This is a genomic window from Agrobacterium vaccinii (genome assembly GCF_021310995.1).
Taxonomy (GTDB): domain Bacteria; phylum Pseudomonadota; class Alphaproteobacteria; order Rhizobiales; family Rhizobiaceae; genus Agrobacterium; species Agrobacterium vaccinii.
The window spans coordinates 768,187-824,526 of record NZ_CP054151.1; the positions used below are offsets into that span (position 1 = coordinate 768,187).

Annotated in this window: 60 protein-coding genes and 1 tRNA gene (2 of these 61 cut by a window edge); 38 read left to right on the forward strand and 23 right to left on the reverse strand. The window is 57.3% G+C overall.

Going from position 1 to position 56,340, the window contains the following annotated elements; genetic code table 11:
• A protein-coding gene (locus tag HRR99_RS18605) for a TRAP transporter large permease (protein WP_112498109.1) crosses the window boundary here: on the forward strand, positions 1-1,048 show its 3' portion. Its footprint begins 233 nt before the window's first position; only the last 1,048 of its 1,281 coding nucleotides appear in the window; its start codon lies off the left edge, out of view; the stop codon is at positions 1,046-1,048.
• Positions 1,049-1,070: 22 nt separating this feature from the next.
• Here the strand turns inward: HRR99_RS18605 and HRR99_RS18610 are convergent, their stop codons facing one another.
• Positions 1,071-1,754 carry a TetR/AcrR family transcriptional regulator gene (locus HRR99_RS18610; RefSeq protein WP_233124308.1) on the reverse strand — a complete coding sequence of 228 codons (684 nt, stop codon included), beginning with the start codon at positions 1,752-1,754 and terminating at the stop codon, positions 1,071-1,073.
• Positions 1,755-1,855: 101 nt separating this feature from the next.
• On the opposite strand from HRR99_RS18610, the gene HRR99_RS18615 reads away from it, so the two are divergent.
• Complete coding sequence (locus tag HRR99_RS18615; protein ID WP_233124309.1) at positions 1,856-3,223, forward strand: cytochrome P450; 1,368 nt, start codon at positions 1,856-1,858, stop codon at positions 3,221-3,223.
• A gap of 151 nt (positions 3,224-3,374) precedes the next feature.
• On the forward strand, positions 3,375-3,716 hold the full coding sequence (locus HRR99_RS18620; RefSeq protein WP_233124310.1) for a response regulator: 342 nt from the start codon (positions 3,375-3,377) through the stop codon (positions 3,714-3,716).
• Between the two features lie 93 nt (positions 3,717-3,809).
• On the opposite strand, the gene HRR99_RS18625 is transcribed toward HRR99_RS18620, so the two are convergent.
• From HRR99_RS18625 to HRR99_RS18635, 3 genes are all read right to left on the reverse strand, one after another.
• Positions 3,810-4,178 (reverse strand): response regulator, encoded by a 369-nt coding sequence (locus HRR99_RS18625; protein ID WP_233124311.1) that lies wholly within the window; start codon positions 4,176-4,178, stop codon positions 3,810-3,812.
• A gap of 149 nt (positions 4,179-4,327) precedes the next feature.
• A complete protein-coding gene (hpt, locus tag HRR99_RS18630; RefSeq protein WP_062447461.1) occupies positions 4,328-4,873 on the reverse strand; it encodes a hypoxanthine phosphoribosyltransferase in 546 nt (181 codons plus the stop codon).
• Between the two features lie 80 nt (positions 4,874-4,953).
• Entirely contained in the window at positions 4,954-5,622 is a 669-nt protein-coding gene (locus tag HRR99_RS18635; RefSeq protein ID WP_233124972.1) for a DUF3426 domain-containing protein, read from the reverse strand.
• Positions 5,623-5,818: 196 nt separating this feature from the next.
• Between HRR99_RS18635 and ftsE the strand changes: the two genes are divergently transcribed.
• From ftsE to HRR99_RS18655, 4 genes are all read left to right on the forward strand, one after another.
• Positions 5,819-6,478: a cell division ATP-binding protein FtsE gene (gene ftsE / locus HRR99_RS18640; protein ID WP_111838834.1), complete on the forward strand. Its 660-nt coding sequence runs from the start codon at positions 5,819-5,821 to the stop codon at positions 6,476-6,478.
• On the forward strand, positions 6,471-7,472 hold the full coding sequence (locus HRR99_RS18645) for a cell division protein FtsX (RefSeq protein WP_233124312.1): 1,002 nt from the start codon (positions 6,471-6,473) through the stop codon (positions 7,470-7,472). The genes ftsE and HRR99_RS18645 overlap by 8 nt, the downstream gene beginning before the upstream one ends.
• A 70-nt stretch (positions 7,473-7,542) precedes the next feature.
• Positions 7,543-8,244: a YdcF family protein gene (locus HRR99_RS18650; RefSeq protein ID WP_422387347.1), complete on the forward strand. Its 702-nt coding sequence runs from the start codon at positions 7,543-7,545 to the stop codon at positions 8,242-8,244.
• A gap of 131 nt (positions 8,245-8,375) precedes the next feature.
• Positions 8,376-9,167: a lysophospholipid acyltransferase family protein gene (locus tag HRR99_RS18655; RefSeq protein ID WP_233124314.1), complete on the forward strand. Its 792-nt coding sequence runs from the start codon at positions 8,376-8,378 to the stop codon at positions 9,165-9,167.
• On the opposite strand, the gene HRR99_RS18660 is transcribed toward HRR99_RS18655, so the two are convergent.
• The gene (locus HRR99_RS18660; protein ID WP_233124315.1) at positions 9,146-9,682 is read right to left on the reverse strand and encodes a gamma-glutamylcyclotransferase; all 537 of its coding nucleotides are present in this window, start codon (positions 9,680-9,682) and stop codon (positions 9,146-9,148) included. The genes HRR99_RS18655 and HRR99_RS18660 overlap by 22 nt on opposite strands.
• 46 nt (positions 9,683-9,728) lie before the next feature.
• On the opposite strand from HRR99_RS18660, the gene HRR99_RS18665 reads away from it, so the two are divergent.
• The gene (locus HRR99_RS18665; RefSeq protein WP_233124316.1) at positions 9,729-10,730 is read left to right on the forward strand and encodes a DUF2125 domain-containing protein; all 1,002 of its coding nucleotides are present in this window, start codon (positions 9,729-9,731) and stop codon (positions 10,728-10,730) included.
• Positions 10,731-10,783: 53 nt separating this feature from the next.
• Here the strand turns inward: HRR99_RS18665 and HRR99_RS18670 are convergent, their stop codons facing one another.
• The 3 genes from HRR99_RS18670 to HRR99_RS18680 all read right to left on the reverse strand — a co-directional run bounded on the left by HRR99_RS18670 (position 10,784) and on the right by HRR99_RS18680 (position 13,662).
• Positions 10,784-11,713 carry a prephenate/arogenate dehydrogenase family protein gene (locus HRR99_RS18670; protein WP_233124317.1) on the reverse strand — a complete coding sequence of 310 codons (930 nt, stop codon included), beginning with the start codon at positions 11,711-11,713 and terminating at the stop codon, positions 10,784-10,786.
• Positions 11,710-12,819, reverse strand: coding sequence for a histidinol-phosphate transaminase (hisC, locus tag HRR99_RS18675; protein WP_233124319.1), 1,110 nt, complete (start codon positions 12,817-12,819; stop codon positions 11,710-11,712). Before hisC ends, HRR99_RS18670 begins: the two co-directional genes overlap by 4 nt.
• 81 nt (positions 12,820-12,900) lie before the next feature.
• Positions 12,901-13,662 carry a class I SAM-dependent methyltransferase gene (locus HRR99_RS18680; protein ID WP_111838826.1) on the reverse strand — a complete coding sequence of 254 codons (762 nt, stop codon included), beginning with the start codon at positions 13,660-13,662 and terminating at the stop codon, positions 12,901-12,903.
• Between the two features lie 95 nt (positions 13,663-13,757).
• Between HRR99_RS18680 and gloB the strand changes: the two genes are divergently transcribed.
• Both gloB and HRR99_RS18690 read left to right on the forward strand, forming a co-directional pair.
• A complete protein-coding gene (gene gloB, locus HRR99_RS18685; protein ID WP_233124321.1) occupies positions 13,758-14,528 on the forward strand; it encodes a hydroxyacylglutathione hydrolase in 771 nt (256 codons plus the stop codon).
• Between the two features lie 29 nt (positions 14,529-14,557).
• Complete coding sequence (locus tag HRR99_RS18690; RefSeq protein WP_277877936.1) at positions 14,558-14,962, forward strand: cupin domain-containing protein; 405 nt, start codon at positions 14,558-14,560, stop codon at positions 14,960-14,962.
• A gap of 3 nt (positions 14,963-14,965) precedes the next feature.
• Here the strand turns inward: HRR99_RS18690 and HRR99_RS18695 are convergent, their stop codons facing one another.
• Positions 14,966-15,739 (reverse strand): DUF3108 domain-containing protein, encoded by a 774-nt coding sequence (locus tag HRR99_RS18695; protein ID WP_111838823.1) that lies wholly within the window; start codon positions 15,737-15,739, stop codon positions 14,966-14,968.
• A 251-nt stretch (positions 15,740-15,990) separates the two neighbouring features.
• Here HRR99_RS18695 and rpmB point away from each other — a divergent pair, with 251 nt between their 5' ends.
• The 8 genes from rpmB (at position 15,991) to HRR99_RS18735 (ending at position 21,951) form a co-directional block, all read left to right on the forward strand.
• A complete protein-coding gene (gene rpmB, locus HRR99_RS18700) occupies positions 15,991-16,287 on the forward strand; it encodes a 50S ribosomal protein L28 (RefSeq protein WP_111838822.1) in 297 nt (98 codons plus the stop codon).
• A gap of 110 nt (positions 16,288-16,397) precedes the next feature.
• Entirely contained in the window at positions 16,398-17,033 is a 636-nt protein-coding gene (locus tag HRR99_RS18705; protein WP_233124324.1) for a queuosine precursor transporter, read from the forward strand.
• Between the two features lie 188 nt (positions 17,034-17,221).
• Positions 17,222-17,656 (forward strand): helix-turn-helix domain-containing protein, encoded by a 435-nt coding sequence (locus HRR99_RS18710; RefSeq protein ID WP_112498096.1) that lies wholly within the window; start codon positions 17,222-17,224, stop codon positions 17,654-17,656.
• 5 nt (positions 17,657-17,661) lie between these two features.
• Entirely contained in the window at positions 17,662-19,479 is a 1,818-nt protein-coding gene (locus tag HRR99_RS18715; protein ID WP_233124325.1) for a hypothetical protein, read from the forward strand.
• Between the two features lie 14 nt (positions 19,480-19,493).
• Positions 19,494-19,718: a hypothetical protein gene (locus tag HRR99_RS18720; protein ID WP_233124327.1), complete on the forward strand. Its 225-nt coding sequence runs from the start codon at positions 19,494-19,496 to the stop codon at positions 19,716-19,718.
• Positions 19,719-19,720: 2 nt separating this feature from the next.
• Complete coding sequence (locus HRR99_RS18725; protein WP_233124329.1) at positions 19,721-20,899, forward strand: YcaO-like family protein; 1,179 nt, start codon at positions 19,721-19,723, stop codon at positions 20,897-20,899.
• Positions 20,899-21,588, forward strand: coding sequence for a TfuA-like protein (locus HRR99_RS18730; RefSeq protein WP_233124331.1), 690 nt, complete (start codon positions 20,899-20,901; stop codon positions 21,586-21,588). The genes HRR99_RS18725 and HRR99_RS18730 overlap by 1 nt, the downstream gene beginning before the upstream one ends.
• A 126-nt stretch (positions 21,589-21,714) precedes the next feature.
• Positions 21,715-21,951: a hypothetical protein gene (locus tag HRR99_RS18735; RefSeq protein ID WP_233124332.1), complete on the forward strand. Its 237-nt coding sequence runs from the start codon at positions 21,715-21,717 to the stop codon at positions 21,949-21,951.
• Between the two features lie 61 nt (positions 21,952-22,012).
• Here HRR99_RS18735 and mmsB read toward each other — a convergent pair whose 3' ends face one another.
• The 6 genes from mmsB to HRR99_RS18765 form a co-directional block, all read right to left on the reverse strand.
• Complete coding sequence (gene mmsB, locus HRR99_RS18740; protein WP_233124334.1) at positions 22,013-22,915, reverse strand: 3-hydroxyisobutyrate dehydrogenase; 903 nt, start codon at positions 22,913-22,915, stop codon at positions 22,013-22,015.
• A 7-nt stretch (positions 22,916-22,922) separates the two neighbouring features.
• On the reverse strand, positions 22,923-24,137 hold the full coding sequence (locus HRR99_RS18745) for a dihydrolipoamide acetyltransferase family protein (RefSeq protein ID WP_233124336.1): 1,215 nt from the start codon (positions 24,135-24,137) through the stop codon (positions 22,923-22,925).
• Positions 24,138-24,139: 2 nt separating this feature from the next.
• Positions 24,140-25,153 carry an alpha-ketoacid dehydrogenase subunit beta gene (locus HRR99_RS18750; RefSeq protein ID WP_233124337.1) on the reverse strand — a complete coding sequence of 338 codons (1,014 nt, stop codon included), beginning with the start codon at positions 25,151-25,153 and terminating at the stop codon, positions 24,140-24,142.
• A 1-nt stretch (position 25,154) separates the two neighbouring features.
• Entirely contained in the window at positions 25,155-26,387 is a 1,233-nt protein-coding gene (locus HRR99_RS18755; RefSeq protein ID WP_233124339.1) for a 3-methyl-2-oxobutanoate dehydrogenase (2-methylpropanoyl-transferring) subunit alpha, read from the reverse strand.
• Between the two features lie 51 nt (positions 26,388-26,438).
• Positions 26,439-27,566: an acyl-CoA dehydrogenase family protein gene (locus HRR99_RS18760; protein ID WP_233124341.1), complete on the reverse strand. Its 1,128-nt coding sequence runs from the start codon at positions 27,564-27,566 to the stop codon at positions 26,439-26,441.
• 226 nt (positions 27,567-27,792) lie between these two features.
• Positions 27,793-29,829, reverse strand: a complete 2,037-nt coding sequence (locus HRR99_RS18765) for an NADH:flavin oxidoreductase (RefSeq protein WP_233124342.1) — start codon at positions 29,827-29,829, stop codon at positions 27,793-27,795.
• Positions 29,830-29,975: 146 nt separating this feature from the next.
• Between HRR99_RS18765 and HRR99_RS18770 the strand changes: the two genes are divergently transcribed.
• The 5 genes from HRR99_RS18770 (at position 29,976) to HRR99_RS18790 (ending at position 34,620) form a co-directional block, all read left to right on the forward strand.
• Positions 29,976-30,605, forward strand: a complete 630-nt coding sequence (locus tag HRR99_RS18770) for a TetR/AcrR family transcriptional regulator (protein WP_233124343.1) — start codon at positions 29,976-29,978, stop codon at positions 30,603-30,605.
• Positions 30,606-30,610: 5 nt separating this feature from the next.
• Entirely contained in the window at positions 30,611-31,420 is an 810-nt protein-coding gene (locus HRR99_RS18775; protein ID WP_233124345.1) for a pyrroline-5-carboxylate reductase family protein, read from the forward strand.
• Between the two features lie 59 nt (positions 31,421-31,479).
• On the forward strand, positions 31,480-32,478 hold the full coding sequence (locus tag HRR99_RS18780) for an ABC transporter substrate-binding protein (RefSeq protein ID WP_112498085.1): 999 nt from the start codon (positions 31,480-31,482) through the stop codon (positions 32,476-32,478).
• A 176-nt stretch (positions 32,479-32,654) separates the two neighbouring features.
• The gene (locus HRR99_RS18785) at positions 32,655-33,542 is read left to right on the forward strand and encodes an ABC transporter permease (protein WP_112498084.1); all 888 of its coding nucleotides are present in this window, start codon (positions 32,655-32,657) and stop codon (positions 33,540-33,542) included.
• Positions 33,535-34,620, forward strand: a complete 1,086-nt coding sequence (locus HRR99_RS18790; protein ID WP_233124347.1) for a quaternary amine ABC transporter ATP-binding protein — start codon at positions 33,535-33,537, stop codon at positions 34,618-34,620. Before HRR99_RS18785 ends, HRR99_RS18790 begins: the two co-directional genes overlap by 8 nt.
• 104 nt (positions 34,621-34,724) lie before the next feature.
• On the opposite strand, the gene HRR99_RS18795 is transcribed toward HRR99_RS18790, so the two are convergent.
• Entirely contained in the window at positions 34,725-35,228 is a 504-nt protein-coding gene (locus HRR99_RS18795; protein WP_111838805.1) for a YciE/YciF ferroxidase family protein, read from the reverse strand.
• Between the two features lie 228 nt (positions 35,229-35,456).
• On the opposite strand from HRR99_RS18795, the gene ligD reads away from it, so the two are divergent.
• Positions 35,457-38,138 (forward strand): DNA ligase D, encoded by a 2,682-nt coding sequence (gene ligD, locus HRR99_RS18800; RefSeq protein ID WP_233124349.1) that lies wholly within the window; start codon positions 35,457-35,459, stop codon positions 38,136-38,138.
• A 6-nt stretch (positions 38,139-38,144) separates the two neighbouring features.
• Here ligD and ku (HRR99_RS18805) read toward each other — a convergent pair whose 3' ends face one another.
• Positions 38,145-38,957, reverse strand: coding sequence for a non-homologous end joining protein Ku (gene ku / locus HRR99_RS18805; RefSeq protein WP_233124350.1), 813 nt, complete (start codon positions 38,955-38,957; stop codon positions 38,145-38,147).
• Positions 38,958-38,969: 12 nt separating this feature from the next.
• The gene (gene ku / locus HRR99_RS18810; RefSeq protein WP_233124352.1) at positions 38,970-39,848 is read right to left on the reverse strand and encodes a non-homologous end joining protein Ku; all 879 of its coding nucleotides are present in this window, start codon (positions 39,846-39,848) and stop codon (positions 38,970-38,972) included.
• A 704-nt stretch (positions 39,849-40,552) separates the two neighbouring features.
• Here ku (HRR99_RS18810) and HRR99_RS18815 point away from each other — a divergent pair.
• Entirely contained in the window at positions 40,553-41,326 is a 774-nt protein-coding gene (locus HRR99_RS18815) for a DUF1796 family putative cysteine peptidase (protein WP_277877922.1), read from the forward strand.
• 95 nt (positions 41,327-41,421) lie between these two features.
• On the opposite strand, the gene HRR99_RS18820 is transcribed toward HRR99_RS18815, so the two are convergent.
• Positions 41,422-41,506: transfer RNA gene (locus tag HRR99_RS18820), tRNA-Leu, on the reverse strand.
• 252 nt (positions 41,507-41,758) lie between these two features.
• Here HRR99_RS18820 and HRR99_RS18825 point away from each other — a divergent pair.
• Positions 41,759-42,274 carry a disulfide bond formation protein B gene (locus tag HRR99_RS18825; RefSeq protein WP_233124973.1) on the forward strand — a complete coding sequence of 172 codons (516 nt, stop codon included), beginning with the start codon at positions 41,759-41,761 and terminating at the stop codon, positions 42,272-42,274.
• 4 nt (positions 42,275-42,278) lie between these two features.
• On the opposite strand, the gene HRR99_RS18830 is transcribed toward HRR99_RS18825, so the two are convergent.
• Both HRR99_RS18830 and HRR99_RS18835 read right to left on the reverse strand, forming a co-directional pair.
• Positions 42,279-42,836: an HNH endonuclease gene (locus HRR99_RS18830; RefSeq protein WP_233124355.1), complete on the reverse strand. Its 558-nt coding sequence runs from the start codon at positions 42,834-42,836 to the stop codon at positions 42,279-42,281.
• 99 nt (positions 42,837-42,935) lie between these two features.
• Complete coding sequence (locus HRR99_RS18835; protein ID WP_233124974.1) at positions 42,936-43,562, reverse strand: DNA-3-methyladenine glycosylase family protein; 627 nt, start codon at positions 43,560-43,562, stop codon at positions 42,936-42,938.
• Between the two features lie 68 nt (positions 43,563-43,630).
• On the opposite strand from HRR99_RS18835, the gene gluQRS reads away from it, so the two are divergent.
• Complete coding sequence (gene gluQRS / locus HRR99_RS18840) at positions 43,631-44,527, forward strand: tRNA glutamyl-Q(34) synthetase GluQRS (protein ID WP_233124357.1); 897 nt, start codon at positions 43,631-43,633, stop codon at positions 44,525-44,527.
• On the opposite strand, the gene HRR99_RS18845 is transcribed toward gluQRS, so the two are convergent.
• Complete coding sequence (locus tag HRR99_RS18845; RefSeq protein WP_111838800.1) at positions 44,498-45,406, reverse strand: YihY/virulence factor BrkB family protein; 909 nt, start codon at positions 45,404-45,406, stop codon at positions 44,498-44,500. The genes gluQRS and HRR99_RS18845 overlap by 30 nt on opposite strands.
• 183 nt (positions 45,407-45,589) lie before the next feature.
• On the opposite strand from HRR99_RS18845, the gene HRR99_RS18850 reads away from it, so the two are divergent.
• From HRR99_RS18850 to HRR99_RS18880, 7 genes are all read left to right on the forward strand, one after another.
• Positions 45,590-46,423: an SDR family oxidoreductase gene (locus tag HRR99_RS18850; protein WP_112498076.1), complete on the forward strand. Its 834-nt coding sequence runs from the start codon at positions 45,590-45,592 to the stop codon at positions 46,421-46,423.
• A 58-nt stretch (positions 46,424-46,481) separates the two neighbouring features.
• Positions 46,482-46,679, forward strand: a complete 198-nt coding sequence (locus HRR99_RS18855) for a twin transmembrane helix small protein (RefSeq protein WP_111838798.1) — start codon at positions 46,482-46,484, stop codon at positions 46,677-46,679.
• Positions 46,680-46,683: 4 nt separating this feature from the next.
• A complete protein-coding gene (locus tag HRR99_RS18860) occupies positions 46,684-47,271 on the forward strand; it encodes a cob(I)yrinic acid a,c-diamide adenosyltransferase (RefSeq protein WP_111838797.1) in 588 nt (195 codons plus the stop codon).
• 21 nt (positions 47,272-47,292) lie between these two features.
• On the forward strand, positions 47,293-48,069 hold the full coding sequence (locus HRR99_RS18865) for a rhomboid family intramembrane serine protease (protein ID WP_111838796.1): 777 nt from the start codon (positions 47,293-47,295) through the stop codon (positions 48,067-48,069).
• A gap of 181 nt (positions 48,070-48,250) precedes the next feature.
• Entirely contained in the window at positions 48,251-48,997 is a 747-nt protein-coding gene (locus HRR99_RS18870; protein ID WP_233124359.1) for an electron transfer flavoprotein subunit beta/FixA family protein, read from the forward strand.
• Positions 48,998-49,021: 24 nt separating this feature from the next.
• Entirely contained in the window at positions 49,022-49,951 is a 930-nt protein-coding gene (locus HRR99_RS18875) for an electron transfer flavoprotein subunit alpha/FixB family protein (protein ID WP_233124361.1), read from the forward strand.
• Positions 49,952-50,062: 111 nt separating this feature from the next.
• Positions 50,063-50,944, forward strand: a complete 882-nt coding sequence (locus tag HRR99_RS18880; protein ID WP_233124362.1) for a 3-hydroxybutyryl-CoA dehydrogenase — start codon at positions 50,063-50,065, stop codon at positions 50,942-50,944.
• A gap of 12 nt (positions 50,945-50,956) precedes the next feature.
• Here the strand turns inward: HRR99_RS18880 and tlpA are convergent, their stop codons facing one another.
• Complete coding sequence (gene tlpA, locus HRR99_RS18885; protein WP_233124364.1) at positions 50,957-51,628, reverse strand: thiol:disulfide interchange protein TlpA; 672 nt, start codon at positions 51,626-51,628, stop codon at positions 50,957-50,959.
• A gap of 24 nt (positions 51,629-51,652) precedes the next feature.
• Here tlpA and argH point away from each other — a divergent pair, with 24 nt between their 5' ends.
• From argH to HRR99_RS18905, 4 genes are all read left to right on the forward strand, one after another.
• Positions 51,653-53,053: an argininosuccinate lyase gene (gene argH, locus HRR99_RS18890; protein WP_233124366.1), complete on the forward strand. Its 1,401-nt coding sequence runs from the start codon at positions 51,653-51,655 to the stop codon at positions 53,051-53,053.
• Positions 53,054-53,148: 95 nt separating this feature from the next.
• Complete coding sequence (gene lptM, locus HRR99_RS18895) at positions 53,149-53,346, forward strand: LPS translocon maturation chaperone LptM (RefSeq protein WP_233124367.1); 198 nt, start codon at positions 53,149-53,151, stop codon at positions 53,344-53,346.
• An 11-nt stretch (positions 53,347-53,357) separates the two neighbouring features.
• Positions 53,358-54,626, forward strand: a complete 1,269-nt coding sequence (lysA, locus tag HRR99_RS18900) for a diaminopimelate decarboxylase (protein WP_233124369.1) — start codon at positions 53,358-53,360, stop codon at positions 54,624-54,626.
• 167 nt (positions 54,627-54,793) lie between these two features.
• A protein-coding gene (locus HRR99_RS18905; protein WP_233124371.1) for a TIGR02302 family protein crosses the window boundary here: on the forward strand, positions 54,794-56,340 show its 5' portion. The gene runs 1,108 nt beyond the window's last position; only the first 1,547 of its 2,655 coding nucleotides appear in the window; its start codon is at positions 54,794-54,796; its stop codon lies beyond the right edge, outside the window.

Here is a 56,340-nt window from a genome sequence, read left to right on the forward strand (position 1 = left end):
CGCCTTTGCTGCCTCCATCGTCGGGCATTTGCGTGGCGGGCTGGGACAGGTCAACATCGTCACCTCCACGCTGTTCGGCGGCATTTCGGGCTCGGCAGTCGCAGAAGCTGCTGCGGTCGGTGGCTTGATGATTCCGCAGATGAAGGCCCGGGGTTACGGTGCAGACTATGCCGTCAACGTGACCTCGATGGCTGCCCTGATCGCACTGTTGCTACCGCCTTCGCACAACATGATCATCTATTCGATTTCCGCTGGCGGCAAGATTTCGATTGCGGATCTGTTTACCGCTGGCGTCATTCCCGGCCTGCTGTTTGCAGGCGTGTTGATGGTGACGGCCTATATCGTCGCCAGCCGTCGCGGTTATCCGACAGAGCCGTTTCCGGGCGTCATGGTTGCGCTGCATCTCTTCGCCGTTGCCATTCCCGGCCTGTTGCTCATCGCCATCATTTTCGGTGGCGTCCGCTCAGGCATCTTCACGGCAACCGAAAGCTCCTGCATCGCGGTCATCTACGCCCTGCTCGTCACGGTGCTGATCTACCGCCAACTGAGCTGGAGAGACTTCGTCCATGCGACCATGGGTGCCGTTCGCACGACCGCAATGGTTCTTCTGATCATCGGTTGCGCTGCCGCGTTCTCATGGCTGATGGCGTTTTTGAGGGTTCCTGCAACACTAGTGATGTGGATGCAGACGCTGTCCGACAACCCCATCATGATCCTTCTCCTGCTGAACGTCATCATGTTGTTGCTCGGCACATTCATGGACATGGGCCCGACGATCATCATCACGACGCCCATCTTCCTGCCGATCGCCACGGCCTATGGTGTCGATCCGGTTCATTTCGGCGTGATCATGATCCTGAATTACGGCATCGGGCTCAACACACCGCCAGTGGGAGGTGTGCAGTTCGTTGCCTGCGCGGTGGGCAAGATTACCGTCTGGGAAGCGATGCGCTCCATCTGGCCCTTCTACGGTGCAGGTATCGTCGTGCTAGGCCTCGTCACCTACATTCCGGCGCTCTCGCTGTGGCTGCCGAGCGTGTTCAAGTAAGACGACAGATAACATTGGCACCTCACGGTGTCCCGGCTTGCGCAAAGGGATGCGCAAGCATGTCTTGCAGAGCAGCGGTCGCCTCGGCGGAAAGATAGGGCCGAAACAGGCTCGTTACTTGATTGAGGCCCCAATCAAGATGCTGCGGCTGCAACTCCTCCACCCCTTCTTGCAGGTTGAGGTAGACGGCCCAGTAGGTCGAGACGATCCAGACATTGGCGAGCAACCGCGAAGCTTCGCTCTCGGGAACATCGATCAGCCCTGCCTCGGCCATTTGCTGCAATGTTGCCTCCACGGCGAGGCGCATGGCTTTGCTCAAGATGCCAATCGGTTCTGCAAGCGAGGGTGCCGTTGCCAGCAATCCTGGCAAATCGCGAAAAATATAACGATGCTCCCAGACGATTGAAAACCAGCGCCGCATGAACGTCGCATAGGCGCCCGCTTCCCTCGCCCCGTTGCTACCGACATCCAGCATGAATGTCGCCGCATCCGCCTCAAGCCTTGAGAACAGTGCGACCAGAAGCGCTTCCTTGGTTTTGAAGTGATAATAAAGATTGCCTTCGTTGATGCCGACGCCGCGCGCAATTTCTGCCGTCGTCACGCGGTCAGGCCCCTTTTCATTCAAGAGAACGAGGCTTGCATCGAGAATTCGATCCTTCGTGGACACTCTTTTGCCGCTCGTTTTATCGCCCCGCATCTCATTCATATCAAACGCTCTTGTAAAATTAAGGTCGTCACCTTAATTTCGACTAAGGTGATTGCCTTAATAGCTAGCGCCATCAAAGTCTGCAAGCAAGGATGAATGCCATGGACACGACGATCGAACCGGAAGCAAAAGGCGAAAAGGCCTTTCCCGTTACGCCTCAATCCACGATCAAGGCTCTCGTCGCCATCGTCCGAAATCCGCTGTTGGCCATTCCACCAGCCGTCTTTACGGAGCCGCTGGTTTTTTCCAAAACTGCACGGCAGATCACCGTTCACATTGCAGACCCCGTACTGATCCACGAAGCACTCGTGAAAAATGCGGATGCCTTGGGAAAAGGCGAACAGGTTCGTCGCGCGTTGGGTTCAGCGCTTGGTGAAGGGCTTTTGACGGCTGATGGTGCCCACTGGAAGTGGCAGCGCCAATCCGTTGCCGGTGCCTTCCGGCACGACAAGCTTCTTGAATTGCAGCCGACGATGATTGCCGCCGCAGAGCGCACACGGGACAAATGGCTCGCAAAACCCGGTTCAGCAATCGATATCGGTCACGAAATGATGCACACGACGTTCGACATCATCGTCGAAACCATGATGTCGGGTGGGCACGGGATAGACGTCAACCGTGTGGAACAAAGCATCTCCGATTTTCTGAAGCCGACAGGCTGGAGCTTCGCACTCGGCCTCTTAAAAGCACCGGAATGGATACCTTATCCCGGTAGGGGCAAGGCAACGGCTGCTGTCGATTTTTTGCGGTCCAGCTTGATGCACGTTGTCGAGACAAGACGTAAAACGCCGGAGGATCGACAGGATCTGGTCACGATGCTGATGGCCGCAGCCGACCCGGAGACGGGTCGCACGATGACGGATGCCGAGATCGTCGACAACCTTATGACCTTCATCACGGCTGGCCATGAAACGACGGCGCTTGGGCTCGCATGGACCTTCGATCTCCTGGCACGGTATCCCGACATCGAAGCGAAGGTGTTGGCAGAGATCGATGTGGTGACAGGCGGCAGCAATGTGACCTCAGAGCACGTGTCGCAACTCACCTACACACGTCAGGTCTTTTCGGAAGCGACGCGCCTTTATCCGCCCGCACCTGTTATCACCCGCACGGCCTTGAAAGATTTCCGACTTGGGGATTACCTGATCCCCGCAGGCACCGTCATGCTGATACCGATCTACGCCGTCCATCGTCATGCTTCGATCTGGCCGGATGCAGAGCGCTTCGACCCGGACCGTTTCAGCGCCGAGGCCACCAAGTCCCGGCATCGCTATGCCTATATGCCGTTCGGTGCCGGACCCCGTGTCTGCATCGGCAATGCGTTCGCGGTGATGGAGGCGGTCGCCATACTGGCTGTTCTCTTGCAGAAACTGAGGCTTTCGGCAGCTTCGGAGCAGGCGCCGAAGCCTCTCATGAAGGTGACTTTGCGACCCGATAATGCTCTCAGGATGAACGTCGCGCCGCGCTGAAGCGGCAACGCCTTGTTCGCGCGCAGCTTGCACTTGCCAGTGCAATCTCGCCACCACCCCAGATGTTGACGAACATTGTGGAACTCATTCAACATCCAAGGGTTTCCGCACGTTACATCAATGGAGGTGGCGTGTGCTTACGGTTCTTGTGGTGGAAGACGAGCCTTTGATAAGGCTCACCCTGATCGATGCTTTAGAAGATGCAGGTTTCAAGGTCATCGAGGCAGAAACAGCCGACGAAGCCATGGACCTGATATCAGAGCATACGGTGCATCTTCTTTTCACCGACATTCAGATGCCGGGCGAACTGACGGGTATCGACCTCGCTCACGTCGTTGCCGAACGCTTTCCAAAAGCCGGGATCATCGTCGCATCTGGCCGCTTGACCCCTGATGACATCGACCTGCCCGCCTCAGCAGAGTTCTTTTCAAAACCCTACGACTTCTCTTCGATTGTTACACGGCTGAATGCGCTTTCGAAAACCAGCCAATGATACGACCACGGTAATGTGAGGGTGGCACCTGCCATCCCTCAAAACACCCTAAACATCATCGAGAAGAAAGGGCCGCGAAAGACGGCCTTAAAGTTAGGCTGGCACGGCAGCCAGCGCCCGGGCGACGGCTTTGCGGATATCCGGCAGCGCGAAGGGCTTTGGAACGACGTCGATGATCTTTTCCATTAGGTCGTCAGCGCGCTCGCGCTGTTCAGCGTAGCCCGTCATCAAAAGAATTTTGAGGTTGGGAAAGTGCGATGATGCGCGGTGGGCAAGTTCTATTCCGTCCATGACGGGCATGCGGATATCCGAGAGCAGCAGATCGAACTTGTGTTCGCTCAGCTTCTCGAATCCCTGTTCACCATCAGCGGCTTCATAGGTCTCATGTCCATCCAGGCGCAAGGCGCGCGCCACAAATGTGCGCAACGCATCTTCGTCTTCGGTGATCAGTATTTTTGCCATTTTCCATTGCTCCTGGTATTCATTCCAGCGAGCAACAAACTCGGCGATTTCCCTTTGCAAGAAGTAAATGAAACCTGCCTTCCCGGTGGCATGGTTAACAATCCATGCTTGCATCTCTGCTACGAGTACCACATTGGGACAGTCCAGATTTACTCCGCATCACCCGTGACGACGCCGACAAATGGCAGTTCGCGGAACGCGTATGCGACGTCCATTCCATAGCCGACGACGAAGTAATCGGGGCACTCGAAGCCAACATAATCGGCTTCCAGCTGCTCCTTGCGTTTGACCTTCTTGTCGAGCAGAACAGCAATCGAAACATTGCGGGCGCCGCGCTCATAGAGCAGCTCCTTGGCGAAAAGAAGCGTACGACCGGATTCGAGAATATCGTCGATCAGCAGGACGTCGCGATCCTTCACGTCACTATCGATATCCTTCACGATCCGCACGCCTTGGGACACCGTGCCCGTGCCGTAACTGGAAAGCGTGATGAATTCCACTTCCGGTGCCAGACCGCTATCATGCAATGCGCGGATGAGATCGGCGGCAAAAATGAACGAGCCTTTCAGCACGGCGATCACCAGCAGGTCGTTGGTCGGACCCGTGGCGATGCGCTTGGCGAGATCGCGATTGCGCTCGGCAATCTGCTCGGCGGTGTAAAGCGGCTCGATATTTTTTCCACGAACGACGGGCATGATCTCTCCTGCGCTTTCCTGAACAACAGCCTAGGTGAGACAATCGTCCAGAACGAAACAAAGGGGGTCCGGTAGCACAATCAACGCTGCGAAACACCCGCTCCGGCAAAAGAAAGCTTGATATCCGGCGTTTTTCCACCGGGATGGCGCAGTTTCGCCGAGAAACCCCGGCTCACGCCGGGCTGCATTTCAGCCACCGGCGGCTCGATCAGCATGCTGGCGACCTTCTCACCCTTGGCTGCGAACAGATCGGCTCGGATGGCCGGAACGGCCTGCGGTTCGTTGCCATTGTTCTCAACGATGCCATTGATGACGAGCACATCCATACCACCGGCATCCTGCGGCGTGACGGAAATATGCGTGATGACGAGCGGATCGACCGGCACAGCATTGGCCGTGTTCTGGTGCAGCAGCATCGTGAACCCGCCGGAAATGAAGAAAACGCCGACAACTGCCGCCGCGACAATGGCGGAGTAGCCATCGACAGAAAGGCCAGACAGCTTTCTGTCCACCCAATCGATCAGCGACCGCAGTGCTGCCAGCGCCGATACGGGCCGCGACCTAGGCTGTTGAAAAGCGTCGTGCCTGTTGTCGTTGCCGTAGTCACGAAAGGGCGTTTCCTTTATCGTGACAAACTCGGCATCTAGAATGTCATCACCATTGCGCGTTCTCCACGTTTGGCGGAGAGGCGCTTCGGGCATCAAAAGGTCCAAATCAGGTGTCGCGTGACGGCGGGATGAACGGAACATACCCATGAAGTTCCCTCGGTGTTACGCCCCCAAAAAACTTGGGCATTGAATGAAATCCTGCCTAGTCGTAAATTTAATTGGTTAATGCTTCGCAAAGATCGCCGGATGAGCGCAGTCCACAGGCATTTTACCGGGCACCCGATGTTAAGAAATGGCAATCGCTATTCGCAATGAGAAACAAAAGACTGGAAGTTCGTTGATCCATTTCGAAAATGTCGGGTTGCGATACGGCATGGGCCCGGAGATCTTGCGGGATATGACTTTCGACATTCCCAAGGGCTCTTTCCAGTTTCTGACCGGGCCATCAGGCGCAGGCAAAACCACGCTGCTGCGCCTGCTTTTGATGTCGCTCCAGCCCACGCGCGGCAATATCCGCATGTTCAGCCGTGATGTCTCGCGCATTCCGCGCAGCGAATTACCGCTGCTGCGCCGGCGCGTCGGCATCGTCTTTCAGGACTTCCGCCTGCTGGACCACCTGACGACCTATGAGAACGTGGCCCTGCCCTTACGTGTGCGCGGAAAGGACGAAAGCGCCTATCGCAATGATGTGATCGAGCTTTTGAAGTGGGTGGGCCTTGGCGAACGGATCAATGTGCTGCCACCAATCCTCTCTGGCGGGGAAAAACAGCGTGCCGCCATTGCACGGGCGCTAATGGACCAGCCGGAAATATTGCTGGCAGACGAACCCACCGGTAACGTCGATCCGCCGATGGCCAAGCGCTTGCTCAATCTGTTTCTGGAACTGAACCGGCTGGGTACCGCCGTCGTCATCGCCACCCATGATTTCGGATTGATGGATCAGGTGGACGCGCGCCGCATGATCCTGACGGAAGGGCGGCTCGACGTTTATGAATGAGATGAACCGCAAGCCCCTCAAGCCGGAGCAGAAGCAGGCCAAGTTGCCGCAGATGCGCATCCGCCCGATGGCGCCCATCCTGCCGCCGTCGAACATTCAGGGCAACGCCTTGATCGTGGTCATCGCCATCATGGCCTTTCTGGCCTGCCTGACGCTCGGTGCCGTCAGCATGGTGCGGGCCACCGCATCCACATGGCAAAGCCAGATTTCCCGCGAAATCACCATCCAGATAAAGCCTGAAGAGGGTCTGGACATGAACGCCGCGCTCAACAAGGCGCGCAATCTGGCTCTCAGCTTCGTCGGCACTAGAGAAGGCACAATCATGGACGATGCGGCCACAGCGCGGCTGCTCGAACCATGGCTCGGTGCCGGTCTCGACCTCTCGGAGCTGCCCGTTCCCCGTCTCGTGATTATCACGATCGATGAGAGCAACCCGCCTGATTTCGACGCGATGCGCACCATGCTGAAAGCGGAAATTCCGCAGGCATTTCTCGACGATCACCGCACCTGGGTCGACCGTCTGGTGTCCATGGCCCATACCACCGTCATGATCGGCCTTGGCGTCCTGATCCTCGTCTTTAGCGCTATGGTGCTGACGGTAGTCTTTGCCACCCGAGGCGCTCTGTCGGGCAATCGCCATATCGTCGAGGTGCTGCACTTCGTCGGCGCTGAAAGCAGTTTCGTCGCGCGTGAATTCCAGAAACACTTCCTGAAAATAAGCCTTAAGGGCTCCGGGGCCGGAAGTGCTTTGGCCGCAGGCGTGTTTCTTGCCGCAGGCTTCTGGCAATCCCGGTCGCTCGCCACACCGCAGAGCGATCAAGCCAGCGCCCTGTTCGGATCGTTTTCCGTTGGCGTCGACGGCTATCTCGGCATTTTCGCAACGATGATGGTCATCGCATTGCTGACGACAATCACCGCGCGACTGACCGTGATACGCACCATTGACGACATTGATCGGGTGCGTTCCGATCCTTCAAAAAGCGAGGGCGTTTGACGGCTTTTCTCCGCCTTCACGCGGTTGGAGCCGCCCGTTCCTTGCCTTAATCCAAGCTTATCGATAACTGATGATAATGAGTCGCACTGACCCGGATGATCAACCGACAGAGACGCCGCGCAACGGTCTGCTTTCGCGGCGCGGTCGTTTGCGCCGGTTTGTGCGGGCGACGCTGCTGATTTGCCTTGTGGTGCTTGGCGCCATCTTCGGCGGTTTCCTGTGGTTTGCGGATTCGGTTGCCTCCATGCGCCCGCCTTCGGGAACCCGGGCAGACGCCATCATCGTCTTGACCGGTGGCTACCTTAGAATCGATCAGGCGGTAGGCCTTTTGCGCGATGGCGTTGGCAAGCGGCTGCTGATTTCCGGCGTCAACCCCGCCACCACCCGCGCACAGATTCGCAAGATGACGCAGAGTTCATCAGATCTCTTCGCCTGCTGTGTGGATATGGGGTATCAAGCCGTCGACACGATCGGCAATGCGAACGAAGCGGCGAAGTGGATCAGGGACAAGGGCTATGCCTCGGTCGTCGTCGTTACCAACAATTACCATATGCACCGCAGCCTCCACGAGTTGAGAAGCTCCAGCCCCGATACGAATTTCATCGCTTACCCCGTTATCAACTCCGATCTGGCGCGCACCAACTGGTTTTCAAACCCCGACGTGGTCCGCACCATGATTTACGAATATATCAAATTCGTCGCCGTCGCCGTCCGTGATCTGACCGGGCTTGGCAAAGGCAACGGCCTGCGCAATGGCGCATCTTCCGCCTGATTTCGCCCCGGCGGCTGTTGCCTGGGGTCTTGCTGACACACCCTGTTTTCGTGTAGGCGTTCAGCCCTGCGCGATGACATAGACGATTGCTTCCTTTTGTCGATACGGACGCGCCTGGAGAAGCTTTTTTCATGCTCAGACTGCGTTCCATTCTGTTCAACACAGCCTTCTATATGAACCTCATCCTGCGGATGATCGTGCTGACGCCGATCTATTTCATCGTACCGCGAAAGCTGGCTTATGAAATTCCCAAGGCATGGGCGCGCTCGAACCATTGGCTGATGGAAAAGATCGTCGGCACGACGTTCGAAATCGAGGGGCTGGAAAACATTCCCGAATCCGGCTGCATTTTTGCGCCGAAGCACCAGTCTTTCTGGGACACCTACGCGCTGCTGCCGAACCTCAAGGACCCCGTCTATATCCTCAAGCGCGAACTGACGTGGATACCGCTTTTCGGCTGGTACGTCGCCAAGCAGAGAATGATCCCGGTCAACCGTGCCGCCCGTGGCAAAGCCATGCTGCAGGTTATGGAGCGGGCAAAGGAAGAAATGCAAAAGGGTCGTGAGCTGATCATCTACCCGGAAGGCACGCGACGCGCGCCGGGGGCAGAGCCGGAATATCGTTACGGTATCGCCCGCCTGTACCGTGATCTGAAAGTGCCTGTGGTGCCGGTCGCCATGCATCCCGGCCTATTCTGGCCGCGCAGATCGACCATGCGTTACCCTGGCCATTTCAAGGTGCGCATTCTGCCGCCGATCCAGCCGGGTCTGGACCCCGACGTGTTCTTCAAGCAGTTGATCGAGGTTACGGAAAAGGCCAGCGACGAGCTTCTGCTGGAAACCGCACGCAACAATCCATCGCTCCCCCTACCTCCGACAGCCGTCAAGCGGCTGGCTGAACTTCAGGACAAGGCTGCGGACTGAGCCTCCACGTTAGCGGCGACGCGCTCCAGCACGACGTCTCTTATTCCCATTTCCTGAAGATGGCGGACCGTGTTGAAGACGTAGTCGACATTCGGGCCTGACTGGCCAGACGCTTGGCAGACGATCTTTGCCGCCTCGTCCAGCGCGAGACCGCCAACATATTGCGCATGCTGCGGGTCCGCCACATAGGTCAGCGCCGGTTGCCGCCTGCCATCGGCAAGACCGACCAGAATAACTCGCTCCTTATAGACGTTGCTCACGAGTTCACGCTCACGCAAATAATCAAGAACCGCGTCACGGCTGGCATTGGCAACACGAAATGCCACGCCGTGGCACGACCCGCCACGTTCCAGCCCCAGCACCAAGCCGGGATTTTCATCTGTTCCCCGGTATACATTCGAGCGAATGCAGAGCGCGCGCCGATAGCCATGTAGACGCGCCTGCTGGCGTTCCTCAAACGGGAAGCCGGGGTTCCACATCAACGAACCGTAGCCAAAGACCCAAAAATCGTCCATATCGCAAGCCAAACCAAATCACCTGTGTCTACCATTGGAGATCATCATGGCAGCGTCAAGCCAATCCCGAAGCAGCAGAAAATTCCTTTTTCTTGGCCTTGGGATAATAGTTTTCGTTGCCATTTACACTGCGGGCTGGTTCTACGCCGCAAACCGGCTTCAGGAAACCGTTATCCGGGTCATGTCTCCGGGTGGCACCGCACCTGCCAGCGCCAACTGCGCCGATATGGCATTCAAGGGTTATCCGTTTCGCATCGGACTGTTCTGTTCGAAGGTGGATGTAACGGATACGCGCAATGGCGTGTCAGGCTCCTTCGGCGCTTTGCGTTCCGCAGCACAGATTTACGCGCCCGGCCATGTTGTTTGGGAACTGGATTCGCCAGCAAAAATCGAGACCGCACATGGGCTCAGCATCTCCGCGCAATGGTCCAGCCTCCAGTCCAGTCTGGTGAAGAAGCTGAAGGGCATCGACCGTACCTCTCTGGTCATCGAAGGCCTGAAAGCGAACGCAGTATCGTCGGTCACGACACAGACGATCGATTTCGACGCGGCAAAAACCGAAGTTCACCTTCGCCAGAACGGAGCCGATCTCGATGGCGCCATCACACTAACCGATGCCTCCACTGTCATCAAGGACTGGCCGCAGGTTCTGCCACGCCTCAACGCCATTGCCGACGTAACCCTTGCGGGCAAGGCTGGCATGATCGACGGCAGTGACCGCACCGGGCTCTACGGTGCCAGCGGCGAATTGCGCCGGGTGATGCTGGATATCGGCGATGGCCGCACCATGCGCATCAGCGGACCATTTTCTTTTGATGATCAGGGCTATCTGACTGGCCAGTTCAAGCTTGAAATCGAAAAACTCGGCGATTGGGCCAACAATGCCAAGCAGGCATTCCCGCAACTGCAATCGACCATCGACACGGCCCGCAAATTGCTGGGTGCCCTAGCAGGCGGCGGCGACAAGGCGTCCGTCGATCTCGTGGTCGATCGTGGCCGCGCCACCGTCAGCGGCTTTATTCCCTTGGGTAAAATTCCGCCAATCTGACACGAGATATAAAGACCGAAGCCAGGTGATGGCTTCGGTCTTTCATGATGTCTTTACTTCTTCTGGTCCATCGCGTGGCGTCCGAAGTCAGGCGCATCGACGTCCTGCCCGGCCTGCACGATGGAGCGGCGGATGGTGCGGGTTCGGCTGAAAAGCTCGAACAGTTTTTCACCTTCACCCCAGCGTATCGCACGCTGGAGGTACGCCAAATCCTCGGAAAAACGGGCCAGCATTTCCAGAATGGCGTCCTTGTTGTGCAGGCAGATATCTCGCCACATGGTCGGATCGGATGCGGCCAATCGGGTGAAATCACGGAAGCCTGAGGCAGAATATTTAATGACTTCCGATTCCGTTACCGTGCCAAGATCATCGGCCGTGCCGACGATGTTGTAGGCAATGATATGTGGCAGATGCGAAACGATAGCCAGGACCTTGTCATGGTGCTCCGGCTCCATTTCATCGACACGCGAACCAAGCTTTTCCCAAAACGCTTTGAGCTTGCTGAGCGCTACCGCATCGGTTCCCGGCAGCGGCGTAAAGATGCACCAACGGTCATGAAACAGACCTTCAAATCCGGCATCCGGGCCAGATTTTTCCGTACCCGCCAGCGGGTGCCCGGGAATGAAATGAACGTTGTCGGGCATATGCGGGGCCATCTGGGAAATGACCGACGCCTTGGTGGAACCCACATCCGTTACGATGGCCCCGGCCTTCAGGTGCGCAGCGATCTGCTGCGCAACGGCTTCGGACGCGCCCACAGGCACCGAGACGATCACCAGATCGGCGTCCTTGACCGCATCTGCGGCAGAAATCGTGTAGGATGTTCCCAGTTCCAGCTCTTCTGCGCGCTTGAGCGTGTCTTTACTGCGCGTGGAAATCACCACTTCGCGGGCAAGACCAAGCTCGCGAATATCACGGGCAATGGAAGACCCGATCAGGCCGATACCGATCAGGGCTATGCGGTCAAACAGGATGTCGCTCATTTCGCCTGCCCCATAAACTCTGTCAGGGCCGCGATAACGCCGAGATTGGCTTCTTCCGATCCCACCGTCATGCGCAGGGCATTGGCGAACCCATAGCCACGAACGGCGCGCAGGATGTAGCCCCGCCGCGTCAGGAACTCATCGGCATCGGCGGCACGCTTGCCATCTGCATCGGGGAAGTGGATGAGAACGAAATTGGCAACCGACGGCGTTACTTCAAGACAAAGCTGGCTGAAAGCCTGCGTCAGTTTTTCCATCCATTCGAGATTGTGCGTGACGGCCTGCTGCATGAAGGCCTGATCGCGGATGGCGGCAGCACCGGCGGCAATGGCAGGCGCGTTCATGTTGAACGGCCCGCGCACCCGGTTCAGGGCATCGATCACGGCAGCGGGGCCGTACATCCAGCCGACACGCAGCGCGGCCAAACCATAAACCTTGGAGAAGGTGCGGGTCATGACGACATTGCTGTTGCCGGAAACAAGCTCAAGCCCGGCCTCGTAATCGTTCTTGCGCACATATTCCGCGTAGGCAGCATCCAGCACCAACACCACATGCTTCGGCAGGCTGCTTTGGAGGCGCCGAATTTCTGAGACAGGGACATAGGTGCCGGTCGGATTGCCGGGGTTGGCGATGAAGACCATCTTGGTTTTTGGTGTAACGGCAGCGAGGATCGCATCGACATCGACAGTGCAATCTTTTTCCTTCACGGTGACAGGAACGGCACCTGCGCCCATGATCTGAATTCTGTAGACCAGAAATCCATGCTCGGTAATGATCGCCTCGTCACCCGTACCAAGGTAGACATGGCACAGCAGACCCAGCAACTCGTCGGAGCCGTTTCCGCACATGATATTGGCGGGGTTCAGTCCATGCACATCGGCAATCGCCTGACGCAAGGCCATCGCCTGCCCGTCTGGGTAAATCTGCAAATTCTCTGCCGCCGCCTTGAATGCCTCGATGGCTTTCGGGCTTGCGCCGAGCGGTGTCTCGTTGGAGGAGAGCTTATAAACCTTCGCAACGCCGTCGGCATGTTCCTTGCCGGGAACATAGGCAGCGATATCCAGAATACCCGGACGTGGAACAGGTTGGTTAAGCTCTGCACTCATTTCATCGACCTTTGAAAAGCGCCGGGTAACCGGCAAGACAATGCCGCAGGCATTAGACCGGAACAGGCGGTTTGTCGAGGGTCAGCTTGGCTTTCGCGGTGGTGGCGACGTCCGGGTCGTCGGCATGCCCTGCGGCGCAAGGACGGGGACGAAAACCCGCCGTGAAGCCCGCTGGCTGACAGGCAGACCCTGATAAAGCCGCTTCTGTGCCTCCACGATGATGACACCGGAAAAAACCGGCCAGAGCTTGCGCCCGGTGCTTTCCAGATACCGCCGGAACCGCAGGATGGAGCGAACCTTCGTTGGTGGAAAAAACAAGGCTTCTGCCGTTGCTCCCGGCGTGAAATTCGTTTCGCGCAGAAGCGCCGTCAATTGTCCGCGCGAATAGGGGCGACCGGAGCCGAAGGGTGTGTGCTCCACACGCGCCCAGACGCCGCGACGGTTCGGCACCACGATCACTAGCCTGCCGCCGGGCGCCAGAACGCGCCAGAGTTCTTTCAGCGTTTCGCGCGGATTCTCCGCAAATTCCAGCGAATGCACCATAAGAACGCGGTCTATCGACGAATCCGGCAACGGTAATTCCTCGTCGAAAACAAGTGCTGTCGATGACAATTCACCCGCTGGCCAGTTCACCGCCCCCTGCCCAGGTGGCATGAAGGCAAATGTCCGTTCCGTATCGTGGCGAAAGCGGTCGAGGAACGGAACCGCATAGCCGACACCCACCAGCCGTTCATCCGGCAAAGGCGGCCACAGCGTTGATAGCGCCATGGTGATGGCCTGCTCGGCAGACCGCCCGAGCGGTGAATGGTAGAATTCGCGCAGATCGACAATATCGGTGTTCATCGTCAGAATGTAGCAGTCCCCGGTTGGACTTCAAGGCATGGTAGCCTACATTGGAAAACCAGAAGGTGTGCACGCCGAAAAGATGGAGAGAAAAGATGAAGCCGTTGGAAATAGAGGTCTTTCTGTGCCGTAGCGATAATTTCGGGGTTCTGTTGCATGACAGCGAGACCGGCGCCACCGTTTCGATCGATGCGCCGGAAGAAGCGCCCATCATCGATGCCCTCAACCGGCGCGGATGGACGCTCACCGATATCTTCACAACTCACCATCATCAGGACCATGTCGAGGCCAATCTGGCGCTCAAGGAAAAATACGGCTGCGAGATTCGCGGGCCCAACGATGAAGCCATCGCCATTCCCGGACTGGACCGCTCTGCTGCCGATGGGGACGAGTTCGAGTTCGCCGGTCATCGCGTTCAGGTCATATCGACGCCCGGTCACACGGCTGGACACATCTGCTACTATTTTCCAGATGACGCCCTGCTCTTTGCCGCCGACACGCTGTTTGCCATGGGTTGCGGACGGCTGTTCGAACGCCCGGCTGCTGATATGTGGCACTCCTTCCAGAAATTGATGGCCCTGCCAGATAATGTCACAGTCTATTTCGGACATGAATACACGCTGTCCAACGCCCGTTTCGCCGTAACGGTCGATCCGCAGAACGCGACCCTAGCGCAACGCGCGAGCGAAGTTGAGGCGCTGCGCAACGATGGAAAATTCACCATTCCGACCACGATTGGTGCGGAGAAGCAGACCAACCCCTATATGCGGGTTGCCGATGAAGCCCTTCGCGCACATCTCGGCATGAAGGACGCCAGTGACGCGGATGTGTTTGCGGAGATCAGAACACGCAAGGACAACTTTTAACGGCCGACAGCGCAGTCTCGGCAGCAGCCATCATCAGCGAATTGCAACTTGAGCCGCACCCGGAGGGCGGCTTTTATCGTCAGACATTCAAAGACGGTGATGCAAGCGAGCGCGGCGCCTCCACCGCTATCTACTACCTCCTGGAAAAAGGCCAACGCTCGCATTGGCACCGCGTGACGGATGCTTCCGAGGTCTGGCATTATTATTCGGGCTCACCGCTGCTGCTGCATCTGAGCTTGGACGGCAAGGGTATCGAAACCATTCGGCTCGGGCCATCGGTTCTGGGCGGCGAGAGACCGCAGGCCATTGTTCCCGTCAATGGTTGGCAATCAGCAGAAAGCCTTGGCGAGTTTACGCTCGTCGGCTGCACGGTATCGCCCGGCTTTACCTTCGAAAGCTTCGTCATGGCGGAACCCGGCTGGGCGCCGGGTTGAACCTTAGCCGCCGTATTTGGTTGCAGTAATGTAAACCTGCCCGACCTTGGTGGGTATACGCGCATAGACCGGTGCGTATACGTCCATGTTGCTTGCCTTGGCAAACCAGATTTCCATGGAAATGGACTTCAGATACTCGATGTCCTTGCGTCCCTTGCGAAAACCGGATTTGGGAACGTAACGGGCATTGCAGACGATTGCATCGCCGCTGAAGCCATTGGTCGCAAAAGGTTTGGTGCCGCCCGAGCTCAGGACGAGATCCAATCGCGACTCACCGTCATAGATCGGCAGGCGACCGGGGCAAATGCGACCTCCCACGGGGAAAATCAGTCCCGATATAGGGTCGAGCACCGAACGGAGGTCTCGGTCCTTCACATCGACCCAGTTGTCCGGCCGCGCCTTGGGCTCCGGCTTGACCGTCGTGGAGGTCACATTGCCATTGCGGTACTGCACATCATAGGTGCGCGTGCGCTTGCCGTCCTTGTAGACCAGCGAATATTCATTCGCCTGCATCCGGTTTCCGCGCTTGGCGCCGGAAACGACGGTGCGCCCGGAAATGTCTTTCAAAACGCTGGCAATGCCTGCCGAACTGAACGAGCCGGAAATGGAATAGGTCGAGCCATCCATACGCGTCGAGAAATTGGCCCTTGCAATGGGCAAGACGCCCAGAGCGATGCTGTATTCGCTGTCGTGCTTCGTTTCTGCGGCTTTGGCTGGCGAGAGACTCACCAGTGCAACGGCTGCGGCTGCGAAAACCCTTTGTGCATGGACATTCATTCAGGTAATACCTCGACGAGCCGGAAAGTCGCGCTCTATGGCGATGATATACGCGCAGTTATGGCAATAAAAAAGCAGAGTCGCGTGGAAATGCGGTGAAATCGCTCACAAAAAAGAGCGAGCGGCTTGACTGGAAGTTCGTGCCTGACTATAGAACCGCAACTTTCCAATCATTGCCAGTTGGATTGCTTACCGGAGTTTGCCGGATAGCAGCCCGTTGGTGAAACAGACGATAACAAATAGGTGTACCCATGTCCCGTGTATGCGAATTGACCGGCAAGGGCGTCCAGACGGGCAATAACGTCAGCCACGCCAACAACAGAACCAAGCGTCGGTTCCTTCCGAACCTCTGCCAGGTTACGTTGATTTCTGATTCTCTCGGTCAGCGCTTCCGTTTGCGCGTTTCCGCAGCTGCCCTGCGCTCTGTTGAGCACCGCGGCGGTCTGGATGCGTTCCTTCTGAAGGCTAGCGAAGACGATCTCTCGATGCGCGCCCGTCTGCTGCGTCGTCAGATCGCGAAGAAGACTGTCGAAGCTGCTGCTGCTTAATAGCGGTTTCAACATCACAGACCCTCGAAAGGCTTGACTGGCTTATGCCGCTCAAGCCTTTTGTTCGTTTCATATTGGCTCCAACTGGTGGCATCACCCAGGATAAAAAAATGCCCTACCTGCGCTCTACCATCATCTATGTTCTGCTGATGACACTGATTGTCGTCGCATCGAACATTCTCGTTCAGTATCCGCTCTCCGGCACACTCTTCGGCATCAACCTAGCCGATCTGCTGACCTGGGGTGCATTCACCTACCCCATCGCGTTTCTGATAACCGATCTCACCAATCGCCAGTTTGGGCCTTCCGTCGCACGGCGCGTCGTTCTGGCCGGGTTTGTCGTTGGCGTCACCCTGTCCTTCTGGACATCGATCCCGCGCATCGCAATCGCATCTGGTACGGCATATCTCATTGGTCAGTTGCTGGATATTTCGGTCTTCAATCGACTGCGTCGCCAAAGCTGGTGGCGCGCGCCGCTGGCCGGGTCCATGCTGGGCTCGGTGCTGGATACCGCTTTGTTCTTCTCGATTGCCTTTGCCGCCTCCTTCGCCTTCGTCGGACCCAATGATGCGTTCGCGATCGAGCAGGCGCCCGTTCTCGGCATCCTCGGCTATGAAGCGCCGCGTTGGGTCTCATGGGCACTGGGTGATCTCTCAGTAAAGGTGTCTGTAGGTATCATCATGCTGCTGCCTTACGGAGCCCTGATGAATACGCTCAAGCCCATGCCGCCTGCCAGAACACAGTGAGAAAGGGCCGCCGATGGCGGCCTGTCTCTCAGCATACCGGGCCTTGCCAATCAGTCTGGCCCGTAATCTTCCAGTTCATACACCACCTGCATGCAACACATGCCGGATTTACGCTGTGCGCCCGTTGCGATCAGGTGAAGTTTCCGGCACTCTCATCAAAAGTATTACGATTTGGAGTTCTACATCCCATGAAAAAGTCCCCGAACGCAACCGACATACATGTAGGATCGCGTATTCGCCTGCGTCGCGTCATGCTCGGTCTGAGCCAGGAAAAGCTGGGCGATGGGCTCGGCATCACCTTCCAGCAGGTTCAGAAATACGAAAAAGGCACGAACCGCGTTGGCGCCAGTCGCTTGCAGCATATTTCCGAATTGCTGGACGTGCACATTTCCTACTTTTTCGAGGGCGCAGCGGAAACAACCGAAGACCGTGCTCTGGCCGCTCCAAGCCTGTTGTCACAGTTCATGAATTCCAAGGAAGGCGTGTCCCTTGCCAAGGCTTTCTGTGGCATCGAAGACAGCCGCGTGCGTCGCCGCGTCCTTGAACTCGTTCAGTCGCTCAGCACCTCCAGTACGGCTGAAACGCAAAAGACGACAGAGACGTCTGCCACAACAGCACACTGAGCGAGATGGTCTTCAGACTTGCGACATTAGGCCGGTGCAATCTGGAAGATGAGGTTGGCGACGTCATCAACGTTCCGGCTCAATCTCTTCTTCTGGCTGCCTATCTGTTCGACATGGACAGACCGGTCCAGCGTCGCGATGTCGCCAACCTCCTGTGGCCCGGCAATACGGAGATTGCGTCGACCAATCTGCGCTCGACGCTGCGGCGGTTTACGCTTGCGACGGCGCAGGCGCCCGCGCCCCTCATGACCATTGATGCCACCAGCATCACGCTGAACCGCTCAGTCGTCACATGCGATTTCGACATTCTCGCCCTGCACACCCCGCTTGAGCGCCTGCGGGCGGCATGCAGTGCGGTGGCCATGCAGTTCCTCCCGACCTGTGGCGATGGAAAGACGGCATTCGATACTTGGGTGCGCGACGTCAGGCTGCGGCTGGTCGGCATCTTGCGAAGCCAGTTCATGGACGTGCTTTCCTCCCGCGAACTGCAATCCCAGGGCAATGCTGATTTGAAACGCGCCGCCGTTCTTCTTTTGGAAGCAGACCCGCACGATCACGAGGTACGACGGCATCTGGCGGCGGGGCTTACTTTTGAGAAGGCTCCACTAGTAGCCGCGTTTCCCGCCACGCAATCAGATAGCGCGCCCCAAAGGCCGCTCGCCCTACCGGAAAAATCGTCAGCGCATCCTCGCATCGCCCTTCTGCCACCACTAACCTCGAAGGAAGCAAACCGTGACGGCTCGATTGCCAATGCCCTGATCGAAGATTTGACGATTGGTCTTTGCAGCAGCCGCACCTTGTCCGTCGTAGCGCCTTATACTGCGGAACGTATTCAGGCCTCGAAAGACAAGGCCGCTGTGCTGGAGAAGCACAACGTCGTCTATGCTCTCGATAGCCGCAGAACCGACACCCATCTTTTCCTGCAACTGATTTTCACGCCTACCGAGGAAATCATCTGGGCGGAACGGTTCGAATTGTCGCCCATATCGGTCGCTGCACAACGTGTTGAAATCGGGACTGCCGTACAGGGGGCCCTGATGTCGCGGATCGGCCTGCACCAGAGCGCCGTCGGCGACTTTTCCAGCAGGCCGGAAGCCTATTTCCTCTACCTCAAAGGCCTGCAATCCCTCTCCAGCATCAGCCTGCCATCAATCCGGCGCGCCCGGAAATATTTCAAGGAAGCGCTGGAGCACGGGACGAATTTCGCCGAAGCGCAGGCAGGGATGTCCCGCACGCTCAGCATGGAATGGATATTGACGGCGCGTGGTGACGACGATCTTCTTGCCAAGGCAGAGGGATTCGCAAGCGACGCCATCAAACACAGTGAGGTCTCGGCCAGCGGCTTCAAGGAACTGGGCGTCAGCCGCCTGTTCATGGGCAGGATCGATGAGAGCCTTGACGCGTTGTCGCAAGCGGAAAACCTCAGTCCGCAATATGCGGATGTGTTGTGCAGCCACGCCGACAGCCTTATTCACAGCAGCGATCCGGCCAGCGCCATGATCAAAATCCGACAGGCAATCTCCCTCAACCCCATCGTGCCGGACATGTATCTCTGGACCGCCGCCGGTGCCAGCTACTTCCTGCATCAATATCAACAGGCTTTGGATTACATCGGCCAGATGAGCAACAAGCGCCCGGCGGCACGCCTGGCTGCGGCCTGTTGCGGCATGATGGGGGATATTGACAAGGCGCGCGCATTGCGTGTAAAAGTATTTGAAGACAACCCAAGTTTCGATTTGGAGCGTTGGTTGGCTGTCATTCCTCACAAGGAGCCATGGCAGACCGAAATGTATCGCGAAGGCCTGAAGAGGGCCGGTTTTTAGTCAGGATCTTCCCCATGTCACAAGCAGTCATTCTTGGAATTAGCGGCGAAAAAGGCCTCTGGCTCGCCGATATGCGATCCAAAACCATCACAGCAATCGAAGAACCGCTTTCCGACGAACTGGCGAAGGCCGTTTCCTTGCGCGCATCCGGCGTCACACCGACGAAGGGTGTCGACTTCGCAATTGCCGTTTCCGCAACACAGGTCGGTGCTGGCAGTGTTCACGAAGGTGCCCACTGATCTTGCAGCTCGATAATTATCGAGCCTGTTCTCCCGGCGAAACCCTGACAAGGGTTTCGCCTTTTCTCGCCCGTCTCGGCATCACCAGACTGGCGCGGCAGACGGGACTGGATGACATCGGCATCGCCGTGTGGTGTGCCTTTGCACCCAATGCCAAAGCTATCGTTATCGCTCAAGGCAAGGGCATCGATGACGAAGCCGCCAGAACATCCGCAGCCATGGAAGCGATAGAACGCTCCATAGCCACAAACCCGACCTGTCATCACCGGATCGCCACCCGCCAGACAGTCGAGGATGCGGGAGACGCTGTCGACACGCTCACTATTCTTCTTTCCCCCCACGCACCACCCATCACAACCACCGAACATATTGACTGGGTTCGTGCAGGGAACCTGTTGACGGGCGAACCGATCTGGCTCCCCTACGACGCCGTTCACTTGGATCGCACTCTCGCATCGCCGCGTTACTGGCAGTCTTCCGATGGCCTCGCCTCTGGCAATACCCGCGACGAAGCGCTTCTTCATGCGGTGCTGGAGCGGGTGGAGCGCGACGCGCTTACATTGTGGCAGATGACCCCTGTCGCGAAGCGCTACAGGGCGGCAATCGATACGGCTTCAATCAGCCAACCTGCGCTTCAAAATGCCTTGGGCCTGGTTGCGCAAGCGGGCCTTGAGATCGCACTGTTCGACATTACGACCGATCTAGCGATACCATGCGTCGTCGCGCTTCTCGGACCCCAAGACCGAAAGATGGCCAGCACTGTTCGACATGTGGACCTGACCTATGGGGCGGGAGCGGCAACGACACCGGCAGTGGCGGCCATGCGGGCGATAACCGAGGCCGCTCAATCGCGCATGACGTTCATCGCAGGCGCGCGCGACGACCTTTTGCCCGACATTTTTTCGCAATCTGTCGATACCTCCATGCTGCAAGCCATGGATGTGCAGCCTTCCAAATCGCTTGGTGACCTCCCGACCCTCGATGCCGCATCCACAGAGCACTCGCTTGAAACCGTTCTCGACCGCCTGCAAACTGCCGGGATCGACAAGCTTTATGCGGTTGATCTGGCCCCGGAATGGCTCCCCGCTGCTGTCGTGAAAGTCTTTGCGCCCCAACTCGAAAACCCTGATGGCGAGCGCCACAGGCGCTTTGGTCCGCGCGCGCTTTCGAGGGCATTGTGATGAAGGTCGTCTTCGTCGGTCCAAGCCTGCCAAACGCATATGACGTAGCGGCTGAAGGCATCGATATCCGTCCGCCTGCTTGTCAAGGCGATGTTATGCAAGCCGTGGCGGACGGGGCAACAGCGATAGGACTAATCGACGGCCAGTTCGCGACCGCAGCGCCCGTCTGGCATAAGGAGCTGCTGTTTGCCCTCTCAAAGGATATTCCCGTCTATGGCGCAGCCAGCATGGGCGCGTTGCGGGCGGCAGAATGCGCCGCCTATGGCATGACCGGCATCGGCAGAATATTCGAGGACTATGCCTCCGGCGCGCGGGTCGATGACGCCGATGTGGCATTGATCTACGGCCCCGCCGAACTCGGCTACCCGCCCCTCAGCATTCCCCTGGTGAACGCCGAGGCAACCATTGCCAACATCGCCCAGCTTGGTCTGATGGAGGAGGCCCACTGCGACAAACTTCGCAGCGCAGCCAGCCAACTCTTCTTCAAACGCCGAAAATGGAAAACAATCGCTGAGCTGGCAGGTGTCGAGTTCGAGATGCTTACGCGAGCGCTCAAACTCGGTTTGGTCGATCAGAAGAAACTCGACGCCATAGCTCTGCTTAAAGCGTTCAGCGCCAATTTGCCGAAATGCCAACCATCAGACTGGCAGTTTCAGGCAACGCCGCTGTTTCGCAGCATGTATATGTGATTTTCGTATAAGCTGAATATTCAAAACTCAAAATCAAGTAATACGTGTGCAACGGTTTTGCAACGCGCACGATGGCTCGTCTCTTACTATTGTGAATCACCGCAACCCTTCCAGATGAGCCTTATGATGACATCCTTCAAAACTGACGCAGAAACAAATGAACGCCAGGAAGATTTTCTCACCCTCATCAACATGCTGACCTATGCTGAAGGCATGGCTGAAACATTGGGTGCGCCTTCCGCCAGCTGGTACATCGATGTCGCCAAGCAAGCCTTGCAATCGGCCTTGCAGAGTGAAATCGAAATCGACATGACCAACGCCGACATCGTCAATCTCGCATCCGTGCGCGCTGGCCACTGCTGATCCACATACGATTTAAACAATTTCCAACGCCAGGATGGGAGCCTCTCTCATCCTGGCGTCTTCACGTTTCACTGCGGATCATCTCAATGATGGCCGAAAAGTCTTTTGCCGTTCCTCCCGCATCACTAAAGCGCTGATAGAGCGCAGCAGCCTCGTGACCAAGCTGGGTCTTGGCGCCGGTCAACGCGGCGGCGTCTTGCGAGAGCATCAGGTCTTTCAACATCAGGGCCGTGGCAAAGCCGGGCTGGTAATCGCGATTTGCCGGGGATGCGGGAACCGGACCCGGCACAGGACAGTAGGTCGTCAACGACCAGCACTGGCCCGACGACACCGAAGCGACATCGTACAAAGATTGCTGGGAGAGGCCGAGCTTTTCTACCAGCACGAAGGCTTCCGAGACCGCAATCATGGAGATGCCGAGGATCATATTGTTGCAAATCTTCGCCGCCTGCCCCATCGCGGCACCGCCGCAGTGAATGATCTTCTGGCCCATTGGACGTAAAATCGGCTCAGCCGCCGTAAATGCCTCGCTTTCTCCGCCGACCATAAAGGTCAAGGTCCCCGCCATCGCCCCGGATGTCCCGCCCGAAACCGGCGCATCGAGAGACGGGCATCCGCGTGCTTTCGCCATCCCATGCACGTGACGGGCGCTCTCGATATCGATGGTGGAGCAGTCTATCAAAAGCGTTCCCTCTGATACCGCCGTCATCAGATCGGTCCAGACCGAGATGACATGTTTGCCCGCAGGCAGCATGGTGATGACGACACCGCAGCCTTCGACAGCCTCAACTACGGAGCGACACGGCGTCACGCCCGCGCCCGTCGCGGCCTGAAGCAGGTCCGGCATTAGATCGAAGCCACGCACAACGTGGCCTGCCTTTACGAGATTTGCGGCCATGGGCCCGCCCATGTGGCCCAGCCCGATAAAGCCTATGGTCAGATGTTTGCTGTTGATGTCGTCCATGATCGCCTCAGCTTTCGATAAAGATCAGCGCCGGTGTTTCAAGAAACGCCTTGATCCGCTGGATGAACCGCGCCGCATCCCAGCCATCGACAATCCGATGATCGAAGCTGGAGGAGAGGTTCATCATTTTCCGTGGCACGAACTGGCTGCCGTCCCAGACAGGGCGCGTCGCGATCTTGTTCACACCGATGATCGCCACCTCCGGGTGATTGATGACGGGCGTGGAAGCGATCCCGCCCAGAGCGCCGAGCGAACTGATGGTGATGGTCGAACCGGATAGCTCGTCACGCTGGGCGCTGCCACCCCGCGCCGCATCGGCCACACGGGAAAGCTCAGTGGCGGCATCCCAAATGCTACGTCTCTCCGCATGCCGCACCACCGGCACGACCAGGCCCGAAGGCGTTTGTGTGGCAATGCCGACATGGACGGCAGCGTAACGGCTGATCGTTCCAGAGACATCATCGAATGTCGCATTCATTCCAGGCTGTTCGGCAATCGTCCTCACCAAGGCACGCATCAGAAACGGCAGGATCGTCAGCCTGGGCTGATCCTCTTTGCGACCCTCATTCATCTTGCCTCGTAGGCCCTCAAGGTCTGTCACATCCACCTCTTCGATGTAGGTGATGTGCGGAATCCGCGATACGGACAGCGCCATTTTCTCTGCGATCTTGCGCCTGAGACCGGCGATCTTGATTTCTTCAACCGCCGCCTTTTCGACAGAACCTGCGGGTTTGCCTGCGGCTGAGAAGGTATCAAGGTCCTCGTGCGTGATCTGTCCGGCAGAACCTGTGCCAGAGACTTGACGCAGGTCGATACCCGCCTCCATCGCGCGATGACGAACGGCGGGCGATGCCAATGGCTTGTCGGGCGTTAGCGTGTCATCTTTGGCAGTTGAAGGTGGCTCGGTTACCTCGACTTCCGGCTCTTCAGGGACAAGCTCATCCGCTGCCGGAGCTACCGCAACATCGGCTGCATCGCTCCCCTCCAGCGCGATCCGAACCAGCGGCGCCTTGACGGCAACGGTATTGCCCACCTCGACTGCCATCCACGTGACTGTGCCCGAGACTGGCGATGGTATTTCGATCGTCGCCTTGTCGGTCATGACGGCAGCTAGGATCATATCCTCACGCACGATGTCGCCGGGCTTCACATGCCATTCGACGACCTCTGCCTCGGCAACGCCTTCGCCGACATCCGGCATCGTCAGCACATAATCTGCCATGGTCACACCTCCATCAGTTCGGTCATTGCGCGCTCGACACGGGCGGGACCGGGGAAATAGTCCCACTCCTGCGCATGCGGATAGGGCGTGTCCCAACCGGCGACGCGGGTGATCGGGGCTTCGAGATGATAAAAGCAATGCTCCTGCACCAGCGAAACGACCTCCGCGCCAAAACCGGAAGTCAGCGTTGCCTCATGCACCATCAGGCAACGCCCCGTCTTGGAAACCGACTTTACGATGGTGTCCAGATCGAGTGGCAAGAGGCTGCGCAGGTCTATCACCTCGGCGTCGATACCCGTCTCTTCGGTAGCGGCCAGCGCGACATGCACCATGGTACCATAGGCAATGACGGTAACCGCTGCACCTGAGCGGCGGATGGCAGCCTTGCCTATGGGAATGGCGTAATGGTCTTCCGGCACCTCACCCAGAACGTGCTTCGACCACGGCGTCACCGGGCGATCATGGTGCCCGTCGAAGGGGCCGTTATAGAGCCGCTTCGGCTCAAGAAACATCACAGGATCAGGGTCTTCGATAGCGGAAATCAGCAGGCCCTTGGCATCATAGGGGTTGGACGGCACCACCACTTTCAGGCCGCAGACATGGGTAAACAGCGCCTCCGGGCTCTGGCTATGCGTCTGCCCGCCGAATATGCCACCGCCCGTCGGCATTCTGATCACGATGGGGCAGGTGAAATCGCCGTTGGAGCGGTAACGGATGCGCGCCGCCTCCTGCGTGATCTGATCGTAAGCCGGGTACATATAGTCCGCAAACTGGATTTCGATGCAGGGGCGCAGGCCATAGGCCGCCATGCCGATGGCTGTTCCGACAATGCCGGACTCGCTGATCGGCGCATCGAAGCAGCGTGTGCGTCCATATTTGGCCTGCAAACCCTGCGTCGCGCGAAACACGCCGCCGAAGTAACCCACATCCTCGCCGAACACGACGACATCCTCACTGCGTGCCATCGAGATATCCATGGCACTGCGGACCGCCTCGATCATCGTCATTCTGGCCATATCAATATCCTGCCTTTTCTCGCTGGCGGCGAATATGCGGCGGCATTTCTGCGTAGACACCTTCAAAGATGTCGCGAACCGAAGGCTTGCCGCCTGCCTGCAACGTGCCGTAGCTCTCAGCTTCGCGCTGCGCTTCGATCACCTCGTCCATGATCTCGGCCTGCGCCTGCTCATGGCGTTCGTCGGACCAGACCTCGCGAAGGATCAAGTGGTTTTTCAACCGCAAAACAGGGTCGCCAAGCGGCCATGCTTCCGACTCCGCCTTGGGGCGATAGGCGCTCGGATCATCCGACGTAGAATGGGCACCTGCCCGGTACGTGACATACTCGACGAGTGTCGGCCCGAGGTTGCGGCGGGCGCGTTCCACCGCCCATTGCCCAACGGCATGAACGGCCAGATAGTCGTTGCCATCGACACGAAGGGCCGGAATGCCGAAACCAAGCCCACGCGCGGCAAAAGTGCCGGACCCGCCACGCGCAATGCCCTGGAAGGTGGAAATGGCCCACTGATTGTTGACGATGTTGAGGACGATCGGTGCCATGTAGGTTGAGGCGAACACCAGTGCCGAATGAAAATCGGATTCGGCGGTTGCGCCATCACCGATCCATGCCGCAGCGATCTTCGTGTCGCCCTTGATGGCAGACGCCATCGCCCAGCCCACAGCCTGCACATATTGCGTGGCCAGATTGCCTGAAATGGTGAAGAAGCCATGCTCTCTAGACGATTGAAGCACCGGCATCTGCCGCCCGTGCAATGGGTCCATTTCGTTGGAGAAAATCTGGTTCATCATCGTAACGAGTGGATAATCGTCTGCAATCAACAGCCCGGCCTGTCGATAGGTCGGAAAATTCATGTCGCCCTTCGACAGCGCTTTGCGAAAAGCGCAACTGACCGCCTCTTCGCCGAGGTGCTGCATGTAGAACGAGGTTTTTCCCTGACGCTGCGCCATCATCATGCGTGCATCGAAGGCGCGCAGCCGCATCATGTTGCGAAGCCCGATCAGCAGTTCTTCGTCTGGCAGACTTCCCGCCCATGGTCCAACAGCCTCGCCATGCCGGTTGAGAACGCGGATGATGGAGTAAGCCAGATCGCGGATGGTTTCCGGTGCCGCATCCACATCCGGTCTGGGAACGGCACCCGCCGCCGGTATGTTGACGTTGGAAAAGTCCGGCTGTCCGCCGGGGCGCACGGCGGGCTCCGGCACATGCAGGCTCAAAGGCGTGGTTTCCGTCATCGTTATCCGCTCCTCCGCGAAAATACCGCCTCCTCAAGCGGCAGGTCTGTCTTACAAATTGCGCGCTATCACCATGCGCTGCACATCGCTCGTTCCTTCATAAATCTGGCAGATGCGGACATCCCGATAAATCCGCTCCACCGGATAATCGGCCATATAACCGTAGCCACCGTGTATCTGGATCGCGTCAGAGCAGACCCGCTCGGCCATTTCGGACGCGAAGAGCTTGGCCATCGATGCCTCGGTGAGGCACGGCTCTCCCGCTTCCTTTAGCGCCGCCGCATGCAGAACAAGCTGGCGCGCCGCCCCGATCTGGGTGGCCATATCGGCCAGCCGAAAGGCGACGGCCTGATGCTCACCGATTGGCTTTCCAAAAGCCGTGCGCTCGCTTGCATAGGTCTTCGCCGCATCGAACGCCGCCCTCGCCATGCCGACGGCCTGTGCGGCAATACCGATCCGGCCTCCTTCCAGATTGGCGAGTGCGATGCGATAACCCTCGCCCTCCTGCCCGAGCCTGAGATCGGCCGAGAGACGCATATCCGTGAACGCAATCTGGCAGGTGTCGGAGGAATGAAGGCCGAGCTTCTCCTCCACCCGGATGACATCGTAACCCGGCGTATCCGTGGGCACGATGAAGGCTGTGATGCCCTTCTTGCCAGCATCGGGGTCCGTTACCGCAAAGACGATGATGACATTGCCGTTCTTGCCGGAGGTGATGAATTGCTTGGTGCCGTCTATGATGTAGCTGTCGCCATCACGCCGCGCGTGGGTTTTGAGATTGGAGGCATCTGAACCGGCCTGCGGTTCGGTCAGCGCAAACCCGCCGATCCACTCGCCGCTGCTGAGTTTCGGCAGAAAGCGTTGCTTCTGCTCTTCAGTCCCGAATGTCAGGATCGGGACACAGCCGACGGAATTATGAACGCTCATGATGGTTGAACAGGCACCATCGCCAGCCGCGATTTCCTCGATCGCCAACGCATAGGCCACAGCGCCGGTATCGGAACCGCTATAGTCCTCGGGAACCAGCATGCCGAGAAAGCCGAGTTCGCCCATGGCGCTCAATTCTTCACGGGGAAAGCGGCTGCCTCGATCACGTTGCGCGGCACCAGGCAGCAGCTGCTCCTGCGCAAAAGCGCGCGCCATGTCCCTGATCTGCGTCTGCAAATCGCTCAGCAGCATCTCACCTCCAGACGGAAAGCGAAAATGCCGATATCAATGTTTGGTCCGTCACATGCAGTCACTTTCCACCTCCCTGGAAAGATCCCTGTTCTCCAGGCCCCCATCCTCCTCCAAGGGTGAGGACCTGGAGAACAGGCTATCACCGCACGCCGAATTAACAAGACGGAATGAACGCACCGGTGGTAAAGTAATGTTGTGTGCTCGAAGCGTTATCAGTGCTCTGCCGTCAAATATCCTTGGTCAGCCGCAGGGCGTCATAGATCGCCGCATGCGTGTTGCGGGCGGCGACCGCATCACCGATCCTGAACAATTGATAGGTTCCAGCAGGGTTTGTCTCGACAACTTGCGGCTGCCCCGACAGCAACTGATCGTAGTCGATCTCCCCGAGATTTTTAGACTGCGGCTTCAACTCGAAATAGAGATCATCCAGCGGAATGGTGCCGTGATTGACGACGATCTGGTCCACCATACGCTGTTTAGCGACGCCGCCATAATCGCTGCCGACATGGGCGATGATCTGATTGCCGCTCTTCTCCGCGGCCTGAAGACGGTAGGTGACCGTGAAGGTCACGTCCAGTTTCTGCAATGAGCGCATATAGGGAACGAGGTTCATGGCCATGACCTCCGGGGCAAACGAGCGGTCCGGCGTCATGATCTCGACCTTCGCACCGCTTCGGGCTATGAACTCCGCAGCCTGCAAGGCGGCGTGATCACCGGCATCATCGAAAATCAACACGTTGGTACCCGGCTTCACATCGCCCGATATGATGTCCCAGGACGACACGACCAGATCGTTGCCCTTGGACAGAACTTCCGTGTGCGGCAAACCGCCGGTTGCGATGATCACCACATCCGGTTCCTGCGCACCAATCATCTGAGCATCCGCCCAGCTGTCGAAATGGAAGGTGACGCCGAGTTTCTCGCACTGGCTCATGCGCCACTCGATGATGCTGATCATTTCACGTCGGCGCTCGGTTTGCGCAGTCAGGCGGATTTGCCCACCGGGTTTGTTCGCCGCCTCGAAAACCACGACGTCGTGGCCCCGCTCGCCAGCAACCCTCGCCGCCTCAAGACCCGCTGGGCCGGCACCGACGATCACCACCTTCTTGCGGATGTCCGCTTTGGGGATGGCATGCGGCATGGTTTCCTCACGACCGGTAGCGGCGTTGTGGATACAGAAGGCCATTCCCCCTTGATAGATGCGGTCGAGACAGTAATTGGCCCCGACGCAGGGGCGGATATCATCTTCCCGCTTTTCAGTAATCTTGCGAACAATATGCGGGTCCGTCATGTGGGCACGTGTCATCCCCACCATATCGACCTTCCCTGTTGCGATGGCGTGTCGCGCTGTTGCGACGTCGGGAATTTTTGCCGCATGGAATACCGGAAACTGGGTTGCAGCGCGGATTTCTCCGGCAAAATCCAAATGCGGAGAGTTGGCCATGCCTTGAATGGGAATGACATCTGTTAGTCCCGGGTCCGTATCGATATGACCACGAATGACGTTCAAATAATCGATCAGGCCGCTGTCGCGAAGGCGGCGGGATATTTCGATGCCATCGGCTTTGCCCGTTCCCCCATCCAGACATTCATCGGCGGTGTAACGCACGCCGAGAATGAAATCATTGCCGACCCGTTCGCGCATCGCTTTGAACACATCAAAACAGAAGCGCATGCGATTATCGAGAGAGCCGCCATAGGGGCCATCCAGCTCATTCGTCAGGGGCGACGTGAACTGGTCGATCAGGTGGCCGTAAGCCTCCAGCTCTACTCCGTCCATGCCACCCTCTTTCATCCGTTCGGCAGCGTCGGCGAAATCCTTGATGACACGCTCTATGTCCCAATCTTCCATTTTCTTAGGAAAGGCCCGATGCGCGGCTTCCCTTTGATGCGAAGGCGCGATGACTGGTAGCCAGTCGCCCTTGTCCCAGCGGGTGCGCCGACCCAAATGGGTCAGCTGGATCATGATCGCGGCACCCTCTTCATGCACGGCATCGGTCATTTGCCGGACCCAGGGAATGATCTCGTCTTTATAGGCGAGTAGATTGTTGAAGACAGGCGGGCTGTCGCGGGACACAGCCGCCGATCCCGCCGTCATGGTCAACGCGACCCCACCTCTCGCTCGCTCGACCGTATAGGCGCGATAGCGTTCCTTCGGCATACCATCTTCGGGATAAGCGGGCTCATGCGAGGTCACCATGATCCGGTTGCGAAGTGTCAGATGCTTGAGCTTGTAAGGCTGAAGAAGGGGATCGTTCGACATGCGACTGGCTCCGATTGAACGCTGCACATCGAGACGCTATCGATAAATGTACATAGGTGTCAATTAATAAAACATCGCAGAACTTGCAATGGACATAAATGTACATTTTGCTTGATGTGTGGGCAAAACTTCGTTAGCAATTTATTATGGAACAGGCAGTCATCGACAGTGGTTGGCGTGGATCTCAAGATGGCTGGCTTGAAGCGGCCTACGACGCCCTACTGGAGTCGGGCGTCGATTCCGTCAAAATTCTCCCGCTTGCTAAGAAGCTCGGCCTCTCGCGCACCAGCTTCTACTGGTTCTTCAAGGACCGCGAGGAATTGCTGGAACTCCTGATCTCACGTTGGAGAGAGAAGAACACCGGCAACCTCGTAAAGCAGTCCGAGGCCTACGCAGAGTCCCTGGCAGAGGCCATGCTGAACGTCTTCGACTGCTGGCTGAATAAGGAGCTCTTCGATTCCCAGTTCGAGTTTGCGGTTCGAAGCTGGGCCTTGCAGTCCCCTGACATTCAGACTGAAGTCCATCAGGCGGATAAGGCCAGAATGGAGGCCCTGACCCGGATGTTCATCCGCTTCGGGTTTGACGAAACGGCTGCGGATGTGCGCGCCAGAACCACTTACCTCGTGCAGATTGGTTATATTTCGATGCAATCCACCGAGGATGCCGCGTTGCGCATGAAGCGAATTCCTGAATATATTGCCATTTACACTGGCCAATTCCCTCAACAGAGAGAACTCGACCGCTTCCATGCGCGGCACGACTTCAGGGAGGGGTAGGAAAGGTGGAAGCGGACCAAGGCTTAAGGATTGGCGTGATAGGCGGCGCGGGCTGGCTAGGCAGCGCCATCGTCGATGCCGCGCTGCAAGCAGGCATCGTCAAGCCGGAACACCTCTCGCTTTCCTTCCGCAGTCACCGACCAGACCGGCTTTCGAGCGCCTACTGGACAAACGACAATCAGTCCGTCGCAGACCGCTCCGACGTTGTTCTCCTTTGCGTGCGACCTGCCGACTGGCCCACGATCAAGGTCGATCTCAAAGGCAAGCTCCTCATTTCCGTGATGGCCGGGATCACGTCAGATGCCCTGAGTGAACGCCACGAGACAGATCGCGTCGTTCGCGCATTGCCGAATGCCGCTGCCGAAGTCTGCCGGTCCTATACGCCCTGGATCGCCTCAAGCGCGGTGAATAACGAAGACCGTTCGGTCGTCAGGGCATTATTCGCCGCCTGCGGTGTACAGGATGAGGTTTTCGAGGAAAGCTATATCGATTATTTCACCGGCCTTTCCGGTTCCGGCCCGGCATTTCCTGCACTTCTTGCCAGCGCCATGATGCAAGACGCCATCTCGCAGGGCATTCCAGCGGACATCGCTCAACGGGCCGTCAATACCGTGTTGATCGGCGCTGGACGTCTGCTGGAGAAACGCGATGTGTCGCCATCAGAGACGACACAGACGTTTCTTGAATATCGCGGCACCACCGCCGCCGCGATAACTGTTATGCGCGATGGTGGCTTCGATGCTGCGATTGCCAACGGATTGACCGCGGCATCAAAAGCTGCGGCAAAACTGGGAGATACGCTTCAGAATCCTTGAGTGGGCATACGCGGCAACCCGCTTTTGACGTCTAGCCGCTAAAAAAAGGGAACAGCGAAATGAATAAGCTATTGGCTTCGACCTGCATATTAATGGGATTGTTCGCCGGCGCCTCCTCGGCAGCCGCCGACTGCGGCACCGTCACCATTGCGAGCATGAATTGGCAAAGCGCCGAAGTCATCTCCAATCTGGACAAGTTGATTCTGAACGAAGGCTATGGCTGTCAGGCCGAAATCACCGTCGGCGACACGGTGCCAACCATCACCTCTATGTCTGAAAAGGGTCAGCCCGATATTGCACCCGAAGCCTGGGTCGATCTTCTGCCCGATGTCGTCGCGACCGGAACGAAGGAAGGCCGCATCATAAAGGTTGGATCACCCCTGCCCGATGGCGGAAATCAGGGCTGGTGGATTCCGAAATATGTGGCCGACGCACACCCCGACATCAAGACGATACCCGACCTTCTCAAGCACCCCGAACTTTTCCCCTCCACCGACGATCCGAGCAAAGGCGCAATCCTGAACGGCCCGCAAGGTTGGGGTGGAACGGTCGTGACGACACAGCTGTTCAAAGCCTATGGTGGTGAGAAGGCGAACTTCACGCTGACCGACACAGGCTCTGCCGCTGGCCTCGACGGCGCAATCGCAAAGGCCTACGAGCAAAAAGCAAACTTCGTAACCTATTACTGGGCGCCGACGGCGCTGCTCGGAAAATATCCGATGGTAAAACTCGAAGCTGGCGTTCCAAACGATGCAGCCGAATGGAAGCGCTGCAACACCGTTGCCGATTGCCCAGATCCGAAGCCGAACGCCTGGCCGGTGGACACCATCGTCACTCTCGTCGCCAAGCCGTTTTCTGAAAAGGCCGGACCTGACGTCATGTCCTATCTGGAAAAACGCTCGTGGAGCAACGAGGTCATCGGCAAGCTGATGGCCTGGATGACAGACAATCAGGCAAGCGGTGAGGACGGCGCCAAGCACTTCCTCAAGGAAAACCCGGATATCTGGACAAAGTGGGTTTCTGCCGACGCAGCAACCAAGGTCAAGGCTTCGCTCTGACACCAACCACCGGCCTGACACGTGGTCAGGCACAATGCGAAGGCGGCATGCGGCTGGAAGCTCCACCGCATGCCGTCGCCAAACGATATTGCGCCAGCATCGACCAGAGCATGTCGCGACGGGCTATCGACGGCCCGAAGACCTCTGCGAGACGACAGCGCCGTAGGGGATGACGCATGGACTGGTTTTACTCGTTTCCACACATGAACGACGATACGCTTCGCAATCTCAAGAAGATGATCGACGACGGCTTTCGAGGCTTCACGCGTGCCTGGGGCGGCACGATCGAAGGATTCTTCTCGCCATTGCAACAGTTTCTGCTGGCCGCAGAACGCTTCACGACGCAAACACCCTGGCCGATCATCATCCTGATCATCCTCGCCATTGCGTGGTTTGCCAGCCGCAGCCTGAAGATCGTCGTCGGCTGTCTGCTGACACTGCTTGCCATCGGCTATTTCGACATGTGGATGGACACGATGCGCACGATCTCGATGATCTTCGTGTGCACCGTTTTGTCCATCGCCATCGGGCTGCCCATCGGCATCGCCATGTCCTACTCGAACCGTTTCCAGCGCATCATCAACCCGGTCCTCGACGTCATGCAAACGATGCCGAGTTTCGTCTACCTCATTCCCGTCGTGATGCTGCTGGGCATCGGTCGCGTGCCGGGACTGATCGCCGTCGTCATCTACGCCATTCCACCGATGATCCGCCTGACCAATCTGGGCATCCGGCTGGTGGACCGCGATGTGCTGGAGGCAGCAGATGCCTTCGGCTCCTCCAATTGGCAAAAGCTGTTCAAGGTGCAATTGCCTCTGGCGCTGCCAACGATCATGGCAGGAATCAACCAGACGATCATGATGGCACTTGCCATGGTGGTCATCGCCTCCATGATCGGGGTGCAAGGGCTGGGGCAACCGGTGCTGAAAGCCATCGCCAACCAGTATTTCACGCTGGGAATTTTCAATGGCATGGCCATCGTCGGCATTGCCATCATCTTCGACCGCATCAGCCAGGCCTACGGCAAGCGGCTCCAGAAACATCAGGAGATTGCCCATGGCTGATACCTTTGGCGGCATCAAAATCAGCAATCTCTACAAAATATTCGGCGTCAACCCGGACGCCTATGTCGACGCGGTCAAAGGCGGCCTGTCGAAGACTGAGCTGAACGAGCGACACGGGCACGTTCTGGGCCTGCGGGATATCAACATCGATATCCCCTCAGGCTGCATTCAAGTCATCATGGGCCTGTCCGGCTCAGGCAAGTCCACGCTGATCCGGCATATCAACCGGCTGATTGACCCCACAGCCGGTGAGGTGCTTGTGGACGGCGTCGACGTCGTGAAAATGAACACGCAGGATTTGCGCACCTTCCGCCGCCACCAGACGGCAATGGTGTTCCAGAAATTTGCCCTGCTCCCGCATCGAAACGTGCTGGACAACACACTCTACGGCCTCGAGGTGCAGGGCATGGCGCGCGCGCAAAGCGTCGATATTGCGATGCGTTGGCTGGAGCGCGTCGGCCTCAAAGGTTTCGAAACGCGCTTTCCCAACCAGCTTTCCGGCGGCATGCAACAACGCGTGGGTCTGGCGCGGGCCCTGTCCAACGACGCCCCGGTTCTGCTGATGGACGAAGCCTATTCCGCACTCGATCCATTGATCCGCACCGATATGCAAAGCGTGCTTCTGGATATTCAAAAGGAAATCAAAAAGACGATCGTCTTCATTACCCACGATCTCGATGAGGCGCTGCGGCTGGGAGATCAGATTGCTATCCTCAGAGACGGAGAAGTCATCCAGCAAGGTACCAGCCAGGACATCGTCCTGCGCCCGGCAGACGACTACATCGCCAATTTCGTCAAGGAGGTGAACCGAGGCCGTGTCATCAACGTCGAAGCGGTGATGTCTCCCATCAATTCCAACCTGCGTCCCGGCGGTCCAAAGATATTGGTCGGAACCAGTGTTGAAGGGGCGATGCGCATGCTGTCGCGAAGCGGAGAAGACGACGCAGCCGTCATTGATTTGAACGGTAATATTGTGGGCACAGTGAGCTTCAGACAGCTTGCTAGGGCAATCGTCAACGACAACGAGATGGATGATGTGGCCAAGGAGGAGCCGGTGAAGGCATTCACCAGGTCGTAGACATACCGCTAGAAGCTGTGCAGCACGCTTTCACTGTTTCAGCGTAAAATAGCACGCACAAAAAAGCCCGCAGATGCGGGCTTTTTCGTCGTTAGAATGGGGCTTTACGAAGCTTTCTTCTTTGACGCCTTGGTGTTTGCTGAGCCTTCGCCGAGCTGTGTCAGCTTTGCGTCGGTCGCAATTTCTTCCTGAAGGGTTGCTTCCAGCAATTTCGCGGCTTCTGTGTGGCCAAGCTGCTCGGCCCAGCTTTTCAGCGTGCCGTAACGGGCAATTTCATAGTGTTCGACTGCTTGAGCAGACGAGATAAGACCAGCATCGAGGGCAGCGCTGCCCTTGTATTCTTCGATGATCTCTTCACCTTCAGCAAGGATGCCCTGAATGGCTTCGCAGGTCTTGCCGCGAGCAGGTTTACCCAACAATTCGAAAATCTGCTGAAGGCGTTCGATCTGTCCTTCCGTTTCTTCCTTATGCTGGAGGAAAGCAGCCTTGCCCTCTTCGGACTGGGCAGCGCGTGCCATCTTCGGCAGTGCCTTCAGCACTTGCTTTTCAGCAAAATAGATATCCTTGAGTGTATCAAGAAACAGATCGTCGAGTGTTTTATCAGCCATGGTGATGTCCTCAGTTGGTGGGTTGTACCTGCCGAACCGGACAAGGTGCAGTAAGTTCCCGAGCGTTCTGCGTAACGTGGACGATTCTGCGTTCCATCGCAGCTTGCCGATCAATGCCTGAGCCACGGTCGCTCGTCTTGCCTCCAGCATGCGGAACATAAGGCGCCCGTCATACGTCTTCTGCTGTGTGCGTGAAAAACTGGCGTAAGATGAGAGTGGTGGACAAGCATGGTCGCTGATGCAGATAAACTCTCTACCTATAAGAAAAAACGTAATTTCCGGCTGACCGAAGAGCCCAGCGGCTTGAAGAAGTCGAAAGAGTCCAACCGCCGCCGCTTCGTCATCCAAAAGCATGACGCAACGCGGTTGCACTACGATCTGCGACTAGAGCTCGATGGCGTTTTCAAGTCCTGGGCCGTGACCAGAGGTCCTTCTCTCGACCCCAACGACAAGCGGCTTGCCGTCGAGGTTGAAGACCATCCGCTTGATTACGGCGACTTCGAAGGCACGATACCCAAGGGTCAATATGGCGGCGGCACGGTGATGTTGTGGGATCGCGGTTATTGGGAGCCCGAAGGCGACAAAACGCCCGAGGAGGCATTGGCGAAGGGTGATTTCAAGTTCACGCTGGACGGTGACCGACTGCATGGAAGCTTTGTTCTGGTGCGGATGCGCAATGACCGTGATGGCGGCAAACGGACGAACTGGCTGCTGATCAAACACCGCGACGACGATGCCGTCGATAAAAATGGCGCAGCCGTGCTGGACGATAACACGACATCCGTCGCGTCTGGCCGAACCATGGATGCCATCGCCGCTGGCAAGGGAAAAAAGCCGAAGCCGTTCATGACCCGAAGCGGGACGGTCGAAGCGGACGCGGTGTGGGATAGCAGTGACGGTCTTGCTGCCGACGAGCGCAAGGCTGGAACGAAAACGTCCGCGAAGGCGAAGACCACGCGAACGAAGCCGACTAAATCCACAGCCTCGAAGTCGGCGATGCCAAGCTTTATCGCGCCGCAACTCTGCCAGAGCCTGACGCGTCCTCCGGCAGGTAAAGGCTGGATCCACGAGATCAAATTTGACGGCTACCGGGTCCAAATGGGCGTGTCGGGAGGCAAGGCAACGTTAAAAACCCGCAAAGGGCTGGATTGGACGTCGAAATGGCCTGCTATCGCAAAGGCGGCGTCTGCGCTGCCGGAATGCATCATAGACGGAGAGATTTGTGCGCTGGATGAACGAGGTTCGCCAGATTTTGCCGCACTACAAGCAGCGTTGTCGGAAGGTGAAACCGATGATCTCGTCTATTTCGCATTCGATCTTCTGTTCGATGGTGACGACGACCTGAGAGAACTGGCCGTGACGGAACGCAAGGATCGCTTGCAGGCCCTGTTGTCGGATGCGGGTGAGGACCCTCGCATGAGGTTTGTCGAGCATTTCGAGACGGGCGGTGATGCCGTCCTGAAATCGGCATGCCGCCTATCGCTGGAGGGCATCGTTTCCAAGAAGGCAGATGCGCCTTATCGGTCAGGTCGAAGCGACACCTGGGCCAAATCCAAATGCCGTTCCGGCCACGAAGTGGTTATCGGGGCCTATGCCAAAACCAATGGCAAATTTCGCTCACTTCTTGTTGGTGTTTTCAGCGGCAAGCATTTCGTCCACGTGGGGCGAGTGGGGACAGGATACAGCGCGACAACAGTCGCAAAACTGCTACCAAAGCTTCAAGAGATGGAAATGTCCAAATCTCCGTTTACCGGCATAGGCGCGCCAAAGAAGACGGATGATATCGTCTGGCTGAAGCCCGAACTCGTGGCCGAGATCGAGTTCGCAGGCTGGACAGCGGATGGGCAGGTTCGGCAGGGGGCGTTCAAAGGTCTGCGCGAAGACAAGCCTGCCTCGGAAGTGGAAGCCGAAGAACCGGCATCGCCTCAAGACGCGGATGTTCCCGACCCCGAAACCAAGAAGCCGCCAGCCAAACGTCTTCGCAAAGGCGCGAAGGAGGAGGTCATGGGCGTCATGATCTCCAGCCCCGAAAAGGCGCTCTGGCCGGACGCGGGTGATGGAAAACCCGTTACCAAGGCAGATCTAGCCCATTACCACGAAGCCGTTGGCGACTGGCTGATCGATCATATCAAAGGTCGCCCATGCTCGATCATGAGAAGCCCAGATGGCATCTGTGGCACGCAGTTCTTTCAGCGCCATGCGATGCCCGGAGCCTCCAACCTTCTTGAGCTCGTGACGGTCTCTGGCGATAAAAAGCCATATCTTCAGATCGACCGTGTCGAGGGTCTTGCAGCCATCGCCCAGATCGGCGGCATCGAACTGCATCCCTGGAACTGCGAACCCGGCCAGCCCGAGGTGCCGGGCCGTCTGGTTTTCGACCTAGATCCCGGTCCGGATGTGGAATTTTCAACTGTCGTCGAGGCTGCCCGCGAAATTCGTGACCGCCTGGAGGAATTGGGTCTCGTCAGCTTCTGCAAGACGACCGGTGGCAAAGGGCTGCACGTCGTTACCCCCCTCGCCATGCCAAAAAACAAGAAAGTGAGTTGGGACGAAGCCAAAGCCTTCGCACATGATGTCTGCGAAGAAATGGCGCGAGATAATCCAGATCTCTATTTGATCAAAATGGCGAAGAACCAGCGCGAGGGGCGGATTTTTCTCGATTATTTGCGAAACGACCGGATGGCAACGGCGGTTGCACCCCTGTCGCCACGCGCAAGACAGGGCGCAACCGTCTCAATGCCGCTCAACTGGACACAGGTTAAAGCCGATCTCGATCCAATGCGCTTCACAGTCAGGACGGTTCCCAATCTCTTAAAGAAGAGCACGGCGTGGGAGGACTATTGTGACGGCCAAAGACCGCTGGAGCAGGCTATCAAGCATCTGAACAAAGTCAGGAAAGCCTCGTCCTGACAGCCCTCATTTCCGGCTACGCGTTTCCTTGGCGACAGACTTCTTCAGCGCGTCCATGATATCGATGACATTACTCGGACCCGGCGACGAGGCAGGCTTTTTCGCTTTGGTCTTTGTCTGCTTCGTCTGAGCCTTTTTCTTTATCTTGATGATATCGAGTAAGCGGTCTTGTACAGGGTCGACAACCATTTTCGCATCCCACGGCTGGGTCTGCTTTTTGATGAGTTTCTGGACGAGCGCCATCAGGTCGCTGTCGGGTTTTTCATCGCCAATGCTGTCGAAATAGTCATCCTCGTCCCTTACCTCATCACCATAGCGCAAAGTCCACAAAACGATGCCCTTTCCACGCGGCTCCAGCATCACGGCGCGTTCGCGTCTAGAAATGACAAGCCTCGAAATCCCGACCATGTCCTGCGAGGCCATGGCGTCTCGGATCACGGAGAACGCCTCCTGCGCCACCTTTTCATTCGGCGAGAGATAGTAAGGCGTATCCAGCCAAATCCATTCAATGGTATCGCGTTTGGTAAAGGTCGAGATATCGATGGTCCGGGTGCTGTCGAGCGCGACATTTTCAAGCTCTTCATCTTCAAGGATCATGTAATCATCCTCGCCGCGCGGGTAACCCTTGACCTCGTTTTCTTCTTTGACGTCCTTTCCGGTGACAGAATCCACGTAATGGCTCACCACACGGTTGTTCGTCGCACGGTTGAGCGTGTGAAACCGCACCTTCTCACTTTCCGACGTCGCAGGTGTGAGTTGAACCGCACAGTTGACGAGCGAGAGCTTCAAGTAGCCTTTCCAATAAGGACGAACAGCCATTGTGGTCTCCTCTTAACCGGCGCGGCGGGTGGGCGCTGCTTTGGGTTTCGCTTTAGCAGCCGTCTTTTTGGTCTTAGCGCCGGCCTTGGCGGACTTCTGCTTCGACTTCGATTTGCTGTCCATGCCTGCACTCTCGCGCAACGCCTGCATCAGATCGACAACCTTCGACTCCGGTTCGGCCTTCTTCTTCGGCAGGGACCGACCTTCGATTTTCGCCGTCACCAGTTCCGCCACCGCCGCCTCGTAACGGTCATCGAAGGTGCTGGCATCGAAACTGCCCTTCTTTTTGGTAATGATCAGTTCCGCGATCTCAAGCAGTTCAGGGTCGCTTTTTATATCGGGCAGGTCTTCGAAAGCCTCCTGAGAAGACCGGACTTCATAATCGAAATTAAGGGTCGACGCGATCAGGCCTTTGCCGTGTGGGCGAATAAGAACGGTGCGCAATCGGCGAAACAGGACAGTGCGCGCAATGGCTGCCACCTCGGCCTTTTTCATCCCGTCGCGCAGCAACACATAGGCTTCAGTCCCGACCTTGTCGGGCGTCAGATAATAGGGCTTGTCGAAATAGACATTATCGATTTCCGAGCAGGGAATGAAAGATTCGATTGCCAACGTCTTGTCACTATCAGGAACAGCAGCAGCAACCTCATCCGGCTCAAGAACGACATATTGCCCGTTCTCTGTCTCGTAACCCTTGATCTGGTCATCCCGCTCGACAACATCTCCCGTCTCGCCATCGACAAACTCGCGCCTGACGCGGTTACCGGTCGCTCTGTTCAACGTGTTGAATGCAATTCGCTCGGAAGACGAAGCCGCCGTGTAAAGGGCCACGGCGCAGGAAACTTCGCCAAATTTGATGAAGCCCTTCCAATTCGCTCTCGGGGAAACCACGATATGCACACTCCTCACACAACAAGCATGATTCAACCAATCAGTGCGGCAATCGTTCCGCGCTAGAACGAATCGTTTTGGGTAATTTGCCTGTTGCCAATTGCGGAGCGCGCGCTCTATTTAAGACACTCATTCCTATAGATTTATTGGCGATTGATTTTCTAGGATGAGCCTGAATTCTGCTGATAGCAGTTCAGCGCACGAAAGCGCGAAAAGTGTATTTTGCGAAATAATGATGTCAAGCTGATGGTGCCCCTTGCCGAAGTGCCAGAATTTAATAAAATCATATACATAAAATTTTGTGGGGCAAAAATGGCCCCTTGTAATAATTATACTTACTTTTCTCGTTGTCCCACCTTTTTCACCGATACATGTCTGACAACGGGACATGGAGCGATCCCGACAGCCCCGGACAACCCGCCGTTTCGTCACCTTTACCTGCATTCCGTGACACATAAAGTGTCGCTCTATGTGTCACGTCTGGGCTTACTCTCTGTGATTTTGCAAATACCATCGAGGCACTCTTCAGTGCCGCGCCTGCCGCTTCTCAGCCTCACCAATCTCATATTCCGCTTGCTGGGTTGCTACGTCGATAAGATACGTGAGGGTGGGGTAACAGAACGTTTTGATGTGCTTCTGAGTAATCAGCACTTGCATATCCGGGTTAAGCTGTAGCATGTAAATTGTCGCGAAAAGGGGTGCGCGTGGGACACAAATACATATCGCTAGGTGCGGCATGCAATGCTGCAAATATGATGAAGATCGCAGGATTGAGGAGAATCTCCTATCCTTTCGACTGGTTGGACAATGTTGAAAACGGATTGACGACAGTGACCGATATCATCAGGGATGATTTTCAGAAAGTCAGCCCCTGGAATTGCTACGACGTCGTTTCTCCCCCAGATGCCGAGCGGCGCGTTCTTGCCTATAAGCATTATCCTCGCACATTTCACATCCACTCTGATCCAGCTTCCAAACGTGAGATTCACGAACAACTAACGCGACGGTTTCAGAGGTTAAAGCGTGCGTTAAGCAGCCGGGATAGTCTGCATTTGGTTTACTACCGAAATCTTTCGGCATGCCGCGTGACCAGGCCGGATATAACTCCGGGTGAGGTGGCACAGCTGATGCTCTCTGAATGGGATCAGTTTTTGCGACTTATCAGCCCGTCCAGGCGAGGCGACACCACTGTGCTTCTCGTGTTGGAATGTGACGTCGAAGACGTCGAACAAACAGACCAAGCCATAGACATAATCGAGATTGCTGACCCCAAGGTAGCTTTGAAACGGGCAATTTCTCGCTATGACGATGACGCAGCGTTGTACGACAGATGGCAAAAAGAATGGGCTCACTTGATAATCAACCACACCCGAATGCCAATCTGGTTACAGGTCCGTTGTCACACGAAACGTGCGGTTCGATCCATTCGGAAGTCCATCAAATCAAGACTAAGGTCCTTCAAAGCCGCCACCGCTTAGCGACTTTTAGTCACAACCTTCACCCTGAGGGGTTAGAAAATGGTGGGACAAAAATCTCTTAAAGCGAAGCTATTTCAATATGTTGGGTTAAGCAGTGGTGCCCCTTGCCGGAATCGAACCAGCACTCCTCTCGGAACCTGATTTTGAGTCAGGCGCGTCTACCAATTCCGCCAAAGGGGCAACTCTGGAATCTTATTCCTTGGTATGCGGCGGACTATACGAACCGACCCTATAACGTCAACCGATTTTTGCGAAAAACGCGATTTCACGAAACTTTGCTTGGGCTCCCACTCGCCCTCGTCAACGAAGCATTTGCAAGCGGGGTGAGACTGGATTAGAGGCATGGGATAGCGGGTTGAACGATGCCGCGCTTGGCCCTGTTTTGCCAGATGGGCTATTTGAAGTGTTGAGTCGAATGTGAAGGACCACATGATGACGAGTGCAGTTTCCGCAGACAAGAACCGCAGCGCTTCCGCTGTTCTGGTCACGCTTGGAATGATTGTAACGGTAGGCGCTGCACTAGGGTTTCAGCATATCGGCGGCTATACGCCCTGCGCGCTGTGTTTGCTGGAGCGCGACCCGTATTATTATGCGATTCCCGTCGGCATTCTGGCGATAGCGGCGAGCCTGTTCAGGCTGCCGGTCTGGCTCTCACGGTCCGCACTCGTTATCGTCGGCGTTGCTATGTTGATCGGTGCTGGTCTTGGTGTGTATCACTCAGGCGTCGAATGGGGTTTCTGGCCGGGCCCGACCACCTGCTCGACTGGCGCACCTTCCATTACCACGAATGCGGGGAACCTGTTAAGCGACCTCAATGCCATCAAGGCGCCATCGTGCAATGACGCGGCGCTGCGTGTGCTCGGACTGTCGTTTGCAGGCTGGAACGTGGTTGCGAGCATCGTGCTTGCGGGCATCGCGTTTTTTGGCGCAACCCGCAAAGCCTCTTGAACCATCACGGCTGCAATTCGGTATCCCAATAGAGATAATCCATCCAGCTTTCGTGCAGATAGTTGGGTGGAAACGAGCGACCGTTGTTGTGCAGGTCCTGAACCGTGGGCTGGTACGGCTTTTGGTGGGGCACCATGCCCGCGATCTTTGGTAGCTTGCTACCTTTTTTGAGATTGCAGGGTGAGCAGGCTGCGACGACGTTGAGCCATGTCGTTTCGCCGCCATGGGCGCGCGGAATGACGTGGTCGAAGGTCAGGTCATCATGGGAGCCGCAATACTGGCACTCGAACTTATCACGCAGAAACACGTTGAAGCGTGTGAATGCGGGGTTGCGAGTGGGCTGCACATAGGTTTTCAGGCTCACGACACTGGGCAGCCGCATGGAAAAACTGGGCGAACACACTGCGTGATCGTATTCTGCAATGATGTTTACGCGGTCAAGAAATACGGCCTTGATCGCGTCCTGCCAGGACCACAGCGACAAGGGATAGTAACTCAGCGGCCGGTAGTCTGCGTTCAAAACGAGCGCGGGCAAAGCCTGTGGTGAAACGGCAATCGTCAAGGGCGTCTCCTGATCGATTCTGCATCTACACCTGTATATTAGGTCCGTTGTTACAGGATTGTGAAGCCCATAAATGAAGCGCTGAAAGAAAGGCTAATTTCAGGCGGCAGGAAGCGCATCACGGCGCGTTATCGCGGCATAATAGGCCCAGAAAAGCCGGGCTGCGACGGATCGGTACGGAGCCCAGTTAGAGGCGATATCCCGCAGCATTTTTTCCCCGGGCCGCGCGTCCAGTTGCAGACCGTGGGCGACGGCTGCCTGCAACGCTACATCACCGGATGGAAACATATCGGCATGACCGAGGCAGAACATGAGATAGACCTGCGCGGTCCATGGCCCGATGCCGTTGAGCGCCGTGAGTGACGCGTGGGCGGACGCATCGTCAAGCGTAGAAATTGTCGCAAGATTCAAATGTCCATCGACGATGGCCGTGGCAACAGCGTGTAACGTTTTCGCCTTGGCACGGGACAGGCCGAAGCGAGGCGTGTCGTCATTCGTGGTAGCGAGATAATGGGCTGCGGTCACCTCACCCATCTCCGCTTCCATGCGCCGCCATATGGCGTCTGCACTGGCACGTGACACCACCTGCGAAACGATGATGTGGGCTAGACCTTCAAAGCCGGGCTCTCTCAGCCGCAACGGCAGCGGACCGGCCTTTTCAGCGATCGGCACGAGGCGCGGGTCGAGGTGCAGAAGCGCGGCCAGACCTTCCTCGATATCAGACATATTTCGGATGATTTTGCTCAACCAGGCCTCAGCGTCCATGACTCCGCCTTGGCGAAGCACCGCAAGACATGGCAGAAGAAACCATGTCTTTGCTCTCAGGTCAAAAGCCGGTTTTGCGTTTTGCACCCAGCCCCAACGGGCGGCTGCATCTTGGCCACGCGCTTTCCGCCATTCTCAACCACGATATGGCAAAGGCGATGGCGGGGCGGTTTCTATTGCGGATCGAGGACATCGATCTGGCGCGGTGCACGGATGAGCTTGAACAGGGGATATATGAGGACCTCGCATGGCTCGGGCTCGACTGGGAGATGCCAGTGCGCAGACAGTCCGACCATTTCGATGTGTATCGAAAAGGGTTGGACAAACTTATCGCGATGCGTGTTGCCTATCCCTCTTTCATGAGCCGGGGCGACGTGAAGGCTTTCGCGGCGGATTACGAGGCCGGAGGCAACATCTGGCCTCGGGATCCAGACGGCGCTTTGCATTATCCCGCACTGGACAAGCAACGACCTGAACATGAGGTCTCACCACTTCTGTCATCAGGCAAAAAGTATGCATGGCGGTTGGATATGGATAAAGCCTTGGCTTTGCTTGAAACCCCGTTGCAATGGCGCGAGACCGGCCGCGGCTCTGACGAGATGATCGACGCCGACCCTGCGGCGTGGGGCGATGTCGTGCTTTCGCGTTCCGATGGGCCGTCCAGTTATCATTTGTCTGTGGTGATGGACGATGCCGTTCAGGGTATCACCCATGTGGTGCGCGGTATGGACCTGTATCACGCCACATCCGTTCACCGGCTGTTGCAGGAACTGCTGGGTTTGCCTGCGCCAGAATACCACCACCACCGGCTTATTCTGGATGACACCGGAAACAAGCTTTCAAAAAGCAGGGGCAGTGCCAGCCTTCAGGTGCTGCGAGAGCAAGGCCTTGCGGCATCAGATATCCGCGGCCTCCTCGGCATCTAGGGCTTCTCTCAGACTGCCATTGTGAATACCGGCCTTGATGACATGGCGGATGCGGTATTTCATCAGGGCCGCGTTGACCTCAGCACCCAGCATGAAGATGACGCCGACCATGTAGAGAAACACCAGCACGATCATGACCGACGCTAGACCGGCGTAGGTGGCAGCATAATTCGCAAATGTTGCGAGATAATAGGCGAAGATACCCGCGCCGATGACCCAGAACAGCAGCGTCAAAAAGATGCCAGGCAGTACATCCCAAATGCGGCGACGGCCAGCGGGAAGCCATAGATGGGCAGCAGCAAGACCGACGGCCAACACGATGATGGTGCCGTAGAGACCGAGGTTGGACACGGTCACCAGAAAATCCTTCAACAACGGAAAGCGCGTTTCTGCAAAGGATAGCGCGACGGGTACAGCAACGAGAACGATGCTGATGGCCGCAAAAATGGTCACTGCAATGACGACGTAGAAGAGGCTGAGAAGACGCGTGACATACCACCAACGGGTCTCGCTGACACGGTAGGCGCGGTTGAGCGAGATACGCAGTGCCTCGACGCCATTGGAGGCAAAATAGGCGGCGGCAAGCACCGAAATCGTCAACAGCCCGCCACGTGGAATGGTCAGCACCTGCTGGACCTGAGCTGCAAGCGGCCCGGCAATTGCCGCTGGCCATGTATCGAAAATGATGTGAACGGCGGTTTCGGCGAATTGGTCAGCACCGAGGAAACTCGCCAGTGCCGTGCCGAAAATCAGAAACGGAAAAAGCGCGAGCAGGATGGAAAGCGCCACGTGACTGGCCATGGCCCAGCCGTCGTCCTCGGCAAAATGGACGTAGGCGTCAAGGGCCACTTTTCGCACGATGTCCATTGCTGCAACCATGTCGCCTCCTCAATCGGCATTTCGTTTGTAACTCGGGGCGAGATATGGGAAGTCAGTCACCGCTTGTACAGCGCTTGAGACTGCGCACTGGTTCCACCTGGTCAAGAAGAATTGTGCGCTACTCAATCCCTACACCCGTTCAGTGCGCCATCCTTAACACGTCATGACTTAGGAAATACTTTCATGTCTGAAAAACCGGTCATCATCATCACCGGCTGCTCGTCCGGGATCGGCGCCCATTGTGCAAAGGCATTGAAAGACGATGGCTGGCGGGTTTTTGCCACGGTGCGGCGTGCGCAAGACATGGCAGACCTTCAGGCGTGTGGCATCGAAACGCTGATCATGGACTATACCCAGCCGGAAACGATTGCGGCCCTGGTTGATGATGTCTCGGCGCGCACTGGCGGGCGGATCGATGCGCTGTTCAACAACGGCGCCTATGGCCAGCCCGGCGCGGTGGAGGACCTGAGTGTCGATGTCCTGCGGCGACAGTTCGAGACCAATGTTTTCGGCTGGCACGACCTGACCTGCCGTGTCATTCCGCTCATGCGCAAACGCGGATACGGGCGTATCGTGCATTGCTCGTCCATTCTGGGCCTCGTTCCCTATCGCTATCGCGGCGCCTACACGGCGTCCAAATTCGCGCTGGAAGGACTGGGCGTCACGCTTCGCATGGAACTGCAAGGCAGCGGCATCGAGGTCAGCCTGATCGAACCCGGCCCCATCGCCTCGAAATTCACGGCCACGGCGCTGGCCCAGATCAAGGGCAATATCGATCTTGAAAACTCCGTTCATGCGCAGGATTACAAGCGCCAGCTTGCGCGGTTGGAGGGCACAGGCCAGAAAAACAAGCACAAGCTTGGCCCGGATGCCGTCTACAAGGAACTGAAACACGCACTGACCGCCAAACGCCCGAAGCCCCACTACGTCATCACCATGCCAGCGAAACAGGCCGTGATTTTGAAGAGGCTTCTGCCAGCCGATTTCTTTTACCGGTTCCTGCGCAGGTTCGACTAGCGCTGCGGCGCGCTAATCAGCTACAACGCAGGCAACGGCATTTTTGGGAGCGTCGAGCATGTCCAGTTTCACCACGGTACTTACCGTCATCGTCATGGGTCTGGTGGTCCTTGTGCTGATACGCGGGCTGTTCACTATGCTCAAAGGTACGGATGCCAACAAATCCAACAAGCTGATGCAACTGCGGCTTCTGTTGCAGGCGGTCGCCATCATCCTCATCATGGCTACGCTGTGGCTCACGGGTGGAGGGCGATAAAGACATGGTCAAACTAAACAAGATCTATACCCGAACCGGCGATGATGGCACGACGGCACTGGTATCCGGCCCGCGCCGCGCCAAACACGATCTGCGTGTCGAAAGCTACGGAACGGTGGATGAAACCAACTCCGCTATCGGCGTTGCCCGGCTTCACACATCCGACCTTACCGAACTCGATGCGATGCTGTTTCGTATCCAGAACGATCTTTTCGATCTCGGTGCAGACCTCGCGACCCCCGATACGGGCGAAGTGCTTTCCTATGAACCGCTGCGGATCGTCGAGGCGCAGGTCACGCGCGTAGAAAACGAGATCGACGCGTTGAATGCCGATCTGCCCGCGCTCACGTCCTTCGTGCTGCCCGGGGGAACACCGGCGGCTGCCAATCTTCACCTTGCGCGCACCATTTCCCGGCGTGCAGAACGCCAGATGGTGGAACTGGCACTGATCGAAGGTGAGACGGTCAGCCCTGCCGCATTGAAATACATCAACCGGCTCTCCGACTTCCTGTTCGTGGCAGCACGCTTTGCCAACGATGCAACGAAGGCCGACATGCCCGATATTCTCTGGGTTCCCGGTCAGAACCGTTAAGACAAACGAGGGATCGACCGCATGTTCATTCCCTTGCACGATGCGAACTCGCTCAAGCATATCAAGCTGCAATATGTGACGCTGTCGCTCATCGGCATCAACGTGCTGGTGTGGCTGCTGACTGGCGTATTGGCTGACGATGCAGCGGCAGGGGCCGCCACTCTTGGGCTCGGTTTCATTCCTGCTGTCATCTTCGATTACGCCTATCTCGATCCGGCGGTCAAACTGGTGCCCGAGGGAGCGACCGTCGTCACCTATGCTTTTTTGCATCTTGGTTTCTGGCATCTGGCGTCCAACATGGTTTTCCTTTGGGTCTTCGGCGATAATGTCGAGGACGCGTTCGGTCATGTCAGGTTTTTGGTGTTCTACATTGCCTGTGCGGCGGCAGGCGCCCTCTTTCATGGCTTGGTGTCCCAGACCTCGGAAGCGCCGCTGATCGGTGCATCGGGCGCTGTCTCCGGTGTCGTTGCCGCCTATATGCTGCTGCATCCGCGCGTGCGGGTCTGGGTGCTGGTGTTCATGCGCATTCCCATACCCCTGCCAGCCTTCATTCCGCTGGCGTTATGGATCGCCCAGCAGTTCTTCATGTTCATCTTCGGTATGCAGGACAGGGTGTCGTGGAGCGCCCATGTCGGCGGCATTATTGCAGGCGTGGTTCTCGTGCTTTTCCTGCGCAGGCGCGGCGTGCCGCTGTTTGACAGAACCATCATCACGCCCAGAGCCGTGCAACACAAAAACCAGGGGCCGCAGGCCGCTGTCGTGTCGCAAACGGAACGGCCTTTCGACAGCATTCGATGAAAACTAAGCCAAGGATTGATATTTACGTTCACGTTAACGTAAAATATCGCCGCAGCTCATGAGGTGATGAGCATTGCTCCGTTGAATTCGCGGAAAAAATGCGTATCCATGTCGCAACTTGATTGTCAGAAGGTCCATTCGGCGTTTCGCCTTATGGTCAGGTGTCGAAGGAAGGTTATCGATGAAGATTCTCGTCCCAGTAAAACGTGTGGTGGATTACAACGTCAAAATCCGCGTAAAAGCGGATGGCTCGGGCGTTGAACTTGCCAACGTCAAGATGTCGATGAACCCGTTCGACGAAATCTCGGTCGAAGAAGCACTGCGCCTCAAAGAAGCAGGCAAGGCAGAGGAAGTCGTGGTCGTTTCAATCGGTCCTGCCAAGGCTGAGGAAACGCTGCGCACGGCGCTGGCCATGGGTGCCGACCGGGCCGTCCTGATCGAAACCGATGAGGCCGTGGAGCCGCTGGCCGTCGCCAAGCTTTTGAAGGGCGTGGTCGACGCAGAAGCGCCGGGCCTTGTTATCGTCGGCAAGCAGGCCATCGATGACGACAGCAACCAGACCGGCCAGATGCTGGCAGCGCTTCTGGGCTGGGGTCAGGGCACATTCGCTTCCAAGGTCGAGCCATCGGATGGCAAGGTTGCCGTGACGCGCGAAGTCGATGGCGGTCTGCAGACGGTCGAACTCAAGCTTCCAGCCGTCGTGACGACGGACCTTCGTTTGAACGAGCCGCGTTATGCGTCTTTGCCCAACATCATGAAGGCCAAGAAAAAGCCGCTCGACAAGAAGACGCCCACCGATTTCGGCGTCGATATCACGCCACGCCTCAAGGTTTTGAAGACCGAGGAACCGGCAGGCCGCGAGGCTGGTGTCAAGGTCGGTTCGGTTGCCGAATTGGTATCGAAGCTTAAAGCCGACGGCGTTCTTTAAGAATACGGATAGGGAGATTTTACCATGGCCATTCTTCTTCTGGCAGAACACGACAACGCAACCCTCTCCGACCAGACGGCAAAGACGCTGACGGCGGCGACACAGATCGGTGGCGATGTCACCGTTCTCGTCGCGGGCTCTGGCGCAAAGGCCGTCGCTGACGAAGCGGCAAAGCTCTCCGGCGTTTCCAAGGTGTTGTTGGCTGACGATGCATCCTATGCAAACCAGCTTGCGGAACCACTGGCCGCGCTTATCGTGTCGCTCGGCGCATCCTATGACGTGATCATCGCGCCTGCGACCGCATCCGCCAAGAACGTGTTGCCGCGCGTGGCGGCTCTTCTGGATGTCGCGCAGATTTCCGAAATCATCGAAGTCATCTCCGCAGACACGTTCAAGCGCCCGATCTATGCCGGTAACGCCATCCAGACTGTTCAGGCAAGCGACGCGAAAAAAGTCATCACCGTTCGCACCTCCACCTTTGCACCCGCAGAGGCTGGCGGTTCGGCTTCGGTCGAAGCCGTGGCAACGGCTGAAAACCCCGGTGTATCCTCCTTCGTATCGGACGCGCTCGCATCATCCGATCGCCCGGAACTCACATCGGCCAAGATCATCATCTCCGGTGGCCGGGCGCTCGGTTCTTCGGAAAAGTTCAAGGAAGTCCTTCTTCCCGTAGCAGACAAGCTGGGCGCTGCCGTTGGCGCATCGCGCGCTGCCGTCGATGCAGGCTACGCACCGAACGACTGGCAGGTTGGCCAGACGGGCAAGGTCGTGGCACCACAGCTCTATATCGCTGCCGGTATCTCCGGGGCCATCCAGCACCTTGCAGGCATGAAGGACTCGAAAGTCATCGTCGCCATCAACAAGGATGAGGAAGCTCCGATCTTCCAGGTTGCCGATTACGGCCTCGTAGCTGATCTGTTCGACGCCCTGCCTGAGCTCGAAAAAGCACTCTGATCCAATCAATTCCAAAAGCGGCGCGTTTTTCCAACGCGCCGCTTTTGTTTTTTTGCAATATGCGTAACATCCGCGCACGTGCGACGCGCACATTCCCACAGGAGAGACATCATGACCGCCCCAATCAAGAACGTCGGTATTATTGGCGCCGGTCAGATGGGCTGTGGCATTGCACATGTTTCTGCACTGGCGGGTTACAAGGTCCACATCTATGATCTGGCCAAGGATCGTATCGAGGCTGGACTGGCGACGATCAATGGCAATCTGGCGCGTCAGGTCAGCAACGGCAAAATGGGCGATGACGACCGCAAGGCCGCGCTGTCGCGCATCGGCGGCTCATCCGACGTCAACGACCTTGCAGCCATGGATCTGGTGATAGAAGCAGCGACGGAGCACGAAGAAACCAAGCGCAAGATTTACGCGCAGATCTGCCCGGTGCTGAAGCCTGAGGCGCTTCTTGCAACCAATACATCCTCGCTCTCCATCACCCGCCTTGCATCGGCAACCGACCGTCCCGAGCAGTTCATGGGCATCCACTTCATGAACCCGGTGCCGGTGATGAAGCTGGTGGAACTGGTGCGCGGCATTGCCACCGGCGAACAGACTTTCGAGACCGCCAAGAATTTCGTGCGTTCGCTGGATAAGGCCATCACCGTTGCCGAAGACTTCCCGGCCTTTATCGTCAACCGTATTCTGCTGCCAATGATCAATGAAGCGATCTACACGCTATACGAAGGTGTCGGCTCCGTCGAAGCCATCGATACCGCCATGAAACTGGGCGCGAACCACCCGATGGGACCCTTGCAACTGGCCGACTTCATCGGCCTCGACACGTGTCTGTCGATCATGCAAGTGCTGCATGATGGCCTGGCAGACAGCAAGTATCGCCCCTGCCCGCTGCTGGTCAAATATGTCGAAGCGGGATGGCTTGGCCGCAAATCCGGTCGCGGCTTTTACGATTATCGCGGCGAAACTCCCGTTCCCACGCGGTAATGTCACACGGCGTTACGGCGCCGCCTTGGCCGTATCGATCAGCAACTTGGCATCAGGGCCGTCCCATGCGGCAGGTCCGTTCATGGATGCCAGAAGGCAGCCTTTGTCATCGATGAGAAGGGTTGCCGGAAGCCCGAAGGCGAGGCCTTCCTTTTTCAAGGCGTTGAACACGCCCATCGTGCTGTCCCGGTAGAGCTTGAGCGAATCGATGCCGTATTCGCTCATGAAGGTTTTGGGCTTCTCGTCATCACCGGTATCGATATTGACGGTGACGACCTCGAATCCATCCCCGCCTTTCTCCTTCTCCAGCGCGTTCAGCGCGGGCATTTCCTCGCGGCAGGGCACGCACCATGTGGCCCACAGGTTGAGAAGAACCGCCTTGCCCTTGAGATCGGCCTCGGTCATGGCGGCACCATCAGGTCCCTTGAACGACAGCGGCACGACACGAGGGCGTTCATTGGCCGACATGGCGGCGACCTGCCCCTTCAGAAGCGGCTTCAACGAGGCTATGCGCTTGGCGGCACCCTCACATAAACCCGCTTGCGCCACTGCTGCCCCTTGAACCTGACCCTCAGACCCAATAAGCCTGAACGCCACCACACCCGCACCGCAGACGACACCGGCGATAGCGGCAATTGCAACAAGTCTGGCGGAAGGAAGCCTGAAAGGCGTTTTTTCTGTCATATAATACTCCAGGGCAGGCGAAGAATGGCTGACGGCATCGAACAAAAATCCTCCAACCAGATGTGGGGCGGACGTTTCGCTTCCGGTCCTTCAGCTATCATGGAAGAGATAAATGCCTCTATCGGCTTCGACAAGAAGCTTTATGCGCAGGACATCCGCGGCTCAATAGCGCATGCCACCATGCTGGCGGCAAAAGCCATTATTTCCGACGAAGATAAAGACAAGATCATTCACGGCCTGAACACGATCCTGTCAGAGATAGAAGCCGGGACGTTCCAGTTTTCGCGCAAGCTCGAAGACATCCACATGAACATTGAGGCGCGTCTTGCCGACCTCATCGGTCCCGCCGCTGGACGTCTGCACACTGCCCGGTCGCGCAACGATCAGGTGGCACTCGATTTCCGTCTTTGGGTCAAGGAAGAGCTTCAGAAAACCGAGGGCATGCTGACGGCCCTGATCGCGGCCTTTCTCGACCGCGCCCAGGAACATGCCGACACCGTCATGCCGGGCTTCACCCATCTCCAGACCGCTCAGCCGGTGACCTTCGGTCATCACTGCATGGCCTATGTGGAGATGTTCGGGCGCGACCGCGCGCGCGTTCGCCACGCCATCGAGCACATGGATGAAAGCCCGATTGGCGCCGCGGCCCTCGCGGGAACCGGCTACCCCATCGACCGCCACATGACGGCCAATGCGCTGGGCTTCCGCGAGCCGACCCGCAACTCCATCGACACGGTCTCCGATCGCGATTTTGCGCTGGAATTCCTGTCCATCGCCTCCATCTGCGCCACGCATCTTTCACGCCTTGCCGAAGAAATCGTCATCTGGTCGACGCCGCAGTTCGGCTTTATCCGGCTGTCCGATGCGTTCTCGACCGGCTCTTCCATCATGCCGCAGAAGAAAAACCCGGATGCCGCCGAACTGGTACGTGCCAAGACCGGCCGCATCAACGGCTCGCTGATTGCCCTTTTGACCATCATGAAGGGCCTGCCGCTCGCCTATTCCAAGGATATGCAGGAAGACAAGGAACAGGTTTTTGATTCCGCCGAGAGCCTGGAATTGGCAATTGCGGCAATGACCGGGATGATCCGCGACCTCGAGGTGCGCGTCGATAAGATGCGCGACGCCGCAGGCTCTGGCTATTCCACGGCAACCGATCTGGCAGACTGGCTGGTGCGAGAGGCAGGCCTTCCCTTTCGCGATGCCCATCACGCAACCGGCCATGCCGTGGCACTTGCTGAAAAGAAAGGCTGCGATCTGGGCGATCTGTCTCTGGAAGAATTGCAGTCGATCAATCCGGCGATCACCGCTGGCATTTTCGATGTGCTTTCGGTGGAGGCATCTGTTGCCAGCCGCACAAGCTTTGGCGGCACGGCGCCCTCTGAAGTGCGCAAGCAGATTGCCTGGTGGCGCACAAAGAACTGATCAATCTGGCGTTAGGCCAGCATCAAAAGAAACAGGGTGCACAAGCGCCCTGTTTTTCGTTATCAGGAATGAAGAGATTTCCTTTGGACAGGCCCATGCTTTTAAAAACCCTGCGTAGTTTCATCGTTCCAGTCGGCCTGACGCTTGCCGTCGGCCTCGCGCTTTCTGGCTGCGGCCGCAAAGGCGACATCGACAAGCCAAGCACGCCGAAGGAAGAGCGCAACCTTCGCTCGACGGATGGCAAAGTGGAAACAACGCCAGAGCGGCCATTCATTCTCGACAAGCTCCTGTAAGGTCTGCCATCGTGAACCATTTCCACTATATCGACGGCGTGCTTCACGCTGAAAACGTCCCCGTGTCTGAAATTGCCAAGGCAGTCGGCACACCCTTCTACGTCTATTCCACGGCGACGCTGGAACGGCACTACAGAGTGTTTGCCGAAGCCTTCAGCGATGTCGATTCCATGGTTTGCTATGCCATGAAGGCCAATTCCAATCAGTCCGTACTCAAGACGCTGGCAAAGCTCGGTGCGGGCATCGATGTTGTATCGGGCGGCGAGTTGCGGCGTGCGCTGGCAGCGGGTGTTCCCGCAAGCCGCATCATGTTCTCCGGCGTCGGCAAAACGGTGGCCGAGATGGATTTCGCACTGGAAGCAGGCATTTACTGTTTCAACATTGAGTCCGAGCCGGAGTTGGAGATTCTGAACCTGCGCGCCATCAAGGCTGGCAAGCGTGCGCATGTCTCCTTCCGCATCAACCCGGATGTGGATGCGGGCACCCATGCCAAGATCTCGACCGGCAAGAAGGAAAACAAGTTCGGCATCGCCTATGAACGCGCGCGCGGTGTCTATGCGCATGCGGCGACGCTGCCTGGTATTCAGGTCAGCGGTATCGATATGCATATCGGCAGCCAGATCACCGAACTCCAGCCTTTCGAAGACGCATTCCGGTTGCTACGTGAACTGGTGGAAGCACTACGCGGCGATGGCCACACGATCAACCATGTCGATATCGGTGGCGGCCTTGGCATTCCCTACAAGGAAGACAACAACCCGCCGCCTCTGCCGGATGCCTACGCCTACATTGTCAAGAACGAGTTGCAGAGCCTCAACTGCAAGATCATCACCGAGCCGGGCCGACTGATCGTCGGCAATGCCGGCATTCTGGTTACCGAAGTCATCTATGTCAAAGATGGAGGCGATAAGACCTTCGTCATCGTCGACGGTGCGATGAACGATCTCATTCGCCCAACTCTTTATGAGGCCTATCACGGCATTCGCCCGGTGGTGCAGCCTGCCGCAGATACGCCACGCATCAAAGCCGATGTCGTCGGCCCGGTCTGCGAAACCGGCGACTATCTGGCACTCGACCGCGAGATGGCGGCACCCCAGCCGGGCGATCTGATCGCCGTCAGCTCTGCGGGTGCCTACGGTGCGGTACAGGCAGGCACTTACAACTCGCGCCTGCTGGTACCGGAAGTGTTGGTGAAGGGTGACGAATTCCACACCATCCGTCCGCGCGGTACGTATGAAGAGCTGATCGCGCTGGATTCGGTGCCCGCCTGGCTGGATTGACGCGGTCAACGATCACGATTGAGCGAAATGCGCTGAAAAATGGACGCTGGAACCCAGCCGCCCTCGTCTTCGCCATAAAGAATGGTATCGTTGTTACGTTGCATTGAGTTCAGTCGTTGTTCCCCGGAATGGCGAAATCGGGTGGCCAGAACCGGGAGAGCGGATTGATGACCACATCCAGACAGGGCGGAAAAGGCGCTTTCGAAGGCAGACCGGAGCTTGCACGCCGCGTGGCGGCCAAGCGCTTCTTCGCAAAACAAGTGCTTTTTGCCGAGCGCATCGCGCCGAAAACACTGCTTCCGCTGTCGCTTGCTGCTGTGTTTGTAGCGCTGGCCTGGTTCGGGCTGTACCGGCAGATGCCGGATGTTCTACGCATCGCCATTGTCTTCGTCCTGATCTTCGCATTCATCACCTCGCTGCTCCCCATCGCGCACATCAAATGGCCGACCAAGGACGAGGCCTCTCGTCTGCTTGAGGCCCGAAACGGTCTGGCGCACCAACCGGTTGGCGTTCAGGAAGATGAGCCCGCGTTCGAGACACCGTTTGCGCGCGCCCTATGGAAAGAGCATCAGCTTCGCATGGCCGAGCGCATCGCAGGACTGGATGCCGGTCTTCCCAGACCAGACATCGCCCGCCATGACCGTATGGCCCTGCGTGCCATTCCCGCGCTCATTCTTGTTGCCGCTTTCGGTTTTTCCTTTTCCAATGGCGCAGGCAATATCGCAGATGCTTTCCGCAACGCTCCATCGGGTGGCCCAGACAATCCTGACATCCGGCTAGACGCCTGGGTCACGCCGCCGTCCTATACGGGGCGTGCGCCGATTTTTCTGACCGGAAATAATGCTGCGGCCACTGACACGGTTTCTCTGCCGCAATCCTCGAAACTGACCATCCGCATGACGGGTGGCGATGGCGATGAAGAGGTGACGTTCGAGCCGCAAGAGGCGGGCCAGTTGCAAAAGCTGGCACCGGAGGCAGGCGAACAGAAAAGTACCGCCTCACCGGCCAGTACCGCCAACGAGACCAATGTGCCTCGTGCCCCGAGAACGTTCTCCATGGACATTAAGGAAAGCGGAACGATTGAGGCCAATGGTCAGGAATGGCAGTTCAACGTCATCCCGGACCGCGCGCCCACCATTGCCTTCGATAAGCTTCCCCGCCGCGCTGTCAATGGTTCGCTGGAAATCGGCTTTACTGCGAAGGACGATTACGGTGTGCGGGAAGCGCACGCGATCATCGAGCCCGTTGGCGTGGCAAGCGATGCGACACCACTGTATCCACCGCCCGAGTTCAAACTTGACCTGCCGCGCCAGAACCCGCGCGACATGAAGGGTGTGACCAGCCGCAACCTGACCGAACACCCGATGGCGGGCAAAAAGGTTCGTATCACATTAGTTGCCACCGATGGTGCAGGACAAACTGGGCGCAGTCCCTCGCAGGTCATGACGTTACCCGGGCGCAATTTTTCCGAGCCCCTCGCCGCATCCATCGTTGAGCAAAGGCAGATTTTCTCGCTCGATACGCGACAGATGCCGAAGGCGATTGCCTATAATGAGGCGGTCGGCATGCGCCCGGATGAGACGATACCGAACACCACGCATTACCTGCTGCTGCAATCTGCCAGAACGCGCATGAAGCTGGCCTACAATGAGGAAATGCTGAAGAACACCGCCGACTATCTTTGGGAAATTGCGCTGGGAATTGAAGACGGCGA

Coding starts and splice junctions, on each gene's coding strand:
- HRR99_RS18680 (WP_111838826.1), bottom strand. CDS start 13,662: ATGAACACCGATATTGTCGATCTGCGCGAATTCTACCATTCACCGCTC.
- HRR99_RS18615 (WP_233124309.1), top strand. CDS start 1,856: ATGGACACGACGATCGAACCGGAAGCAAAAGGCGAAAAGGCCTTTCCC.
- HRR99_RS18850 (WP_112498076.1), top strand. CDS start 45,590: ATGTCTGAAAAACCGGTCATCATCATCACCGGCTGCTCGTCCGGGATC.
- gloB (WP_233124321.1), top strand. CDS start 13,758: ATGAAGCCGTTGGAAATAGAGGTCTTTCTGTGCCGTAGCGATAATTTC.
- HRR99_RS18720 (WP_233124327.1), top strand. CDS start 19,494: ATGTCACAAGCAGTCATTCTTGGAATTAGCGGCGAAAAAGGCCTCTGG.
- lptM (WP_233124367.1), top strand. CDS start 53,149: ATGCTTTTAAAAACCCTGCGTAGTTTCATCGTTCCAGTCGGCCTGACG.
- HRR99_RS18860 (WP_111838797.1), top strand. CDS start 46,684: ATGGTCAAACTAAACAAGATCTATACCCGAACCGGCGATGATGGCACG.
- HRR99_RS18695 (WP_111838823.1), bottom strand. CDS start 15,739: ATGAATGTCCATGCACAAAGGGTTTTCGCAGCCGCAGCCGTTGCACTG.
- HRR99_RS18785 (WP_112498084.1), top strand. CDS start 32,655: ATGGACTGGTTTTACTCGTTTCCACACATGAACGACGATACGCTTCGC.
- HRR99_RS18795 (WP_111838805.1), bottom strand. CDS start 35,228: ATGGCTGATAAAACACTCGACGATCTGTTTCTTGATACACTCAAGGAT.
- HRR99_RS18855 (WP_111838798.1), top strand. CDS start 46,482: ATGTCCAGTTTCACCACGGTACTTACCGTCATCGTCATGGGTCTGGTG.
- ku (WP_233124350.1), bottom strand. CDS start 38,957: ATGGCTGTTCGTCCTTATTGGAAAGGCTACTTGAAGCTCTCGCTCGTC.
- ligD (WP_233124349.1), top strand. CDS start 35,457: ATGGTCGCTGATGCAGATAAACTCTCTACCTATAAGAAAAAACGTAAT.
- HRR99_RS18655 (WP_233124314.1), top strand. CDS start 8,376: ATGCTCAGACTGCGTTCCATTCTGTTCAACACAGCCTTCTATATGAAC.
- tlpA (WP_233124364.1), bottom strand. CDS start 51,628: ATGACAGAAAAAACGCCTTTCAGGCTTCCTTCCGCCAGACTTGTTGCA.
- HRR99_RS18870 (WP_233124359.1), top strand. CDS start 48,251: ATGAAGATTCTCGTCCCAGTAAAACGTGTGGTGGATTACAACGTCAAA.
- rpmB (WP_111838822.1), top strand. CDS start 15,991: ATGTCCCGTGTATGCGAATTGACCGGCAAGGGCGTCCAGACGGGCAAT.
- HRR99_RS18825 (WP_233124973.1), top strand. CDS start 41,759: ATGACGAGTGCAGTTTCCGCAGACAAGAACCGCAGCGCTTCCGCTGTT.
- gluQRS (WP_233124357.1), top strand. CDS start 43,631: ATGGCAGAAGAAACCATGTCTTTGCTCTCAGGTCAAAAGCCGGTTTTG.
- HRR99_RS18770 (WP_233124343.1), top strand. CDS start 29,976: ATGGAACAGGCAGTCATCGACAGTGGTTGGCGTGGATCTCAAGATGGC.
- hisC (WP_233124319.1), bottom strand. CDS start 12,819: ATGAGTGCAGAGCTTAACCAACCTGTTCCACGTCCGGGTATTCTGGAT.
- HRR99_RS18790 (WP_233124347.1), top strand. CDS start 33,535: ATGGCTGATACCTTTGGCGGCATCAAAATCAGCAATCTCTACAAAATA.
- hpt (WP_062447461.1), bottom strand. CDS start 4,873: ATGCCCGTCGTTCGTGGAAAAAATATCGAGCCGCTTTACACCGCCGAG.
- HRR99_RS18645 (WP_233124312.1), top strand. CDS start 6,471: ATGAATGAGATGAACCGCAAGCCCCTCAAGCCGGAGCAGAAGCAGGCC.
- argH (WP_233124366.1), top strand. CDS start 51,653: ATGGCTGACGGCATCGAACAAAAATCCTCCAACCAGATGTGGGGCGGA.
- HRR99_RS18715 (WP_233124325.1), top strand. CDS start 17,662: ATGGTCTTCAGACTTGCGACATTAGGCCGGTGCAATCTGGAAGATGAG.
- HRR99_RS18730 (WP_233124331.1), top strand. CDS start 20,899: ATGAAGGTCGTCTTCGTCGGTCCAAGCCTGCCAAACGCATATGACGTA.
- HRR99_RS18710 (WP_112498096.1), top strand. CDS start 17,222: ATGAAAAAGTCCCCGAACGCAACCGACATACATGTAGGATCGCGTATT.
- HRR99_RS18665 (WP_233124316.1), top strand. CDS start 9,729: ATGGCAGCGTCAAGCCAATCCCGAAGCAGCAGAAAATTCCTTTTTCTT.
- HRR99_RS18880 (WP_233124362.1), top strand. CDS start 50,063: ATGACCGCCCCAATCAAGAACGTCGGTATTATTGGCGCCGGTCAGATG.
- HRR99_RS18875 (WP_233124361.1), top strand. CDS start 49,022: ATGGCCATTCTTCTTCTGGCAGAACACGACAACGCAACCCTCTCCGAC.
- HRR99_RS18660 (WP_233124315.1), bottom strand. CDS start 9,682: ATGGACGATTTTTGGGTCTTTGGCTACGGTTCGTTGATGTGGAACCCC.
- HRR99_RS18780 (WP_112498085.1), top strand. CDS start 31,480: ATGAATAAGCTATTGGCTTCGACCTGCATATTAATGGGATTGTTCGCC.
- HRR99_RS18610 (WP_233124308.1), bottom strand. CDS start 1,754: ATGAATGAGATGCGGGGCGATAAAACGAGCGGCAAAAGAGTGTCCACG.
- HRR99_RS18750 (WP_233124337.1), bottom strand. CDS start 25,153: ATGGCCAGAATGACGATGATCGAGGCGGTCCGCAGTGCCATGGATATC.
- HRR99_RS18705 (WP_233124324.1), top strand. CDS start 16,398: ATGCCCTACCTGCGCTCTACCATCATCTATGTTCTGCTGATGACACTG.
- HRR99_RS18865 (WP_111838796.1), top strand. CDS start 47,293: ATGTTCATTCCCTTGCACGATGCGAACTCGCTCAAGCATATCAAGCTG.
- HRR99_RS18760 (WP_233124341.1), bottom strand. CDS start 27,566: ATGCTGCTGAGCGATTTGCAGACGCAGATCAGGGACATGGCGCGCGCT.
- HRR99_RS18845 (WP_111838800.1), bottom strand. CDS start 45,406: ATGGTTGCAGCAATGGACATCGTGCGAAAAGTGGCCCTTGACGCCTAC.
- HRR99_RS18625 (WP_233124311.1), bottom strand. CDS start 4,178: ATGGCAAAAATACTGATCACCGAAGACGAAGATGCGTTGCGCACATTT.
- HRR99_RS18670 (WP_233124317.1), bottom strand. CDS start 11,713: ATGAGCGACATCCTGTTTGACCGCATAGCCCTGATCGGTATCGGCCTG.
- HRR99_RS18745 (WP_233124336.1), bottom strand. CDS start 24,137: ATGGCAGATTATGTGCTGACGATGCCGGATGTCGGCGAAGGCGTTGCC.
- HRR99_RS18650 (WP_422387347.1), top strand. CDS start 7,543: ATGATAATGAGTCGCACTGACCCGGATGATCAACCGACAGAGACGCCG.
- HRR99_RS18755 (WP_233124339.1), bottom strand. CDS start 26,387: ATGACGGAAACCACGCCTTTGAGCCTGCATGTGCCGGAGCCCGCCGTG.
- HRR99_RS18765 (WP_233124342.1), bottom strand. CDS start 29,829: ATGTCGAACGATCCCCTTCTTCAGCCTTACAAGCTCAAGCATCTGACA.
- HRR99_RS18835 (WP_233124974.1), bottom strand. CDS start 43,562: ATGTCTGATATCGAGGAAGGTCTGGCCGCGCTTCTGCACCTCGACCCG.
- HRR99_RS18735 (WP_233124332.1), top strand. CDS start 21,715: ATGACATCCTTCAAAACTGACGCAGAAACAAATGAACGCCAGGAAGAT.
- HRR99_RS18635 (WP_233124972.1), bottom strand. CDS start 5,622: ATGTTCCGTTCATCCCGCCGTCACGCGACACCTGATTTGGACCTTTTG.
- mmsB (WP_233124334.1), bottom strand. CDS start 22,915: ATGGACGACATCAACAGCAAACATCTGACCATAGGCTTTATCGGGCTG.